Source organism: Burkholderia sp. MS455 (assembly GCF_016899445.1).
Classification (GTDB): Bacteria; Pseudomonadota; Gammaproteobacteria; order Burkholderiales; family Burkholderiaceae; genus Burkholderia; species Burkholderia pyrrocinia_C.
This window is the reverse complement of the sequence record NZ_CP041777.1, coordinates 57,672-113,593: the sequence shown is the minus strand read 5'-3', so window position 1 is coordinate 113,593 and position 55,922 is coordinate 57,672. Positions and strand designations below refer to the sequence as shown.

Sequence of the window (55,922 nt, the reverse complement as noted above, 5' to 3'; positions counted from 1 at the left end):
CTGAAGAATGTTCAGGCGGGAACGAAGATCGTCATCGATCCCGCAAACTCGCTGGTCTTCGGCGCCGCAGAGTCGCGTTATCCATGGCCGGCATCGACTGCCTCGCACGCAGCAGTTGTTTCTGCCGCAGTGCCGCTCGGAGAAACCGATCGTCGCCGCGAAACCGGTACGTAGCACCTAGCGAATTGGCGCTTGCACCAGGATGGCACTGCGCTGAATGGGGAACGTAGTCGCCCTTCTGCCGCCGGGCCATGTCGAAAGAGTCGTAACGCGTCACGTCTGCGGCCCGAGGGGCATCTGAACAGAACCGGAATCGACCGCTGTTCTTGCACCAACGATCTCGGCGGCTGCCGATCGACCGTCACCGTGCGTCGAGAGGCGCCGCCGGAAACGACCGCACTCAGTGCGCCCCCGCCGCTACCCCACCACCGCCCTTGCCGGGCTTCGTGAGCCAGACCAGCGGGATGATCACGACGAAGACGATCGACGACAGCCAGAAGATATCGTTCAATCCGAGCATCGCGGCCTGTGCATTCAACGCGCGTTCGAAGAACGCGGTGGCCTGATCCACGCCGCCGCCGAACGTCGCGTGAAGGTTCGCGATGGCGCTCGTATAGTCGGGATTGTTCACGCTCGACTGCTCGGCGAGCTGCGCATGGTGCAGAATCGTTCGGTTGTTCCAGCCCGTCGCAATCAACGACGTGCCGACGCCGCCTGCGAATACGCGCACGAAATTAGACAAGCCCGCGGCCGCCGGAATTCTGTCCGGCGACAATCCCGACAGGATGATCGCGGTCAGCGGCGTAAAGAAGAGTGCCATCGGAATACCTTGCAACAGTGTCGGCAGCACCAGCGTATAGGGATCGACGTTCGTCGTGTAATGCGAGCGCATGAAGAACACGCCTGCAAAGCCCAGGAAGGCCAGCGTCGCGAGCACCCGCGCATCGGACTTCGGCATGATTTTAGCCATCACGGGCGCGAGCAGCACGGCGAAGATCCCGAGCGGCGCCGTCACGAGCCCGGCATCCACCGAACGATAGCCCAGATAGCCTTGAATCCATTGCGGAAGGATCACGAGATTCGAGAAGAACACCGCATACGCAACCGAGATCGCAATCGTGCCGCCACGGAAATTTCGCACCGCGAAGAGGCGAATATCGACGATCGGGTTCTTCTCCGTGAACTCCCAGATCAGGAAGAACAGAAAGCTGACGGCGGCGATGACGGCAAGCGCGCAGATCACGGGCGAGTTGAACCAATCGAGATCCTTGCCCTTGTCGAGCATGATCTGCAGCGTCGCGACCCACACGACGAGCGACATCAGCCCGACTTTGTCGATGGGAAGCTTGCGCACCGGCGTCTCCCGGTCGCGATAGATCATCCACGCCACGCCGGCCGCGAACAGGCCGACGGGAATGTTGATGTAGAAGATCCACGACCAGCTGTAGCTGTCGGTGATCCAGCCGCCCAGCGCGGGGCCGGCTATCGGGCCGACCGTCGCGGTCATCGACCATAGCGCCAACGCGGTCGAGCTTTTCTCTTTCGAATACGAACCCAGCAGAATCGCTTGCGAAAGCGGAATCAGCGGGCCTGCGACGACTCCCTGCAAGACGCGCGCTGCGAGCAGCACGAGCAGGTTCGGTGCGACGCCGCACAGCCACGACGAAAACACGAAAAGCACGATGGCTGCAACGAACAGCCTGATCTGCCCGACGCGCTGCGTGAGCCAGCCCGTCAGCGGAATCGCGACGGCATTGGCCGCAGAGAACAGCGTGATCACCCACGTGCCTTCGTCGACGGATACACCGAGGTTTCCCGAGATGGTTGGAATCGCAACATTGGCAATGGACGAATCCAGCACGTTCATGAACGTCGCGAGCGCGACGGCGAGTGTCGCAAGAACCAGCTTTCCGCCGGTCAGCGGTGCTGGTGCAAGTTGCATCGAGGAATTCATCTCGCTTCCGGTCTGAAGTATTCGACGGGTCCGGCGCATCGATCCGGCCCGTCAGACGATTGAATGGCCGGAGCACGACCGCGACACGCGCTCCGGGAGGCGACTCAGCCTGCGCGCTGTTCGGCGCCGCTCCTGTCCCTGGCGTAGCGCTTTGCGGAACGTGTGGACGAGACGACGGGGCCCGTCGGCACTGCACGACCGGTCACGATGTTTTGCGCGATGATCTTCTCGATCTCGGCATCTGCCTGCGCGCCGTATTCGGCGAACACATCGGTGCGATACGACGTATTCATCGCCGCGCCGAGTTGCGGGCCGGTGTTGTCGCGCGTATCCACATCGACCTCCATCGACAGGCCGATGCGCAACGGATGCGCGTCGAGTTCCCTCTGATCGAGCTGGATGCGCGCGGGCAAACGCTGGACGATCTTGATCCAGTTGCCCGTGGCGTTCTGCGCCGGCAAGCTCGCGAATGCGCTACCCGTGCCCGCCGAGAAGCCGACGACGCGGCCGTGGTACTTGACCTTGCCGCCATACACATCGGCCGTCAGCGTGACGGGTTGCCCGACGCGCATGTTGCGCAGCTGGCTTTCCTTGTAGTTCGCATCGATCCACACGCCGTCGAGCGGCACGATCGCCATCAGCGGCGTGCCGGGCGACACACGCTGGCCGACCTGCACCGAACGCTTCGCCACATAGCCCGTGACCGGCGCTGGCAATACATTGCGCGCGTACGCGAGATACGCATCGCGCACTTTCGACGCGGCGGCCTGCACGTTCGGGTGCTGGCCGATCGTCGTGCGATCGGTCAACGCACGGTTGGCTTGCGCCTGTTGACGCGCTGCATCGAGCGCGGCGAGCGCGGCCGTCACGGTGTCGCGCGCGTGTGCGATGTCCTCCGTCGACACGGCGCCCGTGCCGGCAACGGCCTGACGGCGGCGCAGATCGTCCTGCGCGCGTGCCAGATCGGATTGCTTCTGGGCGACGTTCGCGGCATAGAGATCGTTGTTCACGTAAAGACTGCTCACCTGCCGCACGATCTGACCCAGCATGGCTTCGGCGTTGCCGAGCGCGACTTTCGCATCGGCGTTGTCGAGCGCGACGACCGGATCGCCCGCCTTCACGATCTGCGTATCGTCGGCATTCACGGCGACGACGGTACCCGCCACCTGTGGCGTCAACTGCACGAGGTTGCCGCTGACGTACGCGTCGTCGGTGGATTCGTGGTAGCGCGCAACCGTCAGGTAGTACGCGCCATACGCGACCGACGATGCGACGACCGCCAAGCCGAGCAGCGCCAACAGCATCCCGCGCCGCCGCGTCGCGGGTTCTCTTCCGGCATCGTCGCCTCCCGACGGCGACGGGTCATGATTCACGCGGGCGGCATCGACCGGCTTGCGCACCGGCGGGTTGATTTCGCTCATTTCAATTCTCCAGGCAGATTCGATGGATAGACGCTCAGCGCGCGGCGACGGCAGGCGTGCCGGATGCGGACACGTCGGTGCGCGCCGCGGCTCCCGAGTCCGCGAACGACGTGTCGACGAAACCGCCGCCCAGTGCGGAAGCCAGCGCAATCTGCCGATCGCGGCGGTTCATGCGCAGATTCGCGACGCTCTGATCGGCGGCAAGCGCATTGACGTCGGCGTTCAACACGGTCAGTTGATTCGTGAGACCGGCCTTGTACTGCGCAAGCGCCAGTTCGGCGGCTTTCTGCGCGGCTTGCTGCGCAGTCTGCGCATCGACAAGCTGCGCATCCGTCGAACGCACGTCGGCAATTTGCGTGGCGACTTCGCTCAACGCGGTCACGAGCGCCTGGTTATAGGTCGCGGCGGCGTAATCGAAGTCGGCGTAGCGTCCCTTCAGTTTCGCGCGGAGTTCACCCGCGTCGAAGATTGGAAGGTGGATTGCCGGGCCGACCGATGCCGTACGGCTCGCCGCCATCAGGAAGCGGCCGAAGCCGAACGCGTCGAGTCCGATCGCGGCGCTCAGGTTGATGTCGGGATAGAACTCGGCCTTCGCTTCCTTCACGTCGTGTGCGATCGCATCGACGTTCCACCGGGCAGCCACGATGTCGGGTCGCCGGCTTACGAGATCCGCGGGCAAGTTGTCGGGCAGGCGAACGTCGTCGCCCATGCCGAGTGCCGGGCGCGCGATCTGCAAACCCCGATCGGGGCCGGCGCCAAGCAGCGCGGCGATCTGATAGCGCGTCGCCAGAATCCGACCGTCGAGCGATTTCATCACGGCGCGGCTCGTCGCGAGATTCGCGCGTGCGGTCTCGCGCTCGACCTGCGTGTCGAGCCCTGTCGCGATACGGCCTGCGGTGATGCGATCGATCTGCTCGCGCCGAGCGATTTCCTGTTCCGCGATGTCATGCAACACGTACAGGCGCGCGAGCTGGTTATAGGTGCGCGCGATCGACGTCGTGAGCGTCAGCCTGACCGTTTCCTCGTCGGCACGGCTCGCCTGAAGCCGGGACACCGACGCCTTCAGCGCCTCGCGCTTCTTGCCCCAGAGATCGAGCTCATACGAAGCGCTGACGATGGCCCGATTCTCCGTCTGCCATGACCCGCCATACGGCGGCGGAACGAGCGCCGTTCCTGAAAATTGCTGGCGTGTGAGCGCGTAGCTGGCGTCGACGCGCGGCATCGTTCCCGCATGCGCTGATTCGCTATAGGCCTGCGCAGCCGCCACGCGCGCGCGCGCCTGGTCGAGCGTCGGGCTGCTTCTCAGTGCCTCGTCGATCAGTGCTTTCAGTTGGCCGTCGCCGAACTGATCGGCCCAATCGGCCGCGGGCCAATGGCCTCGCTCGAACGGAAGGCTCTGCTGCGTCGCGTACTGCTGCGTATCAGCCACCGCCGCATTGCCATGAATGCCTGCGTAATTCGCGCACGCCGACAACCCGGTTGCCACGATCACCGGCACACCCGCCCTGAACACGCGTGACGTGTGTCGCCCGGCGATTGAAAGAACGTTCATTGCTCTTCTCGTCACGTAGTAGCCAAGGAAAACCAATTGCAGAAATACCGCCATGCGGGGTCGTTCCGGTATCGGCGGAAACGCAGCGTGATTCGAGCTCATTTCATCAGGACGGCACGACTTCATGCGTGAGCGCGAAGCAAGCATCTCGTTCGCAAGCGCGAACAATGTTCTGATGCCCATCCACGGATTCCTCAAGCCACGGCGCACCTGCTCACTGCGCCCGACACCCCGGACGCACCAGGTACAGAAGTGTTCGCAGTTGTTCGTCAGAAGCTTGTATCGGTCTTCGCCAAGCCGCGATCTGGCCCGCTCGACAACGGTCATCCCGGTATAAAGGGCATCCGGTTCCGGTTGAACACGGACACCTTTGTTCGCCGCGAAGCGACGCAACGAAATGCATTCCACCGGGCACCGTCTGGTGGAATGATGAAAGCCGCCATAGTGAATAACCCGTCCGTTTCCCGCGTAGATTCCGTGGTGTACATACCCTTCTCGCTCACTGACGAGATGAGCCCCTGCTTCGACACCGGATTCCGTTCGAATCGGCGCCAGCGAAGTCGCCAGCCAATCGATATTCAACGTTTCCATCGCAAGCCTCCGATTCCTTATGCGCATCGCATGTCGCGTCGCCGATGGGCCGCTTGCACGCGCAAGTCGAAGAGTCGGTCACGGTCTTCCCGATCGAAGACAAAACTGCTCCCGCCCGAAATACGTGTTTCGGGAACAGTTGCCGTTGCATTCGTGGCACACCATTGGCGACGGCAAATCACGATCAAGAACGCGTGCGTCGGGCGCTATCGAAATCCATGGCCCGTCGGCGTTCCTGATCGGCCGCATTGCCGTGCCGTAATACTAGGAGCCGAACCCATGCGCAGGTAGACCCGTACCGGAACACTTTCCCGTTCCTCATTGACACCAATCCGCCCCGTCTCTGCATTCGGCGAGAGATCGGCGCAACCGACTGCTCCGCGTCCTCACCCGATTGGTGCAGAGCGGGCAACACCATGCATCCCTCGTCGATCTGGTACGGCGACTCGTCTTTGCCTAGCATGCAGGTGCGCTTGGTCCGTCTTTCCGATAACGGTCATGGGGATCGACTCGCAGGCAAGACCTGCGCCATTGCGCTGATTCGCTTCGAAAAACAACGCGCCGCCTCGACACGCAAGGTTCGTTGGCCATACAAGCAACCGGGAGGCATATGGAGAACGAGAGGTTGCAACCTCCGTCGCTGACACTGCTCGACAAATACCGGGGGCGGGAATTCGCCCCGCTCTACACGACGAAAGTTACGGTCTCCGGAGGCGAATCCGGGCATGGCCGCGCATCGGGCGTCGCGAAATCCGACGACGGTTGTCTCGTCCTCGATCTGCGCTTGCCCGTCGAACTCGGCGGCCCGGGCGGCGGCACCAATCCCGAACAGCTTTTTGCCGCCGGCTACGCCGCATGCTTTCACGGCGCACTGAGCCTGCTGGCCCAACGCGCGCAGATCGACATCCGGGAAACGACCGTGGGTGTCGAAGTATCGTTCGGTCGTGATCCGGTAGATGGCGGATATGCGCTGATTGCCGACGTCACCATCCGCATGCCGGGTGTCGACCAGCATGTCGCGGAAGGTCTTGTCCGCGACACGGAACGCCTGTGCCCCTACACGAAGATGACGCGACAGGGAATCTGCAGTGTCATCGCGGTGTCGGCATGACTGCACGCCAACGATGTGCAGTCGACAGCTACCCCGACGAACGATTGGTGCCGAAGCGACAACATAGTGCACACGTTCCCGGCACTACTGCCCCCTGAGGCACACGACTACGATGGTTGCCAGGCAGGTCCTGCGGTGAATCGTCATACGCAGGTTCGGCAGTAGCGCTTCCACAGATCAGGAGAACAGATCATGACGCAACGTATCAACTACTTTCAGCAATCGCCGGAACTGACCAAGAAGCTCGTCGAGCTGGACGGGTTGTTTCAAAAAACGACGATCGAGGCGCTGGTCCGCGAACTCGTCGAGATTCGTGCATCGCAGCTCAATGGCTGCGCATTCTGCGTCGACATGCACATCAAGATGGCAAAAATCCACGGCGAGCGCGAATTGCGCCTGCATCACGTCGCGATCTGGCGCGAGTCGACGCTGTTTTCGCCGCGCGAGCGTGCCGCGCTGGAATGGACCGACGCACTGACCCACCTCCCCGCGCATGGCGTGCCGGACGACCTTTACGAGCACGTCCGCGCGCACTATTCCGAGAAGGAGTTGTCGGATCTCACTTTCCTCGTGGGCGCAATCAACAGCTGGAACCGGCTGAATGTCGCGTTCCGCATCGCGCCCGGCTCGTTCGACAAGATGTTCGGGCTGGACAAGGCCAACCTGGAGTGACGACATGAAACGCATCATGCTTGTTCTTGCGCCGCTGGTATCGTCGCTGCTGATGGCCGTTCAGCCGGCCGCCGCCGCACCGCAAGCGAAGGTCACACCGCTGACCACACAGTCGTTGCCCGAGTATCCTGGCAAGGAAGTCCAGATGATCGTCGTGGATTATCCGCCCGGCAGCGTCGATCCCGTTCATCGTCACGATGCGCACGCTTTTGTCTACGTGCTCGACGGCAGTATCGTGATGGGCCTGAACGGCGGCAAGGAGGTCACGCTCCACGCTGGCGACACGTTCCACGAAGGCCCGGAAGACGTGCACACGGTCGGACGAAATGCCAGCAGCACAAAGCCGGCAAGGTTCGTCGTGTTCCTGATCAAGAACAAAGGTGCACCGGTCCTTACGCCCGTGCAGTAGCGCAGTCGCTCGCCCAGGCCCGGCCATGCCGGGTCGTGGATATATCAGTTTCCCGTATTGCTACGCTGCAGCGCGAAAATGAAATCCGCTTCCACCGACGCGCCCTTGGGCAATTGCAGCACGCCGACGGACGAGCGCGTATGGCGCCCCGCGTCGCCGAGCACCGCGTACAAAACGTCGGACGCGCCGTCGGCCACTTCGCTTTGCATCGCGAAGCCGGGCGCGCTTCGCACGGACACGGTCATGCGCGGAACAGCCAATATCGCATCGAGCGTGCCGCAATACTTTCCGATCAGCGACAGCGCTCGCAGCGCCGATATTCCGGCCGCTCGGCGACCGTCGTCCAGCGAAACGGTTTCACCCACCACGCCGACGAAGTGCACCACTTCTCCCACCCGGGGAATCTGGCCGGCAATATAGGCCGTGCTCCCGTCGACCAGAACGGGCGTGTACTTTCCGCCGATCTTGATCTCCTCGTCCGGATCGAATCCAAATTCGGCCGCCACCTGCCGCAGCTTATCGTTTCTGTTCATCAGTGAATTCCCCGATTCTTCCGAAAAAATATCAAGAATAATTGAGTCTCAGGGGCGTGTCCCGAAGGATAGGTTCCGCCTCGAACGACCAAAGAGACGTAGCCAGACCGTTTGTGCTTCTCGGCAATCATGTATGCGTTCGCCAAATGCGACGCACTTTTCAGGTGTTCGAAGCAGTCTTGCGCGCCATATCGCCGATGGAATTCGTAGTCGGAGAGAATTTCCTCATCATTTCCGATTGAAACCGCTATCATGTGTGAACACACAACCCCAAGAGCGATATATGGCAACTTACAAGGAACTGAAAGCCCAAATGGAAGCTTTGGCCGAGAAAGCCGAAGCAGCGCGCGCCGCGGAATTCCAGTCGATCGTCGACGACATCCGCGCCAAGGTCGCGGAATTCGGCATTACCGAGAAGGACATTTTCGGCGTACGTCGAGGCCGGTCGGCCAAGCAAGCAGCCGCCCCCGTGCAGGCCAAGTATCGCGACCCGAAGACCGGAGCAACCTGGTCCGGCCGCGGCCGCGCGCCCGCATGGATCAAGGATGCAAAGAATCGCAATCGATTCCTGATCCAGGAATAAGGTTCTCGACGCGCACCGGCGCGCGGTTCAGCGCGCTGTCCGGCGATATTGGGCATCGATACCGGCGGTATTCAAAGACCGCTCCGGGTTGATGGCGATTTGTGTCATTCAGCGCGTGGCGCGCCGGCTAATCGTCAGATTGCGTCGCGCGCCAATACTTTCTTCAGCGTTCGTAATACATCGCAAGCCAGACGGATTGCTCGTCTTCATGCGTCCACGCGACGCGATGGCGGCAATGCGGCTCGATCAGCACGTAATCGCCGGGGCGCATGTCGTGCCGCGTCGAACCCTCTTCGAACTCGAGCACGGCCGCCCCCGACAGCAGCACGACCCATTCGGCGCGCGAGTCGTCATACCAGAACCCGTCGGGACTCGCGTGCCCCATCGACACGATCCGCTCGACATTCAGGCGCTGCCCCGTGACGAGGATGTCGATCCGCTCGTCGCCGCCGCGCTGCCCTTCGACGCTGAACAGGTTGCCGGTTTGAAGTTGCATGGTTTGACCTCGTCGTTGGCCTTCGTTTGAAGGAAGCAGGTTCAAGAGTGCCGGGAATGTTCACTGTAGCCTAACGGTCGCCTTGTTTACAAACGCGTCGATGAATGCACGCAAAAAGATGATGAATGGGCGTTGAACGACGGATCCCGCTTGTAGACCCACCATTCGCGCGTTCCAGGTTCGATCGTCATATCGACCCGCCAACATTCAGCTGCACGATCGAATCCCCAACAATGAGTTGGGTGTGCCGGATGGCAGCATTCTGAAATATCAAGTGCAGACGCGAAAGTTCACGGCACCCATTCGGGATCACCAAGCCAAAGCCCCGTTCTGAAACACTTCAGATGACCGCCGGCCACTTTGTGACATTCAACCGCAGTGTAAAAGCCGGGAAATTTCCCGGCCTCTTTCAGAATCGGAAATTGATGCCTGCACCTCCATAGTAATTGCTCCGCGTCTGCACGATGGGGTTGTCGCCATAGCGGCCACGGATTCTCGATATCCCGGCCGTTGCAACAACCGACCAATGTTGCGACACTGCGCGCGTCCACGCGAACGACATCGACGCGTGATGAAATCCGCCGGTCAATGAATACGGCCGGAATCCGCTTGACGCCGCCTGCGCATCCGTCAAGCCATAAAATGGCTGCATATAACGGCCTGTCGCCGCGTGTGCGGTTCCCGTCAAGACGATTTGATTCTTGCCCGCATGCAGCAGCGGCACCGCCAGATCGACGTGTCCGGCGAACCCGCGCGATGTGTGCGTGATCGGTGCATCGATCGTCACCGACAGTTCGACACCCTCTTCGTCGCACACGCCTGCCCGCCGCTAGCGCGATCACCGAACCGGGCGCGTTGCCCATGCCCTTCAGGTAATCCGAACCCTCCCCGCTAAAACTGTTCGAATCCTTGCGCCCGCCCGCGTAGCCGATCGATGCGGACACGAACATGCCGCGCGGCGATGTATGGCGGTAGCCTGCCCTGCCTGTGGAGCTGATGAAGAAGCCGTTTCAAAAATCCCATGAGGGGACGACGGCAATCCGGGGACGCACGGATCCCCAAGACAGTGGCCTGGCCTCGTGGATATCAACGAGACGGTCGAGCCCGGACGTGTGCCGTGAACGCGAAGATCAGGATCGCGGATCGAGCCAGTCCCGGACGAGCCGGGCAACCTGCCTCCGGCGCTCGATCATCACCATATGCCCTTCGCCTGGCAGCGCATGATGAGTGACCGACGGCACCCACGCAAACGTTTCGCGCGCTGCGTCGGCGAAGATCGGGTCGGCGGTGCCGCCGACGATCAACGTATCTGCGCGGATCTGGCGGTGCCACGGCGAACCGTCGTGTGCGTCGTCACGCAACGCGCGCAGGGTGCGGACTATGACGTGTCCTGCGTTGACCGACGACGCGACGCTGCGGCGTCGACCGAGCAACGCTGCGCGCAGAAGCAGGTTGCGCCAGCCGGCGCGGAAGCATCCCGACATCGTATCGAGCAGGCGTACGAACTCGGAGCGGGTCGCGTGAATGATTTGCTGCTCGACCAGCCGGCAGCCGTCCGGAGCCAGGCGATGCGCACTCGAGATCAGCACGAGTCGCGAGACGAGTTCCGGATGGGCTGCCGCAAGGCGAGCCGCGACGACGCCTCCGAACGAGATGCCGATGAGCGTCGTGCACTGCCAATGCGCGGCGATCCCGCGCGCGATATGCGCGACGATGTCGGCGATCCGGTATTGCGCGCCGGGCTTGTCAGGATATCCGAGCAGTACGAACGGCGTGTCGGGCGGCAGGATGCCGGCAACGCGGCGCAGGTCGCGCCGCAGCCGACGCGGGGTCGCCTTCGAGACGAAGGCTTGTCCGCCATTCAGTACGACGACCGCTGGCGGTCCGTTACCCACCTGCGCGGCCAGGATACCGCCGTCCAGCCGCATCGCTCGAACGGGACGAGCACCGATCCGGAACTCGTTCAGTTCGTCAGGTATGGAGTTCATGCGCTTCCTCCGATGAAAAGACGCCAGCATGAACCCTGACGCCCACGTGAGGGTCAAGCGCCAGACTCATCGTTACCGTCGTCGGCAATGACGGCTCCCTGACGTTGCAGCCATGCGAATACGTCGGAATCGATCGGATGGCCGGCTTGCAGAATGGGCTCGTCACGCAGTGCCTGTTGCAGCTTGCGGCGTAGCGCGACGTCGCCGCGCGTCGTTCGTTCGAGCAGCGAGTACCAGCGGCTCGCGAGCGAGGCGGGATCTCCATTGTCGGCGCCGCAAGCGATCGCCCGTCTGATGTCTGCACCGAGCGTGATCCATTCGGCCGACAGCGTCTTGTCGAGGCGCTGGAGTTCGTCCTCCGTCAGGTGGCGCCGCCAGGCCGCCAGATGCAGACGGGTCGCCTGTTCGATGTAGGCGATCAGCGTGTGATCGAGCCCTGCATGGTCGGGAGCCGGCGCCGCGCCGACATGCAATTGCCGCCAGCGCCGCGTGATACCGATGTCGCCGTCCATCCATTTCATCGCGGCGGCAAGCCAGCGATACGCGAGCTTTTGCGCTTCGCGGGAGTCGGGCGGGACATGCCGATCCATTGCGTCGCGCACGTCCGCAAACAATGCCGACAAGGCAGCTTCCATGTCCTTCCAACGCGCAAGGATCGTCGCAATTTCTGACGTGTTGAAGTGTTCCCGATACCGATCGAGCAACGCGAGCGTGTCCGGCCAATCCGCATCACGCCAGGTCATGCCTGAATCGGAGGCCGCTTGCAGCACCCCGAGCCGCTCGCTTAGCGTATTCAACCTTGTCAGTTCAGCGTCGATTGCGCGCCGGCTCTCGGTAATCACTTCCGCCAGGGCGATCTGCCGGTTGCGCAGCATCTGCGCGATCGCATCCAGTGTCAGTCCCAGACCACGCAGCGCCTGGATCGTCCTGATCGTCGACACGCTGGCTTCGTCGTACAACCGATAGCCTGATGTAGAGCGGCCGATCGGCTTCAGTAGACCTGTCTGATCGTAGTAGTGCAACGCGCGGACGGTAATGCCGCAACGTCGGGCAAGCATGCCAACCGTTAATGGCATAGAAATTCCGTCAACAATATGGAGTATGGCGGATAGGAAAGCGGGAATTGCTCAATGTCCGTGACTGCCGCGTTCCGGGTGAATTTCTGCTCTTGAACAAACGGCAACGGCTTCAGAAATTCGCTGGCGTAGGTTCCAGCGTAGCTTTCTGATTCCAGCCTCGTCACACAAGGCGCAAAGGCCTGCGCATCATTGGAGCGACGTTGGCAGGCGCGTCGGGGCGTTGAGTGCTCATGTGACCGGGAAAAGTTGTCTTGGCCGCCCGAGTTTACCAGCGGCCCGGACGGGCGAGCGCGAAGTTCGCCTTTCGGCCAGGCGCCCGAGGTCACGACCGATTGAATCTGCAGCCGGAAGCAGCCGATCGCGTACGTCGTTAGCCGACCATCTCCGAGCATCCTTCCGCACCCGTCAAGCCATCGTCTTCAACCACGCAAGCAGATCCGACTGCGCGCGTCCGGCCGTCACGGGTTCCGGTGTCAACAAGCAGTAGTGCGAGCCGTCTTCCACGAAGCCCATCGGCGCGACCAGCACACCGCTTTCCAGATCGTCGCGAACGAGATGCCAGGGGCCGATGGCAACCCCCAGCCCCGCGACAGCCGCCTGCAGACTGAAGTAGAAATGATCGAACATCTGCCGCCGCCCGTTCCCCGCCGGCCGATTCGCGGCCACCGCCCATTCCTTCCACGCGCCCGGCCTGGTCCGCGTATGCAATTGCGGCGCATCCGGCTTCAACAAACAACCATCGCGGCCACTGGAAAACCACGCATCGACTTTGTCCGGCCGACAAACCGGCCCCACCCTCTCGGCAAACAAACGCTCGGCGTGAAAACCGGCCGGCCACGCAAAGTCGTTGCGGCGGATAGCCATGTCGATGCCGCTGTCGAACGAAAACGGACCGCCCGCAGCGGCCAGGTGGATATCGACGCCCGCGTATCGGGCCTGGAAACCCGGCCAGCGCGGGATCAGCCAACGCATCAACAGCGTGGGCTCGCACGACAGAACCCAACGCCGCGCGCGGGCGGCCTCGGTGCGCAATTCGTGCGCGGCGTGACGCATCAGCCCCAGGCCGTCATGCACCGCCTGGGCCAGCTTGCGGCCCGCGTCGGTCAGGAACACACGGCGGCTGCGCCGCTGGAACAGCGCCACGCCCAGGTCGTCTTCGAGCAGACGCACCGCACGGCTGACCGCGCCGTGGGTCACGCACAGTTCGTCGGCGGCACGGCTGAAATTCTCGTGACGCGCCGCCGCCTCGAAACAGCGCAACGCCATCAGCGACGGCAGGTTTGTGCGAACATGTTGTGAGTCAATCTCACCATTCTGGTCAGAAATCATCGCTTTTCCGGATGGAATACGGTCCCTAAGATTGTGCCATGACAACATCAATCGAAAGGACGACGCGATGACGGAACTGATAGTTGTAGTCACCATCACGCTGCTGGCCGTCATCAGCCCCGGGCCGGACTTCGCGATGGTCACGCGCAACAGCCTGATGCTGTCGCGCCGATCGGGCCTGCTCACTGCGCTGGGCATCGGGCTCGGTGTGACGGTGCATGTGAGCTACACGCTGCTGGGCGTGGGCCTGCTGATCCGGCAATCGCCGTGGCTCTTCAATGCCGTCAAGCTCGTCGGCGCGATCTACCTGATCTACCTCGGCGCGAAGATGCTCATGACGAAGGCCAACACCGGGCAACCCGACGCAAATGTGGCGCCGCTGTCCGATCTGGCGGCGCTGCGCACCGGTTTCTTGACCAATGTGCTGAATCCCAAAACCACGGTATTCATCGTCAGCCTGTTCATGCAGGCAGTCCGGCCCGACACGCAGTTGATCGTACAGATCGGCTACGGCGCCTTCATCGCGTTCGCGCATGCCGGCTGGTTCAGTCTGGTGGCCGCCTGCTTCTCCGCCACGGCCGTCCGCGAGCGATTGCTGTCGCTGCGTCACTGGATCGACCGCACCTTCGGAGGATTGCTCGTGGGCTTCGGCGTCGCGCTCGCCATCGCGCGCGGCGGTCGCTGATTCGTGTGTCCGGTCCGCGCTTCGAGGCGGCCGTCAGGCATGTTCCGCTGACGCGCCGGGTGCGAAGCGCGGCTGCCTTATTCAGAACGCGCGCGCAATCGCGCGGGCTTCGTCGATCGCACGACTGCGATCGACCTTTCCGTCCGGACCGAACAACGTGCGCTCGACCACAATGCCGGTGATGTCTCTCACGCCCACGAATTTCAGCCAGGTTTCCATGTACGGGCGCTGAAGGTCGAACTCGGCGGCCGGCGTAAACGAACCCGGCGACTCGTAACTGAGCCCGCGCGCGTAGACGACCGCCGCCTTTTTCCCGGCCAGCTTGCCGGCAAAACCCGAACCGTCGAACGTGAACAGCACGTCCTTCTGCGAGATCGCGTCGATTAGGTGCTTGAGTTTGTACGGAATACTGAAATTCCACAGCGGCACACCGAACAGGAACTTGTCCGCTTCATGGAACGGCGCCGCGAGCTGCTCGATCTGCTGCCACGCCGCGGCCTGTTCCGGCGTCAACGCGGTTCCGCTCAATCCGGCGTATTTCGCGGCCAGCGCGACTGCGTCGAACTCGGGCATCGCCAGATCCCAGATGTCGAGCTTCCGTATCTCGTGATCGGGATGTGCGTGCCGGTATGCATCGAGAAATGCCTGACACACTTCGATGGACGCCGAATATGCCTTGTTGGGTGAACCTTCGATATAGAGCACGCGTGTCATGGAGCCTGTCCTCGCCAAGAGTGGCGGCGACGCGCGGGATGCGCGGCCGCCCACTACGATCCGCAGACTATCGAATCGGCCTATAATTTTGAAACGCTATTAATTGATTGAATTGACCCGATCTGGTGATCAATGAGCCATCCCCTCGACACGGCGCTGCTTCATACGTTTGTGGCGGTCGCCGACATGCGGAGCTTTACCGGCGCCGGTCGCAGGCTGAATCTCAGCCAATCCGCGGTCAGCGCCCAGGTCGTTCGTCTTGAAGAGCAGGTCGGCCGTGCGCTGCTCGTGCGCAATACGCGCAGCGTCACGCTCACCGCGCATGGCGAGACGCTGCTCGGATACGCTCGCGCGATGCTCAATCTGAGCGAGGAAGCCCGGTCCAGGCTGGGGCCCGGCGACGCAGTCGAGATCAAGCTGCGTATCGGCGCTTCGGAGGATTTCGCGGGAGGCTGGCTACCCGATGCGATGCGCCGCTACAGCGCCGCGCGACGTGGCTTGCGGCTCGATCTGACGGTCGACATCGGCGACAGTTTGTTTCGACGGCACGCAAACGGCGAATTCGATCTCGTGATCGGCAGCCGGTGTGCGCACTCGGGCCAGGGCGCGACGTTGTGGCAGGAACCGCTCGTCTGGGCATTTGCGCGCCACGAGCCGCTTCCGGAAGGCGATGTCCCGCTCGCATGCTTTCCCGATCCGTGTCCGTACCGAGGCGCCGCCATCAAGGCGCTCGCGCTGGCCGGCATGCGCTATCGGATCGCATGCGAAAGCCCGAGCGTCACCGGCATCCTCACGTTCGCGCGCGCCGGCATCGCGATCGCACCGGTGCCACGCAGTGCGATCGACGACACGCTTCGCGAACTGGCCGGGCCCGAAGGGTTGCCGGAACTGCCGGACACGGAATTCGTGATGATGCATGACGCCCGGATGCCGGCCGCCGTCGAATTCGCCGCGACGATTTCAGATGAAGCGGCGGTTCGCACGGGGGCAGGCAAGCGCAACCGGCCGTAGCGAGCTTCCTTCGCGCCTGATGCGCAGGCCGGCGCCGCGAAGAAGGTGCCCTATAACGCCGAGCGGCAGATGGAACAGCGGGGCGCGCTACAGGCCGGTGCGTTCCGCCAGTTCCCCGATCGTCATGATTCCGGGACTCCCCGGCCGGATCGCAGCCGACCATTCGACCCGCCGCGACAGTAAGTTTTCTCCTCACATTGATTCGCAATCCGATCTGCATAGCGGACAGGAATCGCGCTCAAATCACCTCGAAACGCAACCCCGCATGGCGAACCAGACGCTCGACAAAGCGCTCGTCGAACATCGTCGCGGGCGTCCAGAAACCGCCGCCGCGCCCGGTCTTGATGCCGTCCCTGCCGCAATCCAGCGCAAGACTGATCGCGGCCTGGCCCAGCATCTTGCCGGTGGAGCCGTAACCCGGATCGCGGTCGCCGGTGACTTTTACGCGCAAGCTTCGCCCGTCGTCGGTGCGGCCGAAGAAACGCAAGTCGTAGCGGCCGGCCAGTTGAGCCGCGGCACTCGGACCCTCACCGGGTTTCGGCAGCAGGAAGCGCGCCATCAGGCTGCGCACCGGCTTGATGACGACGCCCACCATGAACGCACCCAGGCCCGCCACCATCGTCAGCGCGGTCAGACGGCCCTTGAGGCCCGTGCCGGTCATCACGGCTTCGTCATAGGTGAACCGGCTGCCATACGCATTGCCCGCGAGTGCATTGGAGCGATGCACGACGCGCTCGTTGACCGCCGCCATCACGAAGGGCGCGATCCACGCGTCGCAGTCGCGATCGAATTCGGCCGATCGAACCGCATGCTGCCGCACCGTAAAGCCATGCCCTTTCGGGCACAGCGAATACGGATCGAGCAGTTCCCTGCGCAACGCGGGATCGGCCGCGGCTTCCCGGACGACGTTGATCATGCTCGCCACGGTACCGCCCGACGCGCCGCCCTTCAGTGTTCGGACGCGCATCTTCACCTGCCCGGCCGGCATGCCCCACTGTTGCATTGCCTGTTGCTGCAGGAAGAACACGCCCATGTCCGACGGAACCGAATCGAACCCGCAGCAATGGACGATGCGCGCGCCCGATTGCCGGGCCGCGGGCTCGTATTTTTCGATCATCCGCTTGATCCACTGCGTCTCGCCGGTAAGGTCGCAGTAGTCGGTGCCGGTTTCCGCGCAGACCCTGACCAGCGGCTCGCCGTAAAGCGCGTAGGGTCCGACAGTCGATACGACCACCCGCGTTTGCGCACAAAGCGCCCGCAATTGCGCTTCGTCGGCCGCGTCGGCGACGATGAGCGGCACGGACTGCCCCGCCGCGCCGAGCGAATCCCTGACCTGCCCGAGCTTCGTTTCGGAACGGCCGGCAATGGCCCAGCGCAGCGTCTCGCCGGCGCCCGACAGGTATTCGGACAGGTAGCGGGTCAGAATCCGCCCGACGAAACTGGTCGCGCCGAATACGACGAGATCGTGTGTCGGCTGGGTCATGGACGGCTCCTTCGGCGCGGGCGTGTCGCGAGCGTCCATGCCGTGAACGTTGCTTTCCGGGTTCATCGAAGGCCTTCAAAGGCGTCGGCAGGTTCAGGACCAGTTGCGCGTCTTTTACCACATCGAGACGCATGATGGTGGATACGCCGAGCCCGTCGAGCAGTTGGCTCAGCGGGCCGCCGTGCCTCACCAGCTCGACATCGCGCGGCAACAGGCGCTGGGCGAACGATAGCGTATTGGTCTGCACCGAGGTCTGGTGCCATTCGCCGTCGATGCGATTGATCATCGTCGTCATGCTCATCCGCGACTGGGACGCGACGTTGATCAGCGCAGGCAGCGGCACGCTCAGGCTCAGAAGTGAAGTATCGAAGCTGGCGAGGGGCGTCCCGCCGCGAACTCGAACCGCTCGGCCTGGTGCTCAAGGGCGGCGCCTGGTATCTGATTGCCAAGGTCGTGGGCAAACCGGGCGCACTCACCTTCCGGCTGGCGAATATCTGCGAATTCAGCGCGACGCGGCGCCGTTTCAAGCGCCCTGCGCGATTCGATCTGGCGCAGCACTGGCGTGACGCAATGAGCCGGTACGAGACCGATATTTACCGGCTGACCGCTCATATCGCCGTATCGGCGCGCGGCGAGACCTGGCTGGCCAATGCGCGGATCAAGACCGCGCCGGTTTTGCAGGAGGCAGGCAACGCGGAGGTGCCGTCAGGATGGAAGGCGTTCCTGATGCCCATCGAATCCATCGAGCACGGCGCGCGGAAGCTGCTGGGGTACGGCGCGCATCTGAAGATCCTCGGGCCGCAAGCGCTCAAGGATCAACTCATCGAAGAGTTGTCGCAGTTGAAGACGCTCTACCAATCGGGCGGCGATTGAAGCGTCGCCTTTGGCGTCGATGCACCGCGTATGCCGTATCGAGCCGTGTTTGCCGGCCAATAACGGCATCTGAGGCCACCGTCGGCACAATCAAATCTCGTCGGCAAACTCGTCGAGAAAGCGGCGCAAGCGATCGTGGCGGATGTTCGCCAAACGGGCACCGGTAGCGGTCCGAAAACCCGACGCCAGCTTCAGCAGTTTCGTGCGAAAGTGATCGATCGCGAATCGCGTGTCGTCGAGCTCGCGTGCCGATGCGTGCGGATCGGCCGGGTCATACAGCGCACTGCCCATCCGGCCGGCGACATAAAAACAACGTGCGACACCCAGCATGCCGATCGCATCGAGCCGGTCGGCATCCTGCAGCGTTTTTGCTTCCAGCGTCATCGGCGTAACACCGGCCGAAAAACCATGCGCTTCGACCGCATGCGCGACAGCGTCGATCTTCGCGTCCGGCCAATCCAGCGACTTCAGCACCAACCTGGCCTGTTCCGCCGACAGACGCGACGCCTGCGGCCGAAGCGGAGAGTTTTTCTCTACCGACACGCAATCGTGCAGCAGCGTGGCCGCAAACAGCACTTCGGCATCTCCGCCCTCCTCGGCATGGATCGCCGCCGCGTTCTTCCACACGCGTTGCAGATGCGAAGTGTCATGGGAGCCGTCGCCGTTGGCGTCGTTCCAGTGAGCCAGCAGGGTCTCGGCCAAATCCTGAAAGGGGGCAAACGCAGATGTCGTCACAGGTGCGGGCGATGAAAGACTGAATGCCGATTATCGCCGCAAGCGCGACACGGCACACGATCCGCGGTCCATGCGAGCGCATGAAGCAAACCGTTCCCCCGGCGGAACCCGATTGGCTTATAGTGCGGAGTTCCCATTCGACGAGGAGATCCGCAATGAAACTGCAGGCCAACGGTCCATTTGAAGTGAAGCTGAATCCGGAATCGCTGAGTAGCGTCGCGGAAAACACCGGGCTCGGCCGCATGTCGCTCGACAAGCAATTTCACGGCGATCTGGAAGCCGTCAGCCACGGCGAGATGCTCGCGTTTCGAAGCGGTGTTCAAGGCTCCGCGGGCTACGTCGCGATGGAAACCGTGCACGGCACGCTGGGTGGCCGCCAAGGCAGCTTTGTCCTGCAGCACAGCTCCACCATGACCCGTGGGCAGCCGAAGCAATCGATCACCGTCGTGCCCGATTCCGGAGCGGGAGAATTGCTGGGGCTCTCAGGCTCGATGATCATCAACATAGATAACGGCCAGCATTCGTACACCTTCGACTACGAGTTGCCCGAATCGCCGCAGTGAATCGACATGAAAAGGTGCCGCTAGACGATGACGCACTCCAGCCTCTCGCGCGCCGTACGGAAAGCAGCGGCCTGAGTCTTCAGCACGTCGCGAAAGCAATCGACATCGACAACCCGGCTGCGGTCGCAAGCGTCAGCACGTCATGCGACCGCCTCGTCGCGCAGACGGAACTGCGCGACCGCCGCGCTCAGCCGTGAACCCTGCTCGTCGAGCGACAGCGCCGCGGCCGCCGCTTCCTCGACCAGCGCGGCATTGCGTTGCATCGTCTGCTCCATCTGGATGACCGCGGCGTTCACCTGCTCGATGCCCGACGACTGTTCCTCGAAGGCGTTGCTCGTTTCGCTCATGATCGCGTTCACGCGCTCGACCGCGGCGACGAGTTCGGCCATCGCCGAGCCGGCCAGCGTGACGAGGCCGCTGCCGTCTTCGACCCGTCGCGCGGAATTGCCGATCAGATCCTTGATTTCCTTCGCCGCCGACGCGCAACGCTGCGCAAGCCCGCGAACTTCCGTTGCGACGACCGCGAAACCGCGCCCCTGCTCGCCGGCACGCGCGGCTTCGACGGCAGCGTTCAACGCGAGGATGTTCGTCTGGAACGCGATGCTCTCGATCACGCCGACGATGCCGGAGATCCGCGCGGAGCTGTGCGAAATCTCGGACATCGTCTCGACGACGCGCCGCATCGTGTCGCCGCCGCGCGACGCGATGCCGGCCGCGCCCTCGACGTAAGTGCGGGCATCGCGTGCGTTGTCCGCATTCTGGCGCACGGCCGCCGTCAGTTGCTCGACGCTCGCCGCCGCCTGCTGCAGCGATACGGCCTGTTGCTCGGTACGCGCGGACAGGTCGACGTTGCCGCTCGCGATCGTGCGAACGTCGCCGACGATCGTCTCCGTGCTCGCACGCACCTGGTTCACGGTGTCGACGAGGCCGTCCTGCATCCGCTTCAGCGCATTCAACAGATAAGCCATTTCGTTTGCGCCGGGAATGACGACCGTTCCGGTCAGGTCGCCTTTCGAAATCTTTTCGAATTGATCGACCGCGAGATTGATCGGCTCGATGATCGCCTTCGCGAGCACGCGCTGCGCAAAGAAGCCGACGACGAGCGCAAGCACCGCGACCGCCGCCATCCCCCACACGATCCGGTGGAAATTGACACCGGCTGCATCGTAGCGGGCTTTTTCGCGTGCGACCTGGAACGATTCGAGCGCGTCGATCGCATCCTGGTACGCAGCGAACAGCGCCGGTGGCGCCGTGCGCTGCGTATCGAGGAAGTTGAACGCGTCGTCGCCGTCGAGCTGCGACAGCGCCTTCAGGAACACGCGCTCGAGCAGCGCGCGGCGGCGGTTCTGCAGCGTGTCGAACAGCGCCTGCTCATTGGCGTCGCGCACGTGCAGGCGCGTGTAGGCGTCCAGTTCGTCGTTGCTCTGCTTGAGGAGCACATGCAGCTGCGCGATTTCCGCTTTGCCCGACTGGCCCGCGCTGATGATCTGCGCGACGTCGCTCATGCGTTCGCGCAGCACGAGCATCCGCTCGGAGCTGGTCTTCAGGTGCAGCAGCGACGCGGTGTCGTCGCGGTACATCGCCTCGAGCGAGCCATTGCTCACGTAGAGGCCGGCGATGCATGCGCCGACCACCAGCACGAGCAGCACGGTATAGCCGGCGATGGTCGCGACGAGTCCGCCACGGATGGTGAATTGTTTTCGCATGACGTTCCCTTGCGCCGACCACGCGCGGCCGGCGGCGGATGTGGATTCCGGATCACGAAAGACGAGCGCTGCATCGCAACACGCGGCGCGTGGGCTACGAACGGGTTAACGGCGAGGTCGGCGGAAAGGTTTTATCTGCACGCGACGCGAATCTTGACGATTGCGACAAATGGGCGCGGAAGATGCGTGCAGCCGGTGCGTTCGCTGTCGAGCGAAGTGGTGCCGGCGGGGCGCCGTGGGCGGAATTCGGGCAACTGCGGACGGAAAGCGGAACCCTCGGAGCGCGCGCTGCACCGCTGCCATCGGCTATCCGTCGTTGGCCAGCCTCGAACGAATCTCGTCAACCGGGAAGTCGAGCTGGTGCGTGGCAATCTGCCATGTGTTTCCCCATGGATCCTTCACCATCGCGCGCCTGTCGCCGTACGGCATGTCGGCCGGAACTTCGAGCGAGATCGCATTCGCTGCAATCGCTCGCCGATAGGTCGAATCGGCATCCTCGACGTAGACGTATAGAAACGCCGGCATCGGATCGCGCAGGCCGTCTCCGCCGCTGATCATCACGACGGAATCGCCGATCCGGATTTCGGCAGGCAGCCCGGCGCGGAATTCGCCCTGTGCGCGAAACACCGTCCGGATGAATTCGATCAGGTTCTCCGGATCCCGGACGACGATTCGAGGCGTGATGGTATGCCATCCATCGGGCTGAAATTTGGTCATGTCGCGCTGCCTCCGACGAGATTTCCCGGGGTATTGTCCTCCCGGCGCCGAAGGTCTGCAAAGGGAGAGGCAACGGCCGATTGCGTCTGTCGGCAACCGGCATGGTTCAGTCGCCTGTCGGTTCCACGATCTTGCGAAATAAGCATTCCTATTCGTGCCGCCTCGACTTTTCCTGATTCTCGTTACCGAGACAGATTCGATCACGGATGGCCAGGCAAGCCTCCGGCCTCGTTTCGGGCAGTTGGTGGCGATGCGGATGCGCGGCACGCGGCGCCCGGCACCGCTACGTTTTTCAGTGGCGATCGACGTCGATCTTGTTGACCATCGATGTGCACGGTGCAATCGGCGCGGTAACCGCTAGAATTGCGGTTTTAGCCCGGAATACGCCCATGTCTTTTGCCTCGCTTGGCCTGATCGAGCCCTTGCTGCGTAATGTGCAGGACCTCAATTACCAGACACCTACGCCGGTGCAGGCCAAGGCGATTCCTGCCGTGCTCGGTGGCAAGGACGTCATGGCCGCGGCACAGACCGGCACCGGCAAAACGGCGGGGTTTGCGCTTCCGCTGTTGCAACGGCTGGTGCAACACGGCCCGGCGGTATCCAGCAACCGCGCACGTGTTCTGGTGCTGGTGCCCACGCGAGAACTGGCCGAACAAGTGCTGCAAAGCTTTGTCGATTACGGCAAAGGCCTCGATTTACGATTTCTGGCCGCCTACGGCGGTGTGAGTATCAACCCGCAGATGATGAAGTTGCGCAAAGGCGTGGATGTGCTCGTTGCCACGCCGGGCCGTTTGCTGGATCTCAATCGCCAGAACGCCGTGCAGTTCGATCAAGTACAAACGCTGGTGCTGGACGAAGCCGACCGCATGCTGGATCTGGGCTTTGCGCGCGAACTCGACACCGTCTTTGCCGCGTTGCCCGCCCGGCGCCAGACTCTGCTGTTCTCTGCCACGTTTACCGACGATATCCGTGCCATGGCGGCGGGCATTCTGCGCAGCCCGGTCAATATCAGCGTCAGCCCGCCCAATGCCACGGCCAGCAAGATCAAGCAGTGGGTGGTGCCGGTGGATAAAAGGAACAAGCCCGACCTCTTCATGCACCTTGTGGCCGAGAACAACTGGGAGCACGCGCTGGTGTTCGTCAAGACCCGCAAAGGCGTGGATTACCTGGCGGCCATGCTGGATGAAGCGGGCTATGCGATCGACACCATCCATGGCGACAAACCGCAACCCGCGCGCCTGCGTGCGCTGGAACGCTTCAAGACGGGCGAAGTCAATATGCTGGTCGCCACCGATGTGGCTGCGCGCGGGCTGGATATCGACGACCTGCCGCTGGTGATCAACGTTGATCTGCCGATCGTGGCGCAAGACTATGTGCACCGTATCGGCCGTACCGGCCGCGCGGGCGCCAGCGGCGTGGCGGTGTCCCTGGTGTGTGCCGATGAAGCGCCGCAACTGGCCGCGATCGAAGCGCTGATCCGGCAAACGCTGCCTCGTGAAGAAGAGCCGGGTTTCGAAGCCGAACACCGCGTGCCGGAAACCAGCGCAACGGGGCAGATCATCAAGAAACCCAAAAAGCCCAAGAAGCCCAAAGTGCCGCAAGCTGCGTCGGGCGCCCTTCAGGCGCCCGGCAAAAAACCACGCCCGCAAGGTGGCGAAAACAAGCGCAAGCCGGCGGCGCAGCGTGCTGTAGCCGCGGGGAAAGGCACGAGTTCGTCGAGCGGCAACCCATTCAGCGCTCAGAAGCCACGCAGCAAACCCGCCAGCAAACCGGCTGCGGGTTCACGCAAGCCGGCTGGCAAACTCGCTGGCGGCCGCGGCAAACGTCAACCCTGATTCGTTGGGATGAGTCACGCCAGCCTCGCAACAGGCCGGCGGTTTGCGGCCCCCGCCGGCAGGCAGCGGCGCGGCTTCGGCGCGCATCGGGTCGGCGGGTAACGGCGCACTGAATCCAGGATTCGCAACAACTTCGGGGCCGAACGGACGTTGAAATCGTGCGCAGCGAGCGCCCGATCGAGGTCGTCTCCGGCGAATGTGCCCGCTTCTCACACGAAAGCCGTCATTTGATCGGCATCGCGAACTACCGCTTAGGGTCGTTCGGAATCACCGACCGGCTTACGCTCCGCCTAACCCGCGCGCCATGCCACGCATGGCGCGCAGCCACGCAGGGCCACATCGCTTCACCCGCAAAACGGACCGCCCGGCAACACAGTTACAAGATAATTATTGACGCTGGCACTACCCGGCGGTTAGTGTGTGCATCGAAGTTCAAGAAGTTCGATTGCTGTTCATCAATTGCTCGCTCCTCGGCGGTATTCGTTGTCCTCTCCCTCCTTGACGCTTCACGCGCTCTTCAACAGAGCAAATCTCCGTATTTTTTTCTCAAGGATTCTTCATGGATACCGGTATCGTCAAGTGGTTCAACGACAGCAAAGGCTTTGGCTTCATCACTCCGGACAAGGGCGGCGACGACCTGTTCGCTCATTTCTCCGAAATTCGGGCCGACGGCTTCAAGACGCTGGCTGAAAATCAGAAGGTGAGCTTCGAAACGAAGCAAGGCCCGAAGGGTCTGCAAGCGGCTAACATCCAGCCGCTGTAAAGTTTGAAGAACCCGGCCTCCCGAAACGGACGCCGGGTTGCAGCGACACCCTCGCGGAGCTTCGTCTCCCAAAGTTGGCGCGATCGCTCTTAGCTGCATCTGTTTATTCAGCAGCTTGCCAAGCGCCACACGCCTCGTTGCACTTCATTCTCCCCTCTGGCTGCAAGGCCCTTTTTTCGCTTTCCGACTGCTTCAGATTCAGCTCGCAATGGCTTTGAATCGGCGCACCCGTGCATATTTCGCACGGCACGCGCGCATTCGCACATCATTATTAAAATTAAAATGCAGAACAAACGAATTCAACAATACAACGGCTATGCCGTCCAACCCTCGGCGCATCGTTTGCCCGACGGTAGTTTTTCATCCAACCTGCTGCTCGAACACACCGATAGCTCGCGCGCCGAAGGCCGCTACCAGTTCTATTCGCTCGATTACTTCACGAGCGAAGCGCAGGCGCTGCAGCACTCGACACGCTGGGCACGCAACTGGGTCGACACGCGCGGTTAAGCGCAACGCCCCCGGTACCGGAAACCCAACGTATCCGAGGCACCGGGGCGCGCTCGACAAAGCGCGCCCAAACATCACTCGAGCGGATCGGAAGTCGACCTAAAGAATGCGGTCCAGCGCGTCAGCGAACCTTGCAACCGCGCCTTCGACGTCATGCAGTTTTTCCAGGCCGAACAGTCCGATGCGGAAGGTCTTGAAATCTTCAGGCTCGTCGCATTGCAGCGGAACGCCGGCCGCGATCTGCAAGCCGACATCGGCGAATTTCTTGCCGGATCGAATGCCGTCATCGTCCGTGTAGCAGACCACGACGCCCGGTGCCTGAAAACCTTCAGCCGCCACGCTCCTGAAACCCTTGTCTGCGAGCAGCGCACGAATGCGCTTGCCGAGCTCGAGCTGCTCCGCTCTCACCTTGTCGAAACCGTATGCGTCGGTTTCCTTGATCACGTCGCGCAGCGTCGCGAGACTGTCCGTGGGCATCGTCGCGTGGTACGCGAACCCGCCGTTCTCGTACGCCTCCATGATCTGCAGCCATTTGCGAAGATCGCACGCGAAACTGGTGCTGGTCGTCGCATCGATTCTTTCGCGGGCGAGCGGGCTGAGCATGACCAGTGCGCAGCAGGGTGGCGCACTCCAGCCCTTTTGCGGCGCGCTGATCAGGACATCGACGCCGCTGGCCTGCATGTCGACCCAGACCGTACCGGAGGCGATGCAATCCAGTACGAACATGCCGCCGACGGCATGCACGGCGTCGGATACCGCGCGCAAATACGCATCGGGCAACATCATCCCGGATGCGGTTTCGACATGCGGCGCAAAGACCAGATCCGGCTTGTGCTCCCTGATCGCGGCGACCACCTCGTTGATCGGGGCCGGTGCATAGGCGGCCTGCCTTCCCGGTTCGACCGGGCGTGCCTTCAGCACCGTCGTCTCGGACGGAATGCTGCCCATGTCGAAAATCTGCGACCAGCGGAAACTGAACCAGCCGTTGCGGATGACCACACACTTCTTGTTCGTCGCGAACTGCCGGGCGACGGCTTCCATGCCGAACGTCCCGCTGCCCGGGACGACGACGGCCGACTTCGCGTTGTAGACCTGTTTCAGCGAAGCGGAAATGTCATGCATGACGCCCTGAAAAAGCTGCGACATATGATTGATCGATCGGTCGGTGTAGACCACGGAATATTCGAGGAGCCCGTCGCGGTCGACATCGGGAAGCAAGCCTGGCATGGTCGTCTCCGGTAATAGATGAACAATGGCGTCGGGGCGAGCCGTATCCGTGACGGGGTACCGCTGCACCGATGCAAATTCGTTTTTTTCTCGACGAAAGCCGATTCTAACGAAGGCCGCCCGCAACCTGGCGCATATTTTGTCTGGTCTCGCGCGCACGCTTGAAGTTGCGCGGCGGCGGCCGGAGCGAAGCGCCGGCGGGCTGCGAAACGGCGCGCCCCCATGCGCGCGCAGCGACGGTATTGAACGGGAGATCGAGAACCACCGGGACGCCGGCCTGCAACACGGCGCGGACGTGATCGGCGATCACATCCTTGATGCGCGTTGCACATCGGACATAGTCGTCGATCGACAGAATCTCGCCCGGATAGAGGCGAGCAAGCCAATCGTCTTCGCTGATCGGGATGGTCCGCTCGGCGCTTGCGAGCGTCGCGGTCAGCGTCGATTTTCCGGACGCGATCTTGCCGCATACCATGTGCAGCATGACCGCATCGTTCGATGCCGTCGCGCGATGCGTCGTTTCAGTCTGCCTTTCCAGGCTCTCCATCGATTGCCCGGAAAGCAAAAACCCGCCTTTCGAGCGGGTTGTGATGACATGCATTCAGTCGATGGCTACCCCGCCGGCAAGATTGCGGCGCGTCCACGTCACGCCGCCCCGCCACTCTCCTTCGGAAACACCCCCTTGCTCATCGCATCCAGCTGCCGGACGATCTCCGAACGCAACCCGGCCGATACCTCGACGCTGTCGAGCAATTCCGAAATCCACAGCCCGTCGGCCGCGAGCCGGCAGATCATCAGCGTCGCCGCCCGCTCCAGCGGCACGGGATCGGGCCGCGTCCATTCCCGCATCGGCACCGACCATCGCGCGCGCGTCTCCTGCTCGGTAATCATCGACGCGACCAGCACGCGCAGCACATCGGTACTCGCCGCCGGATTGGCCGCGTCGAGCACCGCGTGCAGATAGGCCCGCGCCGCCGCGCCGTCGCCGCCGGGATCTGCCGCCGTCCGCGCGGCCATTTGCGCGGCGAACCGCTCGGTCGCCTGCCCGAACAGCGCATCCAGCAGCCCTTGCTTGTTCGCGAAGTGATATTGCAGCGCGCCTTTCGTCACGCCGGCACGCTCGGCCACCGCATCGAGCGTCAACGCCGCCACGCCGTGATGCGTCGCAATCTCGGATGCCGCCGCCAGCAATTGCGCGCGCACCTGATCCGGCGCTTTTTTCCGCCGCACGCCGGCAGCGGCGGCAGCCACCGGCACCGATGATCCTTCGGATGCCCGCACAGCGGCCTTTCCAGCCGGTTCGACAGGCGCGGACACGTCGTGCGGCGCGGGTTCAAGGCGTTTTTTCATGGTGCGGATGTTAGCATCCGAGGGTCTCGATATAAACATTCCGGCTGGATGGTATGATCCGCCGCATGAACAAACCCGCCCCATCTCCCTGGTCCGCGCTCGACACCGCCATCGCCCGTGGACGCGACGCGCTCGTGCGTCTTCAGCAGCCCGACGGCAGCTGGTGTTTCGAACTCGAATCCGACGCGACGATCACCGCGGAATACATCCTGATGATGCATTTCATGGACAGGATCGACGACGTCCGCCAGCAGAAGATGGCGCGCTACCTGCGCGCGAACCAGCGGCTCGACACGCATGGCGGATGGGATCTGTACGTCGACGGCGCACCGGACGTGTCGTGCAGCGTGAAGGCGTATTTCGCGCTGAAGGCCGCCGGCGACAGCGAACACGCGCCGCACATGGCCCGCGCGCGCGACGCGATCCTGAAGCTCGGCGGCGCGGCGCGCTCGAACGTGTTCACGCGCATCCTGCTCGCGACGTTCGGCCAGGTGCCGTGGCGCGCGGCCCCGTTCATGCCGATCGAATTCGTGCTGTTCCCGAAGTGGGTGCCGATCTCGATGTACAAGGTCGCGTACTGGGCGCGTACGACGATGGTGCCGCTGCTCGTGCTGTGCTCGCTGAAGGCGCGCGCCCGCAATCCGCGCAACGTTTCGATCCGCGAGCTGTTCGTCACGCCGCCGGACCAGGAACGTCACTACTTCCCGCCCGCGCGCGGCATGCGCAAGCTGTTCCTCGCGCTCGACCGCACGGTCCGCCATCTCGAGCCGCTGATGCCGAAGCGCCTGCGCCGGCGCGCGATCCGCCACGCGGAGGCGTGGTGCGCGGAACGCATGAACGGCGAGGACGGGCTCGGCGGCATCTTCCCGCCGATCGTGTACAGCTACCAGATGATGGAAGTGCTCGGCTATCCGGACGATCATCCGCTGCGACGCGATTGCGAAAACGCGCTGGAAAAGCTGCTGGTCGCGCGGCCGGACGGCAGCGTGTACTGCCAGCCGTGCCTGTCGCCGGTGTGGGACACCGCATGGAGCACGATGGCGCTCGAGCAGGCGCGCGGCGTGGCAGTGCCGGAAGGCGGCGGGCCGGCCGGCGCGCTGCGCGAACTCGACGAACGTATCGCGCGCGCGTACGACTGGCTGGCCGAGCGCCAGGTGAACGACCTGCGCGGCGACTGGATCGAGAACGCGCCGGCCGATACGGAGCCGGGCGGATGGGCATTCCAGTACGCGAACCCGTACTACCCCGACATCGACGACAGCGCGCTCGTCACCGCGATGCTCGATCGCCGCGGCCGCACGCATCGCAACGCGGACGGCGCGAACCCGTATGCGCCGCGCGTCGCGCGCGCGCTCGACTGGATGCGCGGGCTGCAATCGCGCAACGGCGGCTTCGCGGCCTTCGACGCCGACTGCGACCGCATGTACCTGAACGCGATCCCGTTCGCCGATCACGGCGCGCTGCTCGATCCGCCGACCGAAGACGTGTCGGGCCGCGTGCTGCTGTGCTTCGGCGTGACGAAGCGCGCGGACGACCGCGCGGCGCTTGCGCGCTGCATCGACTACGTGAAGCGCACGCAGCAGCCCGACGGCAGCTGGTGGGGTCGCTGGGGCACGAACTACCTGTACGGCACGTGGAGCGTGCTGGCCGGCCTCGCGCTTGCCGGCGAGGACAAGTCGCAGCCGTACATCGCCCGCGCGCTCGACTGGCTGCGCGCACGGCAGCACGCGGACGGCGGCTGGGGCGAGACGAACGACAGCTACATCGACCCGAAGCTCGCCGGCACCAATTCCGGCGAGAGCACGTCGAACTGCACCGCATGGGCGCTGCTCGCGCAGATGGCGTTCGGCGACTGCGAATCCGATTCGGTGAAGCGCGGCATCGCGTTTCTGCAGTCGGTGCAGCAGGACGACGGTTTCTGGTGGCACCGCTCGCACAATGCGCCGGGCTTTCCGCGCATCTTCTATCTGAAGTATCACGGCTATACCGCGTACTTCCCGCTGTGGGCGCTTGCGCGTTATCGGCGGCTCGCGGGCGCTGCGTCATCGCCGGGCTCGACCGTGCGCGGTACGATGGCAGTGGAAACAACCGACACGGCAGTCGCCTGAGCGACGCCGCGCCGGCGCGCTCCACTCCACCCAACTCGACGAAGCATGCCGATCATGATCGACGTTTCATCCATTACCGACGCGCTCACCCCGAGCGGCGAGCCGACGCAGTACCACGTGTCGCCCGAGAAGCTGATTTCGGGCGATCCGCTGCAAACGCTCACGCCCGGCTTCGCGAGCCCGTGCGGCCGTTTCTCGACCGGCATCTGGGAAAGCACGCCGGGTTGCTGGCACGTCGCGTACACCGAAGCGGAATACTGTGAGATCCTGGAAGGCACGTCCGTGATCACCGACCTGGAGGGCAACAGGAAGACCCTGCGTGCCGGCCATCGTTTCGTGATTCCGCCGGGTTTTCGCGGCACGTGGGAAGTCGTCGAACGCACGCGCAAGATCTTCGTCGCGTACGACGAACAACCGCCCGAGTAAGCGGCGGCGCTTCGTCCGCCGCTGGAAGCATTACCGGCCGCCGCCGAGCGACTCGAGAATCCGGTATGCCGTCTTCACTCGATCCTCGATCGGGAAGCTGCGGTTCGCGAGCATCACGATCGCGATCCGCTTCGCGGGGACGAACGCGACATACGTGCTGAAGCCGTTGGTCGAGCCCGTCTTGTTGATCCATGTGTCCGGGCTCGGCGCGAGCGGCGGCTTGATCGCGCTGGCCGGCGTCGCATCGAACAGCATCTTCGGCGCGTTGCCGTCGAGCAGCATCGACAGCGCGACCGGATACGGATACTGCTCCCAGATCAGGTCCTGCGTCAGCGGCCCTGCACGGAAATAGCCGGTGTGCGTGCGCTCGATCGCGCGCTGCAGCCGCGGCGCCGTTTCGATCAGCCCCATGTTCGCCTGCACGAAACGCAGCAGGTCGGCCGCCGTGGTCCGGACGCCGTACGCCGGCTGCCACAGCATGCCGCCCGTCATCCGGATCGGCTTGCCGTCCTGCGTATAGCCCTGCGCATAATCGGCCGTGCGCGCATCGGGCACGTTGATATACGTGTGCGTCATCCCGAGCGCGGGAAAGAGCCGCTGCTCCATCAGCACCGCGAAATCGCGGTTCATCGCCTTCGCGGTGAGCCACCCGAGCATCCCGATCGCGACGTTCGAATACGTGCGGCGCGTGCCCGGCGCATACGCAGGCCGCCACGCGTCGAGATAGCGGATCAGGCCGGCATCGTCGCGGATGCTGTCGGGCACCTGCAGCGGCATGCCGCCCGGCGTGTGCGTACCGAGCTCGAGCAACGTCACGCCGCCGAACGGCTTGCCCTGCATTGCGGGCAGGTACTTGGCCGCAGGGTCCGACAGCGACAGCTCGCCGCCTTCTTGCGCGTCGGACGCGAGCGTCGCGGTCAGCGTCTTGCTGACGGAGCCGATCTCGAACAGCGTGTCGCCGGTGACGGGCTTGCCGGTTTGCGTCGACATCACGCCGTAGTCGAACACGTAGGGCTTGCCGTCGGCGACGATGCCGATCGCCATGCCGGGAATGGCGTACTGCTTCATCAGCGGCGCGACGTGGCGGGTCACGGTTGCGTGGATGTCGTTCTGCGTGACTGCGGCCGCGCGGCCGGCCATGGCGGTGGCGCACGCGGCGACGAACAGGGTCGCGGCGAAGCGTGTCGCGTCGAATCGCATGGTTGCGGTTCCTTTGATATCGGATGGTTGCATGAACAACGGATTCGGCCGCGCCGCGCGGAAATCGCGGTGGCCGGCCAGTCGAAGCAGGACTATCCATTACCGGCCGGCCGCGCACAATCGACGATATGTTGCGCGAGCCTAAAGAAAAACTTATGAAATGCACGAAGCGCCGGATCGCACCGCTGCAACCCCGAATCGCTCGACGGTTTGCCGGAAAAACCTGTCGGTTTTAACGGCATTCAATCCGGCAGCCGAATGGCGCCGTATCGAAAATCGATGAAAAAGAGATAAGTCTTGTCAGATCGGCAAACGCCGGCACGCCGCGTGATTGATTCGTCCGCGCGGATCGCAGTAAACTCGCGGCAGCAAAAAATAAAATTCGTCCTGAGAGAAACCATGAATCGCCATTCCTCGATCGCCCGCTCCCGCGTCATTGGCCGCCGCGCGGTCGCGTGATTTTCACGCGTCGACCGACCTGCATCGGGCACCCGCGATACCGCCGCGTATCGCGCCCGCATGCCCTCCAGCACGCAAGCCAAAAACCTCCAGGGTCCCGCCCGCGGACGCCCTGCCTGACCGGAGAGTGACCCCGTGACCGAAACCGTCGCCGCGTCCGCCTATCGGCCGCGCGATGTCGTCAACGCGCCCGACATCAAGGCGGCCATCGCGCGCCGCAGCGCCGAGCGCGGCGATCCGGCCGACATCCGCGCGTGGCTCGGCAACCATTTCTTCCGCTGGGTCGTCGGCGCGTTCGAGCAGGCGCGGCCGCTCGATTCGCTCGCCGATTACCGCGCGCTCGCCGGCGCCGACCGGCCGGTGCCCGACTGGCTCGTGCGCCGGTTCCGCACGCAACCGGCATCCGGCTGCGTCAACGGCGCGGCGGTCGACCCGAAGCCGCTCTACTTCATCGATCCCGAGCACATGCTGCTGATCGACCGCGAGCGCGTGCTGGTCGAATTCCTGCGCTCACGCGCCGGCACGCGGCTCGCGCAGAAACTGCAGCGCATCACGTGCGCGATGGCGCTCGACATGCGGGAGCGCGAACACCAGCGGATGCAGGCGCGCCGCGACAAGGGCTGGGTGCCGAGCAGCGGCCTCGCGCTACGCGAGGTGCTGCGCACGCCGAACGGGATCGTCTTCGAATTCGCCGGCGATCATGCGGCGCTGCGCGAGGAGCTGGCTTACGAGTCGTACTACATGCAGCACTGTCTCGGCCAGTTCGCGGATCGCCGCCGGCTGCGCGGCGGGTACGGCGAGCAGTATGCGCAAGCCGCGCAGGACGGCCGGCTGCGCCTGTTCACGCTGCGCGGCGCGGGCAACCAGCCGCACGTGACGATCAGCCTGTCGGTGACCGGCGACGGCCTGCGCATCGACCAGATCAAGGGCAAGCAGAACCGCCATCCGGTGCGCCGCTATGCGGACGACGTGCGCCAGTTCCTGCGCACGCTCGCGCCGCGCGGCGAGCGCCATCCCGATTGCGAGGGCATGGGCCTCGTGTTCGAGCCGGACACGCCGGGCGCGGCCACCGGCGAATGGACCTTCGTCACCGACGTGCGCTCGCCCGACCATCTGCTGAGCGTAATGAGCGAGAACTTCCACCTGATCGAGCATTTCGCGCAGCCGCCGGCCGTGCTGCAATGGCTGCTGCTACGCAACGCGCCCTACGCGCTCGGTCAGCTTCGGCAAATCGACCCGGCCGTCGCGGCGGCCGCGCGCCACGCGTTGCCGGGCGATGCGCTGCCGGCCGCGCGCGAACCTGATGCACCTCGGGCAGCGGCCGCCTTCTCGATCGAGGGCATTCCGATCGATCCCGCGCTGTGCGCGGCGTTCGCGCTGCCGTCAACAGCGGCCGGGAGCCCGTCATGCTGAAACTGCTGATCGGCGCGGCCGTGCTGTGGCTCGTGTGGTACGTGTGGCGTTCGTTGCGGATCGCCGCGCGGATGGTGCGCGAAGTCGACGCCGACCAGGCCGCGGGCACCGACCGCGCGGTGCCGGTCCGGCAGACCGCCGCGGTTTCGCTCGCCCTCACGCTCGCCGACCAGGCGCCGCCGAACCGCCGCCGCTGGTCGCTCGCACTTGCCGACATCCTGCTGATCCGCAACGGGCTGCGCTGCGATTGCGACGACCTCGTGTACGCGCTGCCCGACACGCAGCGCGAGCAGCTCGCCCGCCAGTTGCGGCGCGAACTCGACCTGCCGGCCGACCTGCCCGAGTGGCAGATCGTGCAGCGCGTTGCGCCGATCCTCGCGGGCTGGATACGCGGTGTCGGCCGCTCGCACGAAGGCTTCTACGAACAGCTTGCGGCCGTTGGGCGCGTGCGCGACGCGCTGGCGTTCGATTGCGCGCGCACCGCGTTTCTCGTGCGCTGCATCGCGCTGCTCGGCTGGGCGTCCGAACAACAGGCGTGGGTCGTGCTGCTGCTCAATGCGCAGCGCGCGCAGGACAGCTTCGACAGCTGGGAAGACTTCGGGCTCGCGTATGCGCGGGCGCGCCAGCACTGGTTGCGCGGCAGCGGCCAGGACGGCCCCGCATCGTCGCGCGCCACGCAGGAAGTGCGCGAGCACCTGCGCAATCCGTCCGGAAACTGGCTTTCGCTGCCGTGGAAGCGCTACCGCATCTTCGATCCCCAACCCGTTTCGTCATGACCGCCGACACCGACATGTCCTCTGCTCCCGCCGACCTGATTCCGCCCGCGAAGTCCCGATGGTTCATCTGCGACGTCGACGCGCTGCTGCGCGCGGGCGACTTTGCCGCGCTCGACACGCAGCTCGACGCCGCGCTCGCCGCCAGCTTCGCCGACCGCACGGCCGAAGCGCTGTACGTCGACGCGCTGCCGGCCGACGTGCAGCCGTGCATCGAAGCTGGCGCCGAAGGCCTCGCGCGCCTGCGCACCTGGCAGGCCGCGAACCCGCAATCCTCGCACGCGTGGCTGTGCGAGGCGCATTACTGGCACCACTGGGCGTACGAGTACCGCGGCTCCGGCTGGGCCGAGACGGTGACAGAAACCGGCTGGATCTGCGCGCATGCGTGCGCAACGCTGACGATCGTCGCCGCGCTGCGCGCGCTCGTGCTCGCGCCGACGATGTGGAGCGCGCCGAAGGTGATCTTCACGAGCGTGTCGTCGTTCGACGAACCCGAGTGGCTCACGCAGCTCGTGCAACAGCGGCGCTGGCCCGTGACCGAGCTGCACCTGAACGTCGGCGCCCACGACGAGGCCACTCGCGCCGAACTGCAGGGCATGCTCGCGCGTTCGGGGCTGAACCCCGGCGCACCCGTCGCCTGCCCGGCGGCATTTCCGGAAGCGCTGCCCGGCCCCGTCCAGGGCAAGAAGCTGCGCAAGGGCAAGTGGTACTGGATGGAGGCGACGCTGCACATTCACCCGCACCAGTTTTTCCCGATGCGTACGTTCATCTGGTACATGCAGCCGCGCTGGGGCGGCTCGCACGACCACGTCCGCGCGTTCGTCGATTCGGACGCGTGCGCGCACCTCGACGCGGTCGAGAAGGACCGGCTGCGCCACGAGATCTGGCGCGACGACCATATCGGCAATACGCTCGATTCGAATGACGACGACGACGATGCACGCCGCGCGATGGCCGCGACGCTCGCGCGGGCCAAGGCCGCGCTGCATCCGTATCACCGCTGGGAAACGCTGCACTGGCTCGCGCACAGTCATTTCATGCGCAGCGAATACGAGCAGGCTTACGCGCGCCTGCGGGAAGCCGAGCACGATCAGCCGATCGACGACAACCACGCGATGGCAATGGGCGTACGGCTCGCGCTCGACCTCGATCCGCAGGGCACCTGGCTGACCGGCGCGATCGAGCGCGCATCGGATGCGCGCGCATGCACGTCGGCGATGATCCTGCGGGGCTACGCCCATCGCACCGGCACGTTCGGCTTCGCGCAGGACGACGCACGCGGCGATGCGTGGCTCGAAGCCGCGCGTGTGAACGAGCCGGGCTCGCTCGCATGGAACCAGCTCGCGTCGGCGATGCGCGACGAAGGCCGTCGGCCCGCCGACGCCGTCGCGCTGTGCGAGCTCGGCCATGAAGCGGGCGGCGATTCGTGCGGCTACCTGCTCGGCTGCTTCTACGAAGACGGCATGCACGTCACGCAGGATCTGTATCGCGCCGCCCATTACTTCCGCGAGTCGGTCGACGACGGCGGCAACATGGCCGCGTACAAGCTCGCGTTTGCGTACTATCACATCGCGGGCGCCAGCAAGGACGAAGCCGAACGCACGCGCATGCAGGTCGAAGCCGTCGAGGCCGCGCGCATGGCGCACGAGATGGGGCATACCGAGGGCCTCGAGACGATGCTGATGTTCATCGCCGACGTCGACGATCTCCCGTCGCGCCATCGTTACGTCGACGAACTGCGCCGCCATGCGGAAGGCGGCCATCCGGCGGCGATGGCCGCGTTGTCGTCGATCCTGGCCGACAGCCGCGACAAATCGCTCTACAACTATCGCGAAAGCGTGCGCTGGATCATGGGCGCCCAGGCGATCGCTCCGGACGACGAATACGTGCGCAACATCACGCGCCTGCGTCACGAGGACGGCATGCTCGGCAAGCTGCTGTACAAGCTGCACCGCAAGCAGATCAAGGCGCACGAGATTCCCGGCAACGACAACGCGATGGTCTGAGCACGGGCGACGAACGCGCGCACCCATCGACGGCGCGCGCGGGCCGCACGAGCGGTCAGCCCGGCAGCCGGTCGAGGAAGGCCAGCATCGCCGCGTTGAATCGCGCGGGCCGCTGCAGCGGCGCGAAGTGGCTCACGCCGGGCAGGATCGTCAGCGTCGCGCCCGGAATCGTGCGCGCCAGATACGCCGCATGCTCGGGCCGGATGAATTCGTCGTGCTCGCCCTGTACGATCGTCACCGGCACCGCGATCGCCGCGAGATCCTGTGCGCTGTAATTCGGTTGCGTGCGCATCATTTCGCTGACGGCCGAAACGAATGCATCGAACTGGTCAGGCGTTGCGGACAGTTGCGCGTAGTCCTTCCGGTGCCGCGCGAAGCAGCGGTCGATCAGCGGGCTCGGCACCATCTCCTTCGTGCCGCCCGGATCCATGTTGCACGCGAAGAAGAACACGCCGGCCGCGCGCTCCGGCGCACGGGCCGCCAGCACGAGCGCGGTGCATGCGCCGTCGCTCCAGCCGACGAAGCGTGCGCGGTCGACGTGCAGCGCGTCCAGGACCGCAAGCACGTCCGACGCCATGCGTTCATAGGAATACGGTTGATCGTCGCGCGTGCTGCGGCCGTGGCCGCGGCTGTCGATCAGGATCGCGCGGTAGCCGGCCGCGAGCAGCGCCGGCACCTGGTTGCCCCAGTTGCCGCCGTGGCCGAGGCCGCCGTGCAGCAGCACGACGGGCGGGCCGTGGCCGAACGACGCGTGCCAGATGCGCGCGCCGTCGTGTTCCAGCCATCCTTGCGCATCGGCCGCCGGCAGCGGCGTGCCGCCGTGCGCGTCGAAGCGGACGAGTTCGTCGTCGTCGAGTTCCGCATGCATCGTTCTGCCGTCCTTTCGAGGGAGACGAGCTTGCGATTGTAATGCGTGCGGCCGACGCGGCATTGACGGCCGCGCGCAGCCGGAAACCGTCAGGCCTGCGTCGACACCAGCCCGCCCGCCGACGAGCCGCCCGACTTCTCGATCGCCGCCGCGAGCTGCGAGATCGCCGTCGCCAATGCCGCCGAGATCGCGCTGGCCTCCGCGCTCAGCGACTGCTGTTCGACCGCCGCGGCCGGGTCGTCCTTCGCGCGCTGGGCGGCGCTCGCCATTTGCCGCTCGAGCGTCGCGAGCTGCTTCTGCAGCCGTTCGATCAGCGCCTTCAACTGGCTGACTGCCGGGCTTTCCGACGACGCGCCCGATGCGCCGAGCGTTTCGCCGGTGCCGCCGGTCGAACTCTTCGCGCCGGTGGTACTCGTCGTGCCGGTGGTACCCGCGGTATCCGTTGCGCCGTCGGCGGATGATGTCGTGGCCGATGCGCCCGGCGGGTTTGCTGTAACGCTGCCGTCCGCCAGTGGGGATCGCGCGGTCGTGGAAAAATCGATCTGCATCGTGTCGGTCCGTGTGTCGGTAAACAAATCGTGACGAGGTGGCATGAAATGCCTTCCGACTCGTTTACGACATTCGTCATACAAAACTTGAGTATCGGGGTCGAACAGATTCCGCGGTAGATCGCGGCACTCAAGTCGCGAAAGGGCCAGATTGGCAGCGAAACGGCGCTGGTAAAATTACCGATTCGCCGGGCGGATCCGCGCGTCGACGGCCTGCGGGCACGGTCGCGCAACGCCGCCGGGTTCGACTCCCGCCCTTCCGGGCGTGGCATGTGCGCGTGCCGCGCCGCCGTCGCGGCTTCGCGGGTCGCCCTCTCCGTCCGCCTTCGTGCACCGCTCGCCGGGTCGAGCGGTGCACGCCGGGCGGCGCCCACTTCATTACGCATTCGAGGAACAGACGATGGCCCGCATCGGCGCCTTCTGCATCACGACGTGGCTTGCCGCCGCGATTCTCTACTTCGGCCAGCATTCCGTTGCGATGATCGCGCTCAGCGGTGTCGTCGTATTCGGCGGGTTCGATCTGCTGCGGCCGTAACGCGCATCGACAGGCGCCTGGAAAATCCGGGCGCCGCATGAATGCACGGAGGTGAACGAACCGGCGCCCCGCGCGTCAGCGCGGCAACGTCCTCAACGAAGACGGCCCGCCGGTCAGCGCGATACGCTTGCCCGTATCGCGCAGCTTGCCGCCTTCCACCGCATAGAGCGCAAGCTGCCGTTCGACGTTGAACTGCACGATCACGTGCCGGTTGTCGGCGGTAAACACGATGCCCTGCGCGGCTTCTCCGCCGGGCAACTCGCTGGTCTGCACGGCCTGCCCGTCGCGGATCTCGAACAGCAGCACCTTGCCGAGCTTGCGGCGGCCCGGATTATCGGACGTCAGGTTCGAGCCGTCCATCGCCTGCACGGCGATCCATTTCCCGTTCGGCGAAATCGCGACGCCTTCCGGCAGCGACGGCACCGTCAGGTACTGGACCGTCCGGAACGGCACGCGCGACACGTCGATCAGCGCGACCGTATCGGCGTCGCCCGCGAGCGTGCCCGTATAGCCCGGCAGCCCCGCAAGCCCGACGTTGCTGACGACCGCCCAGCGGTTGTCGCTCGACACGTCGATCGTGTAAGGCGCGACGCCCGTGCTCAGGCGCGTGCCGCTGTCGGTCACCTTGCCGTCGTCGACGTTCAGCACCGCGACGCCCTGCTCGTCGCGCAGCGACACGAGCGCATGCTTGCCGTCGTGCGTGAAGCTGATCCCTGCGAGCCGCTTCTTGCCGATCTTCAGGTTGCCGTCGAGCGTCACGTGCGTGCCGTCGATGCGCAGGATCGATACGCTGCCGTCGACATTGGCGACAAGCGCGAGCCGGCCCGAACGGTCGATCGCGATCCCTTGCGGATGCGTGCCGAGCTCGATGCGCGTGATCGCGGGCGGTGCGGCGTCGAGATTCACGACCTGCAGGAACGTGTCGAACAGGAGTTGCTTCGCGGCCGCGTCGTAGCGCGTCGGCGCGCCGACGAGCGCGAGCTTCGCGTCGGGCGTGATCGCGACGGCCTGCGGCGGCCCCTGGATGCCGTTCTCGACGTCGACCTGCAATGCGACTTTCGGCGGGAACGTGCTGGCGTCGAGCAGCGTCAGCGTGTCGGCGGGAGGTGAGACGAGGAAGGTGTCGCGGCCCTCGACGCGCTGGTACTTGCCGTCGTTGCCGGACACGATCCAGTCGGCGGCGTGCACGGCGACGCCCGTCGTGGCGAGGGTCAGCGCGGCGAGCAGGCGCGCGCCGCGCAGGCGGAAAGGATTCGAATGCATGGCGGTCGATTCTCCGGATCGGTTGCGGACGCAATGGATTGCACGACCCTGCTGCTCGACGGGCCGCTGCCATCGCATGATGCCCGAAAGCGTGCGAATCCGGCGTCTCGCGCCCCGCTCCGTCAGGCCGCCGGTGACGCGCCCGCCCCCCACCGATCGACGTTGTCGAGCGGATACACGGGCCGCGCGAGCCGCTCGTAGCGAAACAGCCCGTAGTCCGAGCCCGTCACGCCGCGGCTGTCGCATTCGACCAGCGCGGCCGCGATCGGCACGAATACCGGCCGACAATACATCCGCGATTTCAGCAGCAGGAAGCGCGCACGGCGCGGATCGACGCCGACGCTCTCGAACACGCCGAGATCCCACGGCTCCTGCGTGCGCTCGGTGACGACGAGCGTCGCCGCGCCGATGTCGAGCACGGCCGTGCGGCCCATGTACGCGCGCTGGCCCGTATAGGTCGGCCCCGTGATCACGTATTCGCCGTCGGTAATCGCGCGCACGACGCCGGTCGCGCGAAACGGCTCGCGCCGCACGCCGCCGTGCGACGGCAGCCGGTTGCCGACCGGCACCGTGACGGTCGCGCCGACACCCGCATCGATCAGCGCCGCGACCGCTTGCGGGTCGCACAGCGGCCCGCTGACGATCCCGTCGAGCCCCTGCGCGAGCGCTTCTTCGAGCAGGTCCATCGTGTCGCACGGGCCGCCCGACATGCAGTTGTCGCCGTGATCGAGCATCAGCACCGGGCGGTCCGCGCCGCGCGCGAGCGCTGCGGCCTGCGCAACCGACTCCGCGAGCGGCGCGCTGCGGTAGACGAATTCGTCGCGTGCGTCCCAGATCTGCCGCGCGATACGTTCGGCGACGGCATCGGCCACCGCGCGGTCACCGTCGCCGACCACGACGACGCTGATGCACGGCGCGGGAATGTCCGCGAGCGAGAAACCCGAAAGCACCGACACGGCGAGCACGCCGCCGACCTCGGCCTCGGCCGCGCGCGCGGCCTCCACCGCGCGCGCGGCCTCCACCGCGCGCCGCATCGCGCCTTCGGCGCTCGCGCTGCGCAGCGTCGACGTCATCAGCGGCGGTTGCCGCCACGCAAGCACCGGCCGTGCGCGGCCATGAAGCCGGTCGAGCAGCACGCGCGCCGCATGCTCGCCCGTCTCATACATGTCGACATGCGGATAGGTCTTGAAGCTGACGATCACGTCCGCGTGGTCGATCATCTTCTGCGTGACGTTCGCATGCAGGTCGAGCGCGACCGCGATCGGCGCGGCGGGCAGCGCCGCGCGCACGCGCGCGAGCAGGTCGCCCTCGCCGTCCACGCTCTGCTCGGCGACCATCGCGCCGTGCAGGTCGAGCATCACCGCATCGCAGCCGGGCGCGGCCGCGACGATCGCCTCGCAGATCGCCGCATACGCATCGGCCGCAACGGGCCCGCTCGGGTTCGCGGCCGCCGACACGGGCGTCACGATTTCAGCGCCTTCACGCGCGGCCGCATCGATGAACGCGGCCATCGCGGTGCGCATCCCGTGGTTCGCGCGATACGCGTCGTCGCCCCAGTCGGGGCCGTTGCGGCCGAACGCGGCGAGCGGCGTCGGCACCGGCGAGAACGTGTTGGTCTCGTGGTTCATCCGGGCGATCAGGATCTTCATCGTGCGCCACCTTCCGCGATCTCGGCAGCGCCCAGCATCGCCTGCAGCAGCACGTTGCAGCCGGCTTCCAGATGCACCGGATCGGCGTCCTCGATCTCGTTGTGGCTGATCCCGTCCTTGCACGGCACGAAGATCATCGCGGTCGGCGCAACGCGCGCGAGATACACGGCGTCGTGGCCCGCGCCGCTGATCACGTTCATCGACGACAGCCCGAGCGCGCTCGCGCCGGCCCGAACCTGCCCGACCAGCGTCGCGTCGAACGGCTGCGGCGGGAAGTACACGACCTGCTCGACGTCGATCCGCATGCCGGCCGATGTGCCCAGGTCGGCGCACGTCGCGCGCAGTTGCGCATCCATCGCCGCGAGCGTCGCATCGTCGGCCGCGCGCAGGTCGACGGTCAGCGTCACGCGGCCCGGAATCACGTTGCGCGAATTCGGGTACACGTCGACCCAGCCGACCGTGCCGCGTCCGTGAGGCGGATGCGCGCGCGCGATGCCGTTCACCGCGCGCACGAGATCGGCCGCGACCAGCAGCGCGTCGCGCCGCAGCTCCATCGGCGTCGGGCCCGCGTGCGCCTCCATCCCGTGCACGGTGACGTCATACCAGCGCTGCCCGAGCGCGCCCTCGACCACGCCGATCGTCGTGTCGTGCGCCTCCAGCACCGGCCCCTGCTCGATATGCGCTTCGAAATACGCGCCGACCGGATGCGCGTCGCGCCCACCGTCCACATCGCCCGCATAACCGATCGCGACAAGCGCGTCGCGCACCGACACGCCGTCGCGATCGCACTGCGCGAGCGCATGGTCGAGCGTGAACGCACCCGCGAACACGCCGGAGCCCATCATCACGGGCACGAAGCGCGAGCCTTCCTCGTTGGTCCAGACGGCGACCTCGAGCGGCGCACGCGTGCGCACGCCCGCATCGTCGAGCGTGCGCAGCACTTCGAGGCCCGCAAGTACTCCGTAGTTGCCGTCGAACTTGCCGCCGGTCGGCTGCGTGTCGATATGGCTGCCCGTCGTCACGGGCGGCAGGTCGTCGCGTTCGCCCGCACGCCGCGCGAAGATGTTGCCGATCGCGTCGACACGCACCGTGCAGCCGGTTTCCTTCGCCCATGCGACGAACAGGTTGCGCGCCTCGCGATCGAGTTCGGTGAGCGCGAGTCGGCACACGCCCCCTTTGTCGGTCGCGCCGATCCGCGCGAGACGCATCAGGCTGTCCCACAGCCGCGCGCCGTCGACGCGCAAGCCGGACGCCGCGACGCCCGGTGTCGAATCCTGAACTTGCATCGATGGAATTCCTCGCAATGAAAGGGCACGGCGCCTACGCGACGCCGACGCCCAGGTAACGGTCCTTCACCTCGTGATCGGCGGCGAACGCCGCGTTGCTGCCTTCGTAGACGATCACGCCCTGTTCGATCACGAAGTGGCGGTCCGCAAGCCGGGTGCACACTTCGAGGTTCTGTTCGACGAGCAGGATCGCGACGCCGGCCGCCTTGATCCGCTTCAACTGCTCGACGATCTCCTCGACGATCACCGGTGCAAGCCCCTCGACCGGCTCGTCGAGCATCAGCAGCCGCGGGTGGTTCATCAGCGCGCGGCCGATCGCGAGCATCTGCTGCTCGCCGCCCGACAGCTGCGCGCCGCCATTGCGGCGGCGCTCCTTCAGGCGCGGAAAGATCCGGTAGATATCGTCGAGCTGCCACGGCGAATCGCGGCGCGCGCCGAGCCGCAGGTTCTCCTCGACCGACAGCAGCCGGAAAATCCCGCGATGCTCGGGCACGAAGCACAGGCCGCGCGCGGCGATCCGGTGCGCGGGCTGCCCGGCGATCGGCCGGCCCGCGAACGTCAGCGTGCCGCCGGTCGGCGCGACGACGCCCGCGATCGTCTTGAGCGTCGTCGACTTGCCCGCGCCGTTGCGGCCGAGCAGCGTCACCGTCTCGCCTTCGTTCACGTTCAGCGTCATGCCTTGCAGGACGTGGCTCTTGCCGTAGCACGCATGGACCTCCTTCACGTCGAGCATCATGCGCGGCCTCCCGTGATCATGTTGCCGAGATACGCACTGCGCACGCGCTCGTCGCCGCGAATCGCGTCGGGCTTGCCTTCGACCAGCACGCGGCCCTGCTGCATCACCGTGATCGTGTCCGAGATGTCCATCACGATTCCCATGTTGTGTTCGATCAGCACGACCGTGTAGTCGTCGCGCAGGCCGCGGATCAGCGCCTTCATGTCGTCGAGATCGTCGATCCCCATACCCGACGTCGGCTCGTCGAGAAAGATCGCGCGCGGCCGCGCCGCCAGCGCCATCCCGACCTCGAGCCGGCGCTGCTGGCCGTGCGACAGCACGCCGGCCGCCGTGTCGGCGAAGCGCTGCAGGCCGAGCCGCTCGAGCACGTCGTCGACGATGCCGTCGTGCGCGAGCGCACCGCGCGGCGGCGTCCACGGATTCAGCGCGCGCCGCGATTCGACGCCCTGTGCGGCAACCCGCAGGTTCTCGCGCACGCTCAGGTTCGGAAACAGGCTCGTCACCTGGAACGAGCGTGCGATGCCGCGCCGCACGCGCTTGTGATCGGGTTCGCGCGACACGTCGTGACCGTCGAACAGGATCGAGCCCGACGTGATCGGCAGCGTGCCCGTCAGCGTATGGAACAGCGTCGTCTTGCCCGCACCGTTCGGGCCGATCACCGAATGCACGGTGCGCGGCATGATCCGCAGGTCGACGCCGCCCAGCGCCGTGAACTTGCCGTAGCGCTTGACGACGCCGCGCGCCTCGAGAATCGCTTCGCTCATTGCTGCTCCCTCGCATCGGTCGCCGTGCCATCGGTGCGCCGCAGCTTCGCCGCGACGCGTTCGCCCAGCCCCCACAACCCGCGCTGCAGGAACAGGCTGACCGCGATCAGCACGAGGCCGAGCAGCAGCAGCCAGCGCGGCCACAGCGTCGACAGCCAGTCCGCGAACAGCACGTAGAACGCCGCGCCGAGCACCGACGCGAACAGGTTGCCGGTGCCGCCGATCACCGTCATCACGAGGATCATCTCGCTCGTGTGATAGTCGATGTTCGACAGCGGCGCGATGCCCGTCATCAACGCGTGCAGCGCACCCGCGAGGCCCGTGACCGCACCCGAGATCACGAACGCCGCGAGCTTGAAGCGCTTCACGTCGTAACCGGCCGCCGCCGCGCGCGCCTCGTTGTCGCGGATCGCGAGCAGCGTACGGCCGAACACCGAGCGCGACACGCGCAGCAGCAGCCAGAACACCGCGACGAACAGCACCGCGACGAAGCCGTAGTAGCGCCACGGCGAATCGAGCGAGACGAGCGGATGCCCGAACGCGGCGAGCGCGGGGCGCGGGATGTCGAGCAGCCCGTTGTCGCCGCCCGTGACGTCCGGCGTCGTATAGGCGAGAAAGTAGAACAGCTGCCCGAACGCGAGCGTCAGCATCACGAAGTAGGTGCCGCGCTGCCGGATCGAGAACCAGCCGACGAGCGCTGCCGCGACGGCGCCGAGCGCGGCGGCCGAGAGCAGCGCGACGCTCACCGACGCGACGCCGCGCGTCAGCACGAGCCCCGCCGCGTAGCTGCCGAGCCCGAAGAAGATGCCCTGCCCGAACGACAACAGCCCCGTGTAGCCGAGCAGCAGGTTGCAGCCGAGCGCGGCGAGCGCGAACACCAGCACTTCGGTCGCGAGCGATCCCGAGCTCAACACGAGCGGCAGCACGCAGGCCACGGCCACCGCGAGCCAGCCTTCCGGGCGTTGCAACGCGGCGCGCCATGCCGGCGCGCGCTGCGAGGCCGCCGCCCCCGGCGGCAGCGGTTTCGACGATTCGATCATGCGGCCCTCCCCAGCAACCCGTTCGGACGCAACAGCAACACGGCCGCCATCGCGACGTAGATCATCAGTCGCGCGCCTTCCGGCCACAGCGTGCTCATCAGGCTCTGCACGATGCCGACCAGCAGCCCGCCGACGAGCGCGCCGAGAAAATTCCCCATCCCGCCGACGACGACCACGACGAACGCGACGCCGAGCGCCTCGATGCCCATGAACGGATCGACACCGCGGATCGGCGCGGCGAGCACGCCCGCGAGTGCCGCCGTCGCCGCGCCGAGCGCGAACACGAGGCTGAACACGCGCGTCACGTTGATGCCGAGCAGCGAGACCATCTCCGTCGATTCGCTGCCTGCGCGCACCGTGCTGCCGAGCCGCGTGCCTTCGAGCACCCACCACAGCAAGGCGGCGAGCACGGCCGTGAACGCGATCACGAACAGCCGGTATTTCGGGTAGACGAAGCCGCCCCAGATCACGACGCCGTTCAGCGCGTCGGGCGGCGGCACGTTGTCGCCGAGCGGGCCCCATGCGAGGATCGCGCACTCCTGCAGCACGAGCGCGAGCCCGACCGTCGCCAGGATGTGGAATTCATGCTGCTGCGCGTACACATGACGCAGCACGAGCTTTTCGACGCCCCATGCGAACGCGCCGACGACGAGCGGCACGACCGCGAGCGCGACCCAGAAATTCGCCGACCATTGCAGCGCCTGGTAGCAGAGATACGCACCGAGCAGGTAGAACGCGCCGTGAGCGAAATTCACGAAGCGCAGCAGGCCGAATACGATCGACAGGCCGACGGCGAGCAGGAAATACAGCATGCCCACGCCGATGCCGTTGACGATCTGCAGCAGATAGACGTTCATGGCTTCCGTGTCGGAAAGGAAGGTAACGGACGTCCGCGGCGCACGACGGCCGCGGACGCATGCACGGCGTCACGCGAGCTTGCAGCCCGTCTTGTCGACCGGCAGGAACGACTGGCCCGAGCTGACGATGTCGGCATAGTCGTCCGCGCTCTTCATCCGGCCCTTCGGCTTGCCCTTCAGCAGGTAGTAGTTCTTCAGCACCTGGTGGTCGGCCTTGCGGATTTCCTCCGGGCCCGTGAGGCCGTCGTACTTCATGCCCTCCATCGCCGCGACGACCTTCTTCGGATCGGCGCTGCCGGCCTTCACCATCGCGTCGATCAGGATCTTCGAGCAGATGTACGAACCCGCGAGGCTGTAGTTCGGGTTCGCCTTGAACACGGCGTTCGTGCGCTTCACCAGGTCGCGGTTCAGCGGCGAATCGATGCCGTGCCAGTACTGCGCGCCGAAATACACGCCGTCGCAGATGTCGGGCCCGAGCGCCTCGAACTGCTCGAGGCCCGATGCCCACGCGAGCAGGATCGTGCAGTTGCGCTTCATCCCGAAGCTGACGGCCTGGCGCAGCGTGTCCGACGACTGCGAGCCGAAGTTCAGGATCAGCAGCACGTCCGGCTGCGCGGCCACCGCGTTCGTCAGGTAGCCGCTGAACTCCTTCTCGGCGAGCGAGTGGTAGCTGTTGCCGACATGCTCGATGCCCTTCTCCTTGAAGATCGCTTTCGCGGCCGACAGCAGGCCGTCGCCGAACACGTATTGCGGCGTGATCGTGTACCAGCGCTTCGCCTTCGGCAGCATCTGGATCAACGGGCGCACCGTCTGCTCGATCGCGCCGAAGGTCGGCACCGACCAGCGGAACGTCGCGGCATTGCAATCCTTGCCGGTGATTTCGTCCGCGCCGGCCGTGGTGATGAACACGCCGTCCGCCTTCTGGACTTCCTTGCCCATCGCCAGCGATTCGGACGACAGGATGCCGCCCGCGAAGAAGCGCACGCCCTTCTGCTGCGCGATCTCCTGCACGCGCCGCACGGCGGTCGCGGGCTTGCCCTCGGTGTCGAGCGCCGTATAGGCAAGCGGCGCGCCGAGCACCTTGCCGTATTGCTTGACGGCGAGCTGCATGCCGAGATCGGCGTACTTGCCGTTGGCGGCGAACGGCCCCGACATCGGCACCGGGCACGCAAGCTGGATGGTCGAACCCTGCGCGAACGCGGCACGGGACGACATGCTGCCGAGCGCACCCGGCACGGCCGACAGTGCGGCCAGTTTCAACAGTTCTCGGCGATTCAAGTTGACGCTCCTGATAAAGGGGACACACGCGATGCGACCGACTGCCAAACCGTGCCCACGCCCTGCAGGATGCGCGCCGCCGGTTGATCCTATTTATCATGATAAATAGAATGAACCTGATGCTAGAGTTGATCAAAATTGGTGTCAATCAGGCAAAATTCCGTACCCTGCGCCGGAACGGATCGTCGACGATGACGCGGCGCGCAGTCAGACAAAGGAGTCGTGAAGATGGTCATGGACCGAGCCAGGGCGGGCCTCGCGGTCGAAATCAAGCAGCCGAAGCGGGCCGACCTCGTCGCCGAGGAGATCAAGCGGCTGATCACCGAGAAGGACCTGAAGCCGGGCGACCGCCTGCCGCGCGAAGCCGAGTTGCAGCAGCTCTATGCAGTGAGCAAGAGCACGATCCGCGAGGCGCTGAAGTCGCTCGAGGTGCAGGGGCTCATCAAGGTCACGACGGGGCCGTCGGGCGGCGGGATGGTCGTCGAGGTGCCGCTCGACCGCACGCTGCAGCTCCTGCAGAACTACCTGTTCTTCAAGGACGTGACGATCGACGACATCTATACGGTGCGCCAGCTGCTCGAACCCGAGCTGGCGGCAGGCGCCGTGCCGCACCTGAGCGAGCGCGACTTCGCGGCGCTGGAGTCGAACATCGCGTGTTGCGACGGCGCGTCGGGCGTGCACGACCGCGGCCACATGCTGCGCCAGCGACAGGAGGACACGACGTTCCACGACATCCTCGCGGCCGCGAACCCGAACCCGTTCCTGCGATTCAGCTGCGAGCTGATCAACGAGATGATCCGGCAGTTGATCGAGTTCCGGAACGATACGCCGCTCGTCGAACACAAGCGCTTCGGCGAAGCGAACGTGTCGATCCACAAGGCGATCCTGCAGGCCGCACGCGAGCGCGATGCCGAGCGCGTCCGTGCGCTGATGGTCGAGCACATGACCGAGGCGCCCAAGCATGTGAAGCGGATGAAAGGCAAGCTGCGCGGGCGTCTGATCCTCGACTCCGAGATCCGCAGGCGGGCCGCCGTTCACGTAGCGGGATCCGATGCGGCCGCAACGGATCCCGAAGAGGGCTGATCGTCGGCAAACGCAGTCTTTATCGCGCACCGCCTTCCGTGTACCCCGTCGTGCCCTTCGTCTCCAGATACTCGACGAGGCCGAACTCCGCATACTCGCGCCCGTTGCCCGAGCGCTTGTAGCCGCCGAACGGCGCGGCCGGGTTCCACGCCGGATAGTTGATGTGGACGTTGCCGACACGCAGCCGTGCGGCGATCCGGCGCGCGCGTTCGAGATCCTTCGACTGCACGTAGGCCGCGAGCCCGTACACCGAATCGTTCGCGAGCGCGACCGCCTCGTCCTCGGTCCGGTAGGTCATGATCGACAGCACCGGCCCGAAGATTTCCTCGGTCGCGATCGTCATGCCCGGCGTGACGTTCGAGAACACCGTCGGTCGCACGTAGAAGCCGTCGCCGAGCCCGTCCGGCCGCCCCGGGCCGCCTGCGACGAGCGTCGCGCCCTCCTCGATCCCGAGCCGGATGAAATGCTGGATGCGGTCGAACTGCGTGCGGCTGACCACCGGCCCGATGCCCGTCTCCTGCGAACGCGGATCGCCGACGACGGTGCGCTCCGCCTCGCGGCGCGCGGCCTGCTCGGCCAGCGCCAGATGATCGGCATGCACGAGCATGCGCGTCGGCGCGTTGCACGACTGGCCGCTGTTGCTGAAGCAGCTGCGCACGCCGCGTGTGACTGCATCGTCGATATCGGCGTCGGGCAGGATCAGGTTCGGGCTCTTGCTGCCGAGCTCCTGGTGCACGCGCTTCACGGTATCGGCGGCGGCCTTCGCGACCTCGACGCCCGCGCGCGTCGAACCCGTGAACGACACCATGTCGACATCCGGGTGCCGCGACAGCGCGTCGCCCACTTCATGCCCGTAACCGTGCACGAGGTTGAACACGCCGGGCGGCACGCCGGCTTCGTGCAAAATTTCGGCAAACAGGATCGCGCTGAACGGTGCGATCTCGCTCGGCTTGAGCACCATCGTGCAACCGGCCGCGAGCGCCGGCGCGACCTTGCACACGATCTGGTTGATCGGCCAGTTCCACGGCGTGATCAGCGCACACACGCCGATCGGCTCGTGCGACACCAGCAGCGAATCGGTCTGCGTGCTGAAGCGGAACGACTGCAGCGCGCGGATCGTCTGTTCGAGGTGCGCGGTGCCGACCGCGGCCTGCATTGCGCGCGCGAACGCGATCGGCGCGCCCATCTCCTGGCTGATCGTTTGCGCGACCTCTTCGTAGCGGCGCCGATAGATGTCGAGCACGCGCCGCAGCAGCGCGACGCGCTCGGCCACGGACCAGCGCGAGTATGTTTCGAAGGCCTGCTTCGCCGCGCCGACCGCGCGGTCGACGTCGGCCGCGGCGCCGATCCTGAGCTGTGCATACGGTCGCGCGGTGGCCGGGTCGATCACGTCGATCGATCGTGCATCGGCCGGGTCGAGCCACTGGCCATCGATATAGGACTGTTGTGACGTTCGCATCGAATGCTCCTGTTGTGAGGATGCCGGCTCAGCGCATCGCACGCGTATAGGTGTCGACGAGGATGTCTCGAATCTGCGCGACGAACCACACGATCTCGTCGCGCGACATCACGAGCGGCGGCGAGAACTGCACGATCGGCGTGCCTTCGTGATCGACGCCCGCGCGGCACAGCAGCCCCGCGTCGAAGATCGCGGGCGCAAGCAGCGTCGACACGAACGCCTGCGCGCCGATGCCGGCCGACCAGCGGCGCGCGGCCTTGTCGGTCACGAGTTCGAGCGAGTAGTGATAGCCGTCTCCGCGCACGTCGCCGACGCACGGCAGTTCGAGCAGGCCGTCGAGCGTCCGGCGGAACACCGCTTCGTTGTCGCGGACGTTCGCGAGCACGCCTTCGCGCTCCATGATCGCGAGGTTCGCGAGCGCGGCCGTGCATGCGACCGGATGGCCGCCGTATGTCGCGCCGTGCAGGAACATTTGCTGCGGCCCGTCGAGCACCGTGTCGACGACCGCGTCGCTCGCGATCACGCCGCCGAGCGGCACGTATCCCGACGCAATGCCTTTCGCGAACGTGATGACGTCCGGCTTCAGCCCGTAGCGCGTCGACCCGAAATATTCGCCGAGCCGGCCGAACCCGCAGATCACTTCATCCGCGACGAGCAGCACGCCGTGCCGGTCGCAGATGTCGCGCAGCCCGGCCGCGTAGCCGGCCGGCGGCGTCAGGCTGCCGCCCGCGTTCTGCAGCGGCTCGACGACGATCGCGGCGACCGTGTCCGGCCCTTCCTGCACGATCAGCGATTCGATCTCGTCGAGCAGGTGGCGCGTGAACTGCGCTTCCGTCTCGCCCGCCGGGCGGCCATAGCGCTTCGTGTTGCCCACATGCCGCACGCCCGACATCAGCGGCTCGAAATGCTTGCGGAAGTTCGTCATTCCGTTCAGCGCGAGCGCGCCGAACGACGTGCCGTGATACGCGACGCGCCGCGCGATGAACTTGCGCCGCTGCGGCTCGCCGCGCGACTGGTGATACTGGCGCACCAGCTTGATCGCCGATTCGTTCGACTCCGAGCCGCTCGACGTGAAGAACACGCGGTTCAGGCCGTCCGGCGCGAGCGCCGCGAGCTTGTGCGCGAGACGGATCGCCGGTTCGTGGCCATAACCCCAGTTGGTTGCGAACGGCAGCCGGACCATCTGCTCGCGGATCGCGTCGCCGATCTCCGCGCCGTGGCTATAGCCGACCTGCACGCAGTACAGCCCGGCCAGCGCATCGAAGTAGCGCTTGCCGTTGCGGTCGACGAGCCAGCAGCCTTCGCCGCGGTCGAACACGGTCAGCGCGTTGTCGCGATACGCATCGGCGTGCGTGAAGTGCATCAGCAGGTGGCGCTTGCCGAGCGCCTGCAGGTCCGCATCGGGATTGACGTCAACGGCGTTCATGGATCACTCCTCCTTCAGGGTTTCAAAACCGGTATCCGGCGACCGGTCGTTCAATTCATCGACAGCGTCGGCGCCGGGCGCGTGAAGCCGCGCGTCAGCCACACGAGCTGGCAGAGCCCGAGCGCGAGCCAGCCGATGCCGACGTAGAACGTCTGGCGCGACAGCCCCGACCAGAGCCACACGTTCATCGCGAAGCCGATCGCCGGCATCGCGCCGAACGCGATCCAGCCCGCGGCATGGCGGTGCTCGGGCCGGCACAGATAGCTGCGCATCACACACAGGTTCACGATCGCGAATGCGACGAGCGCGCCGAAGCTGATCATCGTCGACGCGAGATCGAGCGTGACGAACAGCGCGGACAGCGACACGACGCCGACCGCGAGCGTCGCACGCACCGGTGTGCGCAGCCGCGCATGCAGGTGGCCGAACACGCACTCGGGCAGCACCCGGTCGCGGCCCATCGCGAACAGCACGCGCGTCACGCTCGCCTGCCCGGCCATCGCGCTTGCGAAGCAGCCGGCCACATACACCGCGACGAACAGCGCCGACAGCGTGCCGCCGCCGATGCGCCGCATCAGTTCGAGGCTGGCCGAATCGAGATCCCTGAACGCGTGCCAGTCGGGAAACACCACTTGCCCGATGTATGCGATCAGCATGAACAGCAGGCCGCTCGCCAGCGTGCAGAGCAGGATCGCGCGCGGGACCGTGCGCCGCGGCTCGCGCGTTTCCTCGGACAGCGTGGTGACCGCATCGAAGCCGAGGAACGACAGGCACAGGATCGCGGACCCGGCGAAGATCGCGCGCGCATCGCCCGACGACGGCAACGCGACGGCCATCGACAGGCCTTCGCCGCTCGCGACCCGCGCCGATGCGACGACGAAGATCGCGATGAACACGAGCTGGCTCGCGATCAGGATCAGGTTCACGCGATTGACGAGCCGGATGCCGATGATGTTCAACCCGGTGACCAGCGCAATGCTCGCGACGATCCACACGCTGGCCGGCACGGCCGGGAATAGCTGCTTCATGTAGATGCCGATCGCGAGGTAGCTGATCATCGGGATGAACAGGTAGTCCATCAGCAGCGCCCAGCCGACCATGAAGCCGGCCGACGTACCGAAGTTGCGGCTCGCGAACGTATAGGCCGACCCGGCGCTCGGCATCAGCCGCGCCATGTGGCCGTAGCTGCGCGCGGTGAACAGCATCGCGATCAGCGTGACCGCATACGCGGCCGTCAGATGCCCGTTCGTCTCGCTCGTGACGATTCCGTAGGTCGTGAACACCGTCATCGGCAGCATGTACGCGAGGCCGAAGATCACCAGCGTGAACGGTCCGAGCGGATGCGCGTTGCGACGTCCGTTTGCGTCGCATCGATGCGCGCGCGGCCCGGAGTCATTCGCCGAAGCGACCGATGCGGACCGACCTGGCCTGTCGTTGTTCATGCTGTCCTCACGTGGATTTCGTTCATGACGTCAACACTCGTTTCGTCGGCAACGCGTGCATTGCACGATTCGGAAACGAGTGTGGTGCGCCAAAAAATCGACGACGAATGAGAAAAGCGGACGTAATAGAGGGATATTTTCGGACACATCGCCGCGCGTCGTGCCGGCCAGTCATGAATGGTGCTGTGCCGCACTGGCATTTTGCGGACATTCCGGCTATGTTCTACGCGATCCCGTCGCCGCATCCGCACCATGGACAGCCGCTCCCACCAAAACCAGAGCAGGGCCGAGCGCAGCCTGCGTTCGTCGCTCGGCCTCGCGCGTCCGGCCGGACGCCAGGAAGACATTCCCGCCACCGTCCACGCGATCGCGGTCGCGCTGGACGAGTGCCGCGTGCGGCGCATCGACGGCGCCGCGCTGCTCGAAGGCACCGGGCTCGGCGCGGACGAAGTCGCGTCGCCGAACCTGCACGTGAATCGCGGCCAGGAGCAGCGCTGTTTCCGCAACCTGCTGCGCTGCAGCGGCGTGCCGTCGATCGGGCTGTCGATCGGCGCGCGGCTGCACGTGTCGACGCTCGGCCTCGCCGGCTACGCGATGCTGATCAGCGGCTCCGTGATGCAGGCGTTCCGGTGCATGAGCCAGTTTCCGCTGTTCATGGGGCTGTATTTCGATGTGCGTATCGATGCGCATGCGGAAGGCATGAGCGTAACGATCGGCCGCTACAACGGCGAGCCCGATCTCGAGGTGTTTCAGGTCGACATGTGCCTGTCCAGCCTGCGTCTGATCGTGTCCGACCTCGTCGGCAAGCCGGTCTGGCCCGAGCAGTTGCAGCTTGCGCGACGCACGCCGCGCAACGCGGCCGACTACACGCGCCACTTCGGCTGCAAGGTCGCGTTCAATGCGGGCGACAACCGTCTCGTGTTCACGTCCGTGAACGGCTCGGAAACGCCGCGCCTCGCGAACGAAGTCAGCTTCAACGCACTGCACTACCAGTGCGAGGCGCTCGAACGTCAGTGGGCCGCGTCGGTCGGCACGCGCTTCGCCGATCGCGCGAAGGAGCTGATGGCGCGCGACCTGTCGCGCTTCAAGTCGATGACGTCGCTCGCGGATGCACTGCACCTGACTGAGCGCACGCTGCGCAGGCGGCTCAACAAGGACGGCATCACGTTTCAGTCGCTGCTCGACGAAGTGCGTCACGACGAAGCAGCGCGGATGCTCGACGGCCACACGCTGACGGTCGCGGCGATCGCGGAACGTCTCGGCTACAGCGAGCCGCGCAGCTTCCGTCATGCGTACCGGCGCTGGACCGGCAAGGCGCCGCGCGCCGAGCCGGACGTCGACGCGTGAGCAGCACCGGTTACGGCTTCATTGCCGGCATCGGGATTCTTTGCACAGGTCATCCATGACCGGCGCCTGAATGGCGTCGTGCTCGACATGTCGGTCAATCGACAACCGGGTAACGCGTATAGATCGCGCATCGAAAAATCCGCAACCCGGAATGAAAATCGCAATGAATCGACTCGCGTAGAATGCCCGCAACAATCAATCCGAACGCGGCCACGCTCCGATTCCGCTCGCATCGACGCAATGCGAAAGAGACCCGCGGCATCCGCTGACGCCGCCGCGTAATCGGGCGAGCGCAACCGCGACGATCGTCGACCGACGAAGCCTCCATGAGCAAACCGATCCTGTACCTCCTCGCCGGCAACGGCAGCGCTGCCGACTGGTGGGACGATGCGCTGCCCCACTTCCACCGCTACCAACCCGTGCCGCTGGAACTGCCGGGCTTCGGCGACAATCCCGCGCCGCCGTGCGAAGACCTCGCCGCCTACGCGCAGGCGCTGCTGGACGCGACCGAACCGGGCCACGCGATCATGGCGGTCGGCGTGAATGCACTGCTGGTGCTGCACGCGTTGCAGCGGCGCCCCGGCCACTTCAGCCGCAGCGTGCTGCTCGCGCCCGTCGGTGCGTTCCTGTGGGAACGGCGTTTGCCGAAACTGATGGCGCCGAAGCCGCTGCGCAAAGCGATCCACTGGCTGCTCTCGCGCTACCCGACGCTGTTCGCACGCAAGTTCTCGAACCAGACCTGGACACACGCGCAGTACCGCCGCATGGGCGCCGGTTATGCGCGCTGCCGTGCGTTCCTGCCGCATTGGGATCTCGTGCGCGCCGATACCGCGCTGCCGCTGCTCGAGTGGATCACCGATCGCATCGAACTCGTGTGGGGCGACCAGGACAACGTGCTCGGCGTGAGCCAGGCCGCCGCGTGGTCGGCGATCCTCGCGCGCGCCGACCTCACCGTCACGCTGCAGGCCGGCTGGGGACACTATCCGTGGATCGATGCGCCGGCAACCTTCGCGCAGTGGCTCGAAGCAGGCGACACGGGTTTCGTCGCGCACACGAAAGGCGGACGCCTGGCGCTGGCAACAATGGCCGGTCTGCCCGTACCGCCCGCGCTGTCGCTCACCCGAGCCGACGACCCGCGCCTGTCCGGCTTTCTCGCGAGCCAGCCCGATGCCGAGTGGGCAGTCCGGTCGTCGAGTCATGGCGAAGACCAGGCCGATGCGGCCAATGCCGGCCTGCACACGACGTTCCTGCGCGTGCCGGCGTCGCAGGCGGCCGCGCGCGTGGCCGCGCTGCTCGACGGCGGACTCGAGGAAGCGGTCGTGCAGCGCTTCGTCGCGCCCGTGCTGTCGGGCATCGCGTTCGTGCGACATCTCGCGGTCGAAGTCGAATGGGTGCAGGGCCACCTCGAAACGCTCGCCGACGGGCACGCGAGCCCGCAGCGCGCGATCCTGTCGCGGCTCGGCGAGCCATGGCAGAGCGGCACGTTCCCGACCGCGCACGGCTTGAACGCGACGCAACTGTGGACCTTCCTGCAACGCGTGCTGCGCGCGTTCCATTACGTGCCGGGCGATGTCGAATGGGCATGGGACGGCACGCGGCTGTGGCTGCTGCAGTACCGGCCGATCAGCAGCTACGGCTGGCACCGGCACCTGACCTCGGCCAACATCGCCGAGATCCTGCCGCCGCAGCCGAGCCGGCTGGTCGAGTATGCGCAGCGCCGCGCGGCCGGCAGCATCCCGGCCATCATGGCGCGCTGGGATGCACGCGTGCTGCGGGACAACGAACCGTTCACCGCGCTCCATGGCGGCGCGTCGTACATCAACAACGACCTGTTCCTGGCGCGCCTGGCCGACTGGGGCGTATCGGCCGGCAACTACAGCGGCGAGATCGGCGGCGCGACGCCGCCGCTGCGCTGGCGACCGCTGCGCCTGCTGCAATCGCTGCCGGTGTTCTGGCGCATGCTGCGCGTCGCGCGCACGCACCTGCCGACGCTCGAGCACGGCTTGCGGCGCTTCGACCGGGAACTCGCGACGCTCGTCGAGCAGCGCGCCGACGGCCGGCAACTGGCC

Annotated in this window: 52 protein-coding genes and 1 pseudogene (1 of these 53 only partly in view); 20 read left to right on the top strand and 33 right to left on the bottom strand. The window is 65.5% G+C overall.

What is annotated here, in order from left to right:
• Positions 1 to 400: 400 nt before the first annotated feature.
• From FPJ27_RS00505 to FPJ27_RS00495, 3 genes are all read right to left on the bottom strand, one after another.
• The gene (locus tag FPJ27_RS00505) at positions 401 to 1,954 is read right to left on the bottom strand and encodes a DHA2 family efflux MFS transporter permease subunit (protein ID WP_204421025.1); all 1,554 of its coding nucleotides are present in this window, start codon (positions 1,952 to 1,954) and stop codon (positions 401 to 403) included.
• A 104-nt stretch (positions 1,955 to 2,058) separates the two neighbouring features.
• Complete coding sequence (locus FPJ27_RS00500; protein ID WP_204421024.1) at positions 2,059 to 3,375, bottom strand: HlyD family efflux transporter periplasmic adaptor subunit; 1,317 nt, start codon at positions 3,373 to 3,375, stop codon at positions 2,059 to 2,061.
• A 34-nt stretch (positions 3,376 to 3,409) separates the two neighbouring features.
• Positions 3,410 to 5,518, bottom strand: a complete 2,109-nt coding sequence (locus FPJ27_RS00495; RefSeq protein WP_204421023.1) for an efflux transporter outer membrane subunit — start codon at positions 5,516 to 5,518, stop codon at positions 3,410 to 3,412.
• A 610-nt stretch (positions 5,519 to 6,128) separates the two neighbouring features.
• On the opposite strand from FPJ27_RS00495, the gene FPJ27_RS00490 reads away from it, so the two are divergent.
• The 3 genes from FPJ27_RS00490 to FPJ27_RS00480 all read left to right on the top strand — a co-directional run bounded on the left by FPJ27_RS00490 (position 6,129) and on the right by FPJ27_RS00480 (position 7,710).
• Positions 6,129 to 6,629 (top strand): Ohr family peroxiredoxin, encoded by a 501-nt coding sequence (locus tag FPJ27_RS00490; RefSeq protein WP_204421022.1) that lies wholly within the window; start codon positions 6,129 to 6,131, stop codon positions 6,627 to 6,629.
• 192 nt (positions 6,630 to 6,821) lie between these two features.
• Entirely contained in the window at positions 6,822 to 7,301 is a 480-nt protein-coding gene (locus tag FPJ27_RS00485; RefSeq protein WP_204421021.1) for a carboxymuconolactone decarboxylase family protein, read from the top strand.
• A 4-nt stretch (positions 7,302 to 7,305) separates the two neighbouring features.
• Entirely contained in the window at positions 7,306 to 7,710 is a 405-nt protein-coding gene (locus FPJ27_RS00480) for a cupin domain-containing protein (protein WP_204421020.1), read from the top strand.
• 44 nt (positions 7,711 to 7,754) lie between these two features.
• On the opposite strand, the gene FPJ27_RS00475 is transcribed toward FPJ27_RS00480, so the two are convergent.
• Complete coding sequence (locus tag FPJ27_RS00475; RefSeq protein ID WP_204421019.1) at positions 7,755 to 8,243, bottom strand: RidA family protein; 489 nt, start codon at positions 8,241 to 8,243, stop codon at positions 7,755 to 7,757.
• Positions 8,244 to 8,526: 283 nt separating this feature from the next.
• On the opposite strand from FPJ27_RS00475, the gene FPJ27_RS00470 reads away from it, so the two are divergent.
• Positions 8,527 to 8,826 carry an H-NS histone family protein gene (locus tag FPJ27_RS00470; RefSeq protein WP_034182467.1) on the top strand — a complete coding sequence of 100 codons (300 nt, stop codon included), beginning with the start codon at positions 8,527 to 8,529 and terminating at the stop codon, positions 8,824 to 8,826.
• A gap of 163 nt (positions 8,827 to 8,989) precedes the next feature.
• Here FPJ27_RS00470 and FPJ27_RS00465 read toward each other — a convergent pair whose 3' ends face one another.
• The 5 genes from FPJ27_RS00465 to FPJ27_RS00445 form a co-directional block, all read right to left on the bottom strand.
• Positions 8,990 to 9,322, bottom strand: coding sequence for a cupin domain-containing protein (locus FPJ27_RS00465; RefSeq protein ID WP_204421018.1), 333 nt, complete (start codon positions 9,320 to 9,322; stop codon positions 8,990 to 8,992).
• Positions 9,323 to 9,731: 409 nt separating this feature from the next.
• A complete protein-coding gene (locus tag FPJ27_RS00460; RefSeq protein WP_239483152.1) occupies positions 9,732 to 10,139 on the bottom strand; it encodes a MipA/OmpV family protein in 408 nt (135 codons plus the stop codon).
• Between the two features lie 313 nt (positions 10,140 to 10,452).
• A complete protein-coding gene (locus tag FPJ27_RS00455; protein ID WP_204421017.1) occupies positions 10,453 to 11,367 on the bottom strand; it encodes an alpha/beta fold hydrolase in 915 nt (304 codons plus the stop codon).
• Positions 11,364 to 12,386, bottom strand: coding sequence for a MerR family transcriptional regulator (locus FPJ27_RS00450; RefSeq protein ID WP_204421016.1), 1,023 nt, complete (start codon positions 12,384 to 12,386; stop codon positions 11,364 to 11,366). The genes FPJ27_RS00455 and FPJ27_RS00450 overlap by 4 nt, the downstream gene beginning before the upstream one ends.
• A 408-nt stretch (positions 12,387 to 12,794) precedes the next feature.
• Positions 12,795 to 13,718, bottom strand: a complete 924-nt coding sequence (locus FPJ27_RS00445) for a LysR family transcriptional regulator (protein WP_204421015.1) — start codon at positions 13,716 to 13,718, stop codon at positions 12,795 to 12,797.
• A 67-nt stretch (positions 13,719 to 13,785) separates the two neighbouring features.
• Between FPJ27_RS00445 and FPJ27_RS00440 the strand changes: the two genes are divergently transcribed.
• Positions 13,786 to 14,403, top strand: coding sequence for a LysE family transporter (locus FPJ27_RS00440; protein WP_204421014.1), 618 nt, complete (start codon positions 13,786 to 13,788; stop codon positions 14,401 to 14,403).
• 81 nt (positions 14,404 to 14,484) lie between these two features.
• Here FPJ27_RS00440 and FPJ27_RS00435 read toward each other — a convergent pair whose 3' ends face one another.
• On the bottom strand, positions 14,485 to 15,117 hold the full coding sequence (locus tag FPJ27_RS00435) for an NAD(P)H-dependent oxidoreductase (protein ID WP_204421227.1): 633 nt from the start codon (positions 15,115 to 15,117) through the stop codon (positions 14,485 to 14,487).
• Positions 15,118 to 15,249: 132 nt separating this feature from the next.
• Between FPJ27_RS00435 and FPJ27_RS00430 the strand changes: the two genes are divergently transcribed.
• Positions 15,250 to 16,128, top strand: coding sequence for a LysR substrate-binding domain-containing protein (locus FPJ27_RS00430; protein ID WP_204421013.1), 879 nt, complete (start codon positions 15,250 to 15,252; stop codon positions 16,126 to 16,128).
• A 238-nt stretch (positions 16,129 to 16,366) separates the two neighbouring features.
• Here FPJ27_RS00430 and FPJ27_RS00425 read toward each other — a convergent pair whose 3' ends face one another.
• Entirely contained in the window at positions 16,367 to 17,611 is a 1,245-nt protein-coding gene (locus tag FPJ27_RS00425) for a saccharopine dehydrogenase NADP-binding domain-containing protein (protein WP_204421012.1), read from the bottom strand.
• 49 nt (positions 17,612 to 17,660) lie between these two features.
• A pseudogene (locus FPJ27_RS36175) lies at positions 17,661 to 17,966 on the bottom strand (acetoacetate decarboxylase); the annotation flags it as partial.
• A 2-nt stretch (positions 17,967 to 17,968) separates the two neighbouring features.
• On the opposite strand from FPJ27_RS36175, the gene FPJ27_RS00420 reads away from it, so the two are divergent.
• Entirely contained in the window at positions 17,969 to 18,484 is a 516-nt protein-coding gene (locus tag FPJ27_RS00420) for a WYL domain-containing protein (protein WP_239483151.1), read from the top strand.
• A gap of 90 nt (positions 18,485 to 18,574) precedes the next feature.
• Here FPJ27_RS00420 and FPJ27_RS00415 read toward each other — a convergent pair whose 3' ends face one another.
• Complete coding sequence (locus FPJ27_RS00415) at positions 18,575 to 19,219, bottom strand: HD domain-containing protein (RefSeq protein WP_204421011.1); 645 nt, start codon at positions 19,217 to 19,219, stop codon at positions 18,575 to 18,577.
• A gap of 155 nt (positions 19,220 to 19,374) precedes the next feature.
• Here FPJ27_RS00415 and FPJ27_RS00410 point away from each other — a divergent pair, with 155 nt between their 5' ends.
• Positions 19,375 to 19,782: a DUF3224 domain-containing protein gene (locus tag FPJ27_RS00410; RefSeq protein WP_204421010.1), complete on the top strand. Its 408-nt coding sequence runs from the start codon at positions 19,375 to 19,377 to the stop codon at positions 19,780 to 19,782.
• A 140-nt stretch (positions 19,783 to 19,922) separates the two neighbouring features.
• Here the strand turns inward: FPJ27_RS00410 and FPJ27_RS00405 are convergent, their stop codons facing one another.
• Together FPJ27_RS00405 and FPJ27_RS00400 are read right to left on the bottom strand one after the other, a co-directional pair.
• Positions 19,923 to 21,488, bottom strand: a complete 1,566-nt coding sequence (locus FPJ27_RS00405; RefSeq protein WP_204421009.1) for a methyl-accepting chemotaxis protein — start codon at positions 21,486 to 21,488, stop codon at positions 19,923 to 19,925.
• A 306-nt stretch (positions 21,489 to 21,794) separates the two neighbouring features.
• Positions 21,795 to 22,205, bottom strand: coding sequence for a VOC family protein (locus tag FPJ27_RS00400; protein ID WP_204421008.1), 411 nt, complete (start codon positions 22,203 to 22,205; stop codon positions 21,795 to 21,797).
• A gap of 389 nt (positions 22,206 to 22,594) precedes the next feature.
• Between FPJ27_RS00400 and FPJ27_RS00395 the strand changes: the two genes are divergently transcribed.
• From FPJ27_RS00395 to FPJ27_RS00385, 3 genes are all read left to right on the top strand, one after another.
• Complete coding sequence (locus FPJ27_RS00395; RefSeq protein ID WP_204421007.1) at positions 22,595 to 24,040, top strand: DEAD/DEAH box helicase; 1,446 nt, start codon at positions 22,595 to 22,597, stop codon at positions 24,038 to 24,040.
• Between the two features lie 559 nt (positions 24,041 to 24,599).
• Positions 24,600 to 24,803: a cold-shock protein gene (locus FPJ27_RS00390; protein ID WP_105392005.1), complete on the top strand. Its 204-nt coding sequence runs from the start codon at positions 24,600 to 24,602 to the stop codon at positions 24,801 to 24,803.
• A gap of 282 nt (positions 24,804 to 25,085) precedes the next feature.
• Positions 25,086 to 25,310, top strand: a complete 225-nt coding sequence (locus FPJ27_RS00385) for a hypothetical protein (protein WP_072440475.1) — start codon at positions 25,086 to 25,088, stop codon at positions 25,308 to 25,310.
• Positions 25,311 to 25,409: 99 nt separating this feature from the next.
• On the opposite strand, the gene FPJ27_RS00380 is transcribed toward FPJ27_RS00385, so the two are convergent.
• From FPJ27_RS00380 to FPJ27_RS00370, 3 genes are all read right to left on the bottom strand, one after another.
• Positions 25,410 to 26,537 carry an aminotransferase class V-fold PLP-dependent enzyme gene (locus FPJ27_RS00380; RefSeq protein WP_204421006.1) on the bottom strand — a complete coding sequence of 376 codons (1,128 nt, stop codon included), beginning with the start codon at positions 26,535 to 26,537 and terminating at the stop codon, positions 25,410 to 25,412.
• Between the two features lie 106 nt (positions 26,538 to 26,643).
• On the bottom strand, positions 26,644 to 27,138 hold the full coding sequence (locus tag FPJ27_RS00375) for an ATP-binding protein (protein WP_239483150.1): 495 nt from the start codon (positions 27,136 to 27,138) through the stop codon (positions 26,644 to 26,646).
• Between the two features lie 44 nt (positions 27,139 to 27,182).
• Entirely contained in the window at positions 27,183 to 27,887 is a 705-nt protein-coding gene (locus FPJ27_RS00370; RefSeq protein ID WP_204421225.1) for a TetR/AcrR family transcriptional regulator, read from the bottom strand.
• Between the two features lie 53 nt (positions 27,888 to 27,940).
• On the opposite strand from FPJ27_RS00370, the gene shc reads away from it, so the two are divergent.
• Both shc and FPJ27_RS00360 read left to right on the top strand, forming a co-directional pair.
• Complete coding sequence (gene shc / locus FPJ27_RS00365; protein ID WP_204421005.1) at positions 27,941 to 29,995, top strand: squalene--hopene cyclase; 2,055 nt, start codon at positions 27,941 to 27,943, stop codon at positions 29,993 to 29,995.
• A gap of 54 nt (positions 29,996 to 30,049) precedes the next feature.
• A complete protein-coding gene (locus tag FPJ27_RS00360) occupies positions 30,050 to 30,421 on the top strand; it encodes a cupin domain-containing protein (RefSeq protein WP_239483149.1) in 372 nt (123 codons plus the stop codon).
• 30 nt (positions 30,422 to 30,451) lie between these two features.
• Here the strand turns inward: FPJ27_RS00360 and ampC are convergent, their stop codons facing one another.
• Both ampC and FPJ27_RS00350 read right to left on the bottom strand, forming a co-directional pair.
• On the bottom strand, positions 30,452 to 31,621 hold the full coding sequence (gene ampC, locus FPJ27_RS00355) for a class C beta-lactamase (RefSeq protein WP_204421004.1): 1,170 nt from the start codon (positions 31,619 to 31,621) through the stop codon (positions 30,452 to 30,454).
• A gap of 242 nt (positions 31,622 to 31,863) precedes the next feature.
• A complete protein-coding gene (locus FPJ27_RS00350; RefSeq protein ID WP_204421003.1) occupies positions 31,864 to 32,154 on the bottom strand; it encodes a hypothetical protein in 291 nt (96 codons plus the stop codon).
• A gap of 61 nt (positions 32,155 to 32,215) precedes the next feature.
• Here FPJ27_RS00350 and FPJ27_RS00345 point away from each other — a divergent pair, with 61 nt between their 5' ends.
• The 3 genes from FPJ27_RS00345 to FPJ27_RS00335 are packed head-to-tail and all read left to right on the top strand — an operon-like array spanning position 32,216 to position 36,272.
• Positions 32,216 to 33,493 (top strand): hypothetical protein, encoded by a 1,278-nt coding sequence (locus FPJ27_RS00345; RefSeq protein ID WP_204421002.1) that lies wholly within the window; start codon positions 32,216 to 32,218, stop codon positions 33,491 to 33,493.
• Positions 33,487 to 34,269 carry a DUF1266 domain-containing protein gene (locus FPJ27_RS00340; protein WP_204421001.1) on the top strand — a complete coding sequence of 261 codons (783 nt, stop codon included), beginning with the start codon at positions 33,487 to 33,489 and terminating at the stop codon, positions 34,267 to 34,269. Before FPJ27_RS00345 ends, FPJ27_RS00340 begins: the two co-directional genes overlap by 7 nt.
• 14 nt (positions 34,270 to 34,283) lie before the next feature.
• Positions 34,284 to 36,272: a DUF4034 domain-containing protein gene (locus FPJ27_RS00335; RefSeq protein ID WP_239483148.1), complete on the top strand. Its 1,989-nt coding sequence runs from the start codon at positions 34,284 to 34,286 to the stop codon at positions 36,270 to 36,272.
• 55 nt (positions 36,273 to 36,327) lie between these two features.
• Here FPJ27_RS00335 and FPJ27_RS00330 read toward each other — a convergent pair whose 3' ends face one another.
• Positions 36,328 to 37,140 carry an alpha/beta hydrolase gene (locus tag FPJ27_RS00330; protein ID WP_204420999.1) on the bottom strand — a complete coding sequence of 271 codons (813 nt, stop codon included), beginning with the start codon at positions 37,138 to 37,140 and terminating at the stop codon, positions 36,328 to 36,330.
• An 89-nt stretch (positions 37,141 to 37,229) separates the two neighbouring features.
• A complete protein-coding gene (locus FPJ27_RS00325) occupies positions 37,230 to 37,688 on the bottom strand; it encodes a hypothetical protein (protein ID WP_072440652.1) in 459 nt (152 codons plus the stop codon).
• A 400-nt stretch (positions 37,689 to 38,088) separates the two neighbouring features.
• On the opposite strand from FPJ27_RS00325, the gene FPJ27_RS36755 reads away from it, so the two are divergent.
• A complete protein-coding gene (locus tag FPJ27_RS36755; protein WP_006405345.1) occupies positions 38,089 to 38,223 on the top strand; it encodes a hypothetical protein in 135 nt (44 codons plus the stop codon).
• A 75-nt stretch (positions 38,224 to 38,298) separates the two neighbouring features.
• Here FPJ27_RS36755 and FPJ27_RS00320 read toward each other — a convergent pair whose 3' ends face one another.
• From FPJ27_RS00320 to FPJ27_RS00285, 8 genes are all read right to left on the bottom strand, one after another.
• On the bottom strand, positions 38,299 to 39,486 hold the full coding sequence (locus tag FPJ27_RS00320; protein ID WP_204420998.1) for a beta-propeller fold lactonase family protein: 1,188 nt from the start codon (positions 39,484 to 39,486) through the stop codon (positions 38,299 to 38,301).
• A gap of 122 nt (positions 39,487 to 39,608) precedes the next feature.
• A complete protein-coding gene (locus FPJ27_RS00315; RefSeq protein ID WP_204420997.1) occupies positions 39,609 to 41,135 on the bottom strand; it encodes a M81 family metallopeptidase in 1,527 nt (508 codons plus the stop codon).
• A complete protein-coding gene (locus FPJ27_RS00310) occupies positions 41,132 to 42,421 on the bottom strand; it encodes a Zn-dependent hydrolase (protein ID WP_204420996.1) in 1,290 nt (429 codons plus the stop codon). Before FPJ27_RS00310 ends, FPJ27_RS00315 begins: the two co-directional genes overlap by 4 nt.
• 34 nt (positions 42,422 to 42,455) lie before the next feature.
• Entirely contained in the window at positions 42,456 to 43,157 is a 702-nt protein-coding gene (locus tag FPJ27_RS00305) for an ABC transporter ATP-binding protein (protein WP_072440448.1), read from the bottom strand.
• A complete protein-coding gene (locus tag FPJ27_RS00300; protein WP_072440446.1) occupies positions 43,154 to 43,921 on the bottom strand; it encodes an ABC transporter ATP-binding protein in 768 nt (255 codons plus the stop codon). The genes FPJ27_RS00305 and FPJ27_RS00300 overlap by 4 nt, the downstream gene beginning before the upstream one ends.
• Entirely contained in the window at positions 43,918 to 44,961 is a 1,044-nt protein-coding gene (locus FPJ27_RS00295) for a branched-chain amino acid ABC transporter permease (RefSeq protein ID WP_204420995.1), read from the bottom strand. Before FPJ27_RS00295 ends, FPJ27_RS00300 begins: the two co-directional genes overlap by 4 nt.
• Complete coding sequence (locus FPJ27_RS00290) at positions 44,958 to 45,818, bottom strand: branched-chain amino acid ABC transporter permease (protein WP_072440443.1); 861 nt, start codon at positions 45,816 to 45,818, stop codon at positions 44,958 to 44,960. The genes FPJ27_RS00295 and FPJ27_RS00290 overlap by 4 nt, the downstream gene beginning before the upstream one ends.
• A 69-nt stretch (positions 45,819 to 45,887) precedes the next feature.
• Positions 45,888 to 47,096: an ABC transporter substrate-binding protein gene (locus FPJ27_RS00285; RefSeq protein WP_204420994.1), complete on the bottom strand. Its 1,209-nt coding sequence runs from the start codon at positions 47,094 to 47,096 to the stop codon at positions 45,888 to 45,890.
• 228 nt (positions 47,097 to 47,324) lie between these two features.
• On the opposite strand from FPJ27_RS00285, the gene FPJ27_RS00280 reads away from it, so the two are divergent.
• The gene (locus tag FPJ27_RS00280; protein ID WP_204420993.1) at positions 47,325 to 48,179 is read left to right on the top strand and encodes an FCD domain-containing protein; all 855 of its coding nucleotides are present in this window, start codon (positions 47,325 to 47,327) and stop codon (positions 48,177 to 48,179) included.
• Positions 48,180 to 48,198: 19 nt separating this feature from the next.
• On the opposite strand, the gene FPJ27_RS00275 is transcribed toward FPJ27_RS00280, so the two are convergent.
• From FPJ27_RS00275 to FPJ27_RS00265, 3 genes are read right to left on the bottom strand one after another with little or no spacing between them, the layout of a single operon-like run.
• A complete protein-coding gene (locus tag FPJ27_RS00275) occupies positions 48,199 to 49,638 on the bottom strand; it encodes an aldehyde dehydrogenase family protein (RefSeq protein WP_204420992.1) in 1,440 nt (479 codons plus the stop codon).
• A 28-nt stretch (positions 49,639 to 49,666) separates the two neighbouring features.
• Positions 49,667 to 51,064, bottom strand: coding sequence for an aspartate aminotransferase family protein (locus tag FPJ27_RS00270; protein WP_204420991.1), 1,398 nt, complete (start codon positions 51,062 to 51,064; stop codon positions 49,667 to 49,669).
• A gap of 50 nt (positions 51,065 to 51,114) precedes the next feature.
• Complete coding sequence (locus FPJ27_RS00265) at positions 51,115 to 52,506, bottom strand: APC family permease (RefSeq protein WP_204420990.1); 1,392 nt, start codon at positions 52,504 to 52,506, stop codon at positions 51,115 to 51,117.
• A gap of 252 nt (positions 52,507 to 52,758) precedes the next feature.
• Here FPJ27_RS00265 and FPJ27_RS00260 point away from each other — a divergent pair, with 252 nt between their 5' ends.
• Both FPJ27_RS00260 and FPJ27_RS00255 read left to right on the top strand, forming a co-directional pair.
• On the top strand, positions 52,759 to 53,853 hold the full coding sequence (locus FPJ27_RS00260; RefSeq protein ID WP_204420989.1) for an AraC family transcriptional regulator: 1,095 nt from the start codon (positions 52,759 to 52,761) through the stop codon (positions 53,851 to 53,853).
• 326 nt (positions 53,854 to 54,179) lie between these two features.
• Positions 54,180 to 55,922 carry the 5' portion of a PEP-utilizing enzyme gene (locus FPJ27_RS00255; RefSeq protein WP_204420988.1) on the top strand. 705 nt of this gene lie beyond the right edge of the window, so the window shows 1,743 of its 2,448 coding nt (coding positions 1-1,743); the start codon lies at positions 54,180 to 54,182; its stop codon lies off the right edge, out of view.

What these genes read in the sequence shown, in the direction of transcription:
- FPJ27_RS00290 (WP_072440443.1), bottom strand. Translation starts at nt 45,818, where the DNA reads ATGAACGTCTATCTGCTGCAGATCGTCAACGGCATCGGCGTGGGCATG.
- FPJ27_RS00500 (WP_204421024.1), bottom strand. Translation starts at nt 3,375, where the DNA reads ATGAGCGAAATCAACCCGCCGGTGCGCAAGCCGGTCGATGCCGCCCGC.
- FPJ27_RS00445 (WP_204421015.1), bottom strand. Translation starts at nt 13,718, where the DNA reads ATGATTTCTGACCAGAATGGTGAGATTGACTCACAACATGTTCGCACA.
- FPJ27_RS00490 (WP_204421022.1), top strand. Translation starts at nt 6,129, where the DNA reads ATGGAGAACGAGAGGTTGCAACCTCCGTCGCTGACACTGCTCGACAAA.
- FPJ27_RS00495 (WP_204421023.1), bottom strand. Translation starts at nt 5,518, where the DNA reads ATGGAAACGTTGAATATCGATTGGCTGGCGACTTCGCTGGCGCCGATT.
- shc (WP_204421005.1), top strand. Translation starts at nt 27,941, where the DNA reads ATGATCCGCCGCATGAACAAACCCGCCCCATCTCCCTGGTCCGCGCTC.
- FPJ27_RS00425 (WP_204421012.1), bottom strand. Translation starts at nt 17,611, where the DNA reads ATGACCCAGCCGACACACGATCTCGTCGTATTCGGCGCGACCAGTTTC.
- FPJ27_RS00340 (WP_204421001.1), top strand. Translation starts at nt 33,487, where the DNA reads ATGCTGAAACTGCTGATCGGCGCGGCCGTGCTGTGGCTCGTGTGGTAC.
- FPJ27_RS00330 (WP_204420999.1), bottom strand. Translation starts at nt 37,140, where the DNA reads ATGCATGCGGAACTCGACGACGACGAACTCGTCCGCTTCGACGCGCAC.
- FPJ27_RS00505 (WP_204421025.1), bottom strand. Translation starts at nt 1,954, where the DNA reads ATGAATTCCTCGATGCAACTTGCACCAGCACCGCTGACCGGCGGAAAG.
- FPJ27_RS00275 (WP_204420992.1), bottom strand. Translation starts at nt 49,638, where the DNA reads ATGCGAACGTCACAACAGTCCTATATCGATGGCCAGTGGCTCGACCCG.
- FPJ27_RS00270 (WP_204420991.1), bottom strand. Translation starts at nt 51,064, where the DNA reads ATGAACGCCGTTGACGTCAATCCCGATGCGGACCTGCAGGCGCTCGGC.
- FPJ27_RS00325 (WP_072440652.1), bottom strand. Translation starts at nt 37,688, where the DNA reads ATGCAGATCGATTTTTCCACGACCGCGCGATCCCCACTGGCGGACGGC.
- FPJ27_RS00300 (WP_072440446.1), bottom strand. Translation starts at nt 43,921, where the DNA reads ATGAGCGAAGCGATTCTCGAGGCGCGCGGCGTCGTCAAGCGCTACGGC.
- FPJ27_RS00335 (WP_239483148.1), top strand. Translation starts at nt 34,284, where the DNA reads ATGTCCTCTGCTCCCGCCGACCTGATTCCGCCCGCGAAGTCCCGATGG.
- FPJ27_RS00405 (WP_204421009.1), bottom strand. Translation starts at nt 21,488, where the DNA reads ATGCGAAAACAATTCACCATCCGTGGCGGACTCGTCGCGACCATCGCC.
- FPJ27_RS00370 (WP_204421225.1), bottom strand. Translation starts at nt 27,887, where the DNA reads ATGAAAAAACGCCTTGAACCCGCGCCGCACGACGTGTCCGCGCCTGTC.
- FPJ27_RS00440 (WP_204421014.1), top strand. Translation starts at nt 13,786, where the DNA reads ATGACGGAACTGATAGTTGTAGTCACCATCACGCTGCTGGCCGTCATC.
- FPJ27_RS00360 (WP_239483149.1), top strand. Translation starts at nt 30,050, where the DNA reads ATGATCGACGTTTCATCCATTACCGACGCGCTCACCCCGAGCGGCGAG.
- FPJ27_RS00280 (WP_204420993.1), top strand. Translation starts at nt 47,325, where the DNA reads ATGGTCATGGACCGAGCCAGGGCGGGCCTCGCGGTCGAAATCAAGCAG.
- FPJ27_RS00475 (WP_204421019.1), bottom strand. Translation starts at nt 8,243, where the DNA reads ATGAACAGAAACGATAAGCTGCGGCAGGTGGCGGCCGAATTTGGATTC.
- FPJ27_RS00480 (WP_204421020.1), top strand. Translation starts at nt 7,306, where the DNA reads ATGAAACGCATCATGCTTGTTCTTGCGCCGCTGGTATCGTCGCTGCTG.
- FPJ27_RS00375 (WP_239483150.1), bottom strand. Translation starts at nt 27,138, where the DNA reads ATGCATGTCATCACAACCCGCTCGAAAGGCGGGTTTTTGCTTTCCGGG.
- FPJ27_RS00385 (WP_072440475.1), top strand. Translation starts at nt 25,086, where the DNA reads ATGCAGAACAAACGAATTCAACAATACAACGGCTATGCCGTCCAACCC.
- FPJ27_RS00305 (WP_072440448.1), bottom strand. Translation starts at nt 43,157, where the DNA reads ATGATGCTCGACGTGAAGGAGGTCCATGCGTGCTACGGCAAGAGCCAC.
- FPJ27_RS00265 (WP_204420990.1), bottom strand. Translation starts at nt 52,506, where the DNA reads ATGAACAACGACAGGCCAGGTCGGTCCGCATCGGTCGCTTCGGCGAAT.
- FPJ27_RS00310 (WP_204420996.1), bottom strand. Translation starts at nt 42,421, where the DNA reads ATGCAAGTTCAGGATTCGACACCGGGCGTCGCGGCGTCCGGCTTGCGC.
- FPJ27_RS00260 (WP_204420989.1), top strand. Translation starts at nt 52,759, where the DNA reads ATGGACAGCCGCTCCCACCAAAACCAGAGCAGGGCCGAGCGCAGCCTG.
- FPJ27_RS00400 (WP_204421008.1), bottom strand. Translation starts at nt 22,205, where the DNA reads ATGACCAAATTTCAGCCCGATGGATGGCATACCATCACGCCTCGAATC.
- FPJ27_RS00485 (WP_204421021.1), top strand. Translation starts at nt 6,822, where the DNA reads ATGACGCAACGTATCAACTACTTTCAGCAATCGCCGGAACTGACCAAG.
- FPJ27_RS00295 (WP_204420995.1), bottom strand. Translation starts at nt 44,961, where the DNA reads ATGATCGAATCGTCGAAACCGCTGCCGCCGGGGGCGGCGGCCTCGCAG.
- FPJ27_RS00430 (WP_204421013.1), top strand. Translation starts at nt 15,250, where the DNA reads ATGAGCCATCCCCTCGACACGGCGCTGCTTCATACGTTTGTGGCGGTC.
- FPJ27_RS00320 (WP_204420998.1), bottom strand. Translation starts at nt 39,486, where the DNA reads ATGCATTCGAATCCTTTCCGCCTGCGCGGCGCGCGCCTGCTCGCCGCG.
- FPJ27_RS00390 (WP_105392005.1), top strand. Translation starts at nt 24,600, where the DNA reads ATGGATACCGGTATCGTCAAGTGGTTCAACGACAGCAAAGGCTTTGGC.
- FPJ27_RS00465 (WP_204421018.1), bottom strand. Translation starts at nt 9,322, where the DNA reads ATGCAACTTCAAACCGGCAACCTGTTCAGCGTCGAAGGGCAGCGCGGC.
- FPJ27_RS00410 (WP_204421010.1), top strand. Translation starts at nt 19,375, where the DNA reads ATGAAACTGCAGGCCAACGGTCCATTTGAAGTGAAGCTGAATCCGGAA.
- FPJ27_RS00380 (WP_204421006.1), bottom strand. Translation starts at nt 26,537, where the DNA reads ATGCCAGGCTTGCTTCCCGATGTCGACCGCGACGGGCTCCTCGAATAT.
- FPJ27_RS00435 (WP_204421227.1), bottom strand. Translation starts at nt 15,117, where the DNA reads ATGACACGCGTGCTCTATATCGAAGGTTCACCCAACAAGGCATATTCG.
- ampC (WP_204421004.1), bottom strand. Translation starts at nt 31,621, where the DNA reads ATGCGATTCGACGCGACACGCTTCGCCGCGACCCTGTTCGTCGCCGCG.
- FPJ27_RS00395 (WP_204421007.1), top strand. Translation starts at nt 22,595, where the DNA reads ATGTCTTTTGCCTCGCTTGGCCTGATCGAGCCCTTGCTGCGTAATGTG.
- FPJ27_RS00315 (WP_204420997.1), bottom strand. Translation starts at nt 41,135, where the DNA reads ATGAAGATCCTGATCGCCCGGATGAACCACGAGACCAACACGTTCTCG.
- FPJ27_RS00470 (WP_034182467.1), top strand. Translation starts at nt 8,527, where the DNA reads ATGGCAACTTACAAGGAACTGAAAGCCCAAATGGAAGCTTTGGCCGAG.
- FPJ27_RS36755 (WP_006405345.1), top strand. Translation starts at nt 38,089, where the DNA reads ATGGCCCGCATCGGCGCCTTCTGCATCACGACGTGGCTTGCCGCCGCG.
- FPJ27_RS00450 (WP_204421016.1), bottom strand. Translation starts at nt 12,386, where the DNA reads ATGCCATTAACGGTTGGCATGCTTGCCCGACGTTGCGGCATTACCGTC.